Origin of the sequence: Actinoplanes rectilineatus (assembly GCF_000962825.1) — a bacterium.
Taxonomy (GTDB): Bacteria; Actinomycetota; Actinomycetes; order Mycobacteriales; family Micromonosporaceae; genus Actinoplanes; species Actinoplanes rectilineatus.
Genome location: NZ_JZKF01000071.1, coordinates 1 through 47934, shown reverse-complemented (window position 1 = coordinate 47934; position 47934 = coordinate 1). Strand labels below are relative to the sequence as shown.

Annotated in this window: 43 protein-coding genes, 1 tRNA gene and 1 pseudogene; 24 read left to right on the top strand and 21 right to left on the bottom strand. The window is 67.5% G+C overall.

The window, feature by feature from the left end; genetic code table 11:
• The first annotated feature begins 23 nt into the window (after positions 1-23).
• Positions 24-98, top strand: a tRNA-Val gene (locus tag WH85_RS35465).
• Between the two features lie 232 nt (positions 99-330).
• Here the strand turns inward: WH85_RS35465 and WH85_RS50995 are convergent.
• From WH85_RS50995 to WH85_RS49275, 3 genes are all read right to left on the bottom strand, one after another.
• Positions 331-489, bottom strand: coding sequence for a hypothetical protein (locus WH85_RS50995; protein WP_157411421.1), 159 nt, complete (start codon positions 487-489; stop codon positions 331-333).
• An 83-nt stretch (positions 490-572) separates the two neighbouring features.
• A protein-coding gene (locus WH85_RS35460; RefSeq protein WP_157411422.1) for an IS3 family transposase occupies positions 573-1777 on the bottom strand; the annotation gives its coding sequence in 2 pieces (ribosomal slippage) (positions 573-1477 and positions 1477-1777; 1206 coding nt in all).
• Between the two features lie 327 nt (positions 1778-2104).
• Positions 2105-2401 (bottom strand): helix-turn-helix domain-containing protein, encoded by a 297-nt coding sequence (locus WH85_RS49275; protein ID WP_083449495.1) that lies wholly within the window; start codon positions 2399-2401, stop codon positions 2105-2107.
• A gap of 167 nt (positions 2402-2568) precedes the next feature.
• Between WH85_RS49275 and WH85_RS35445 the strand changes: the two genes are divergently transcribed.
• Both WH85_RS35445 and WH85_RS35440 read left to right on the top strand, forming a co-directional pair.
• Positions 2569-3459, top strand: a complete 891-nt coding sequence (locus tag WH85_RS35445) for an inositol monophosphatase family protein (RefSeq protein WP_052721029.1) — start codon at positions 2569-2571, stop codon at positions 3457-3459.
• Positions 3456-4730 carry a hypothetical protein gene (locus tag WH85_RS35440; RefSeq protein ID WP_045746478.1) on the top strand — a complete coding sequence of 425 codons (1275 nt, stop codon included), beginning with the start codon at positions 3456-3458 and terminating at the stop codon, positions 4728-4730. The genes WH85_RS35445 and WH85_RS35440 overlap by 4 nt, the downstream gene beginning before the upstream one ends.
• On the opposite strand, the gene WH85_RS35435 is transcribed toward WH85_RS35440, so the two are convergent.
• On the bottom strand, positions 4699-4926 hold the full coding sequence (locus WH85_RS35435; protein WP_045746477.1) for a hypothetical protein: 228 nt from the start codon (positions 4924-4926) through the stop codon (positions 4699-4701). The two genes, WH85_RS35440 and WH85_RS35435, sit on opposite strands and share 32 nt — an antisense overlap.
• A 176-nt stretch (positions 4927-5102) precedes the next feature.
• On the opposite strand from WH85_RS35435, the gene WH85_RS49270 reads away from it, so the two are divergent.
• Together WH85_RS49270 and WH85_RS35425 are read left to right on the top strand one after the other, a co-directional pair.
• Complete coding sequence (locus WH85_RS49270) at positions 5103-5372, top strand: helix-turn-helix domain-containing protein (protein ID WP_083449494.1); 270 nt, start codon at positions 5103-5105, stop codon at positions 5370-5372.
• A 267-nt stretch (positions 5373-5639) separates the two neighbouring features.
• Positions 5640-5972 carry a hypothetical protein gene (locus WH85_RS35425; RefSeq protein ID WP_045746475.1) on the top strand — a complete coding sequence of 111 codons (333 nt, stop codon included), beginning with the start codon at positions 5640-5642 and terminating at the stop codon, positions 5970-5972.
• A 48-nt stretch (positions 5973-6020) separates the two neighbouring features.
• On the opposite strand, the gene WH85_RS35420 is transcribed toward WH85_RS35425, so the two are convergent.
• The 5 genes from WH85_RS35420 to WH85_RS35405 form a co-directional block, all read right to left on the bottom strand.
• Complete coding sequence (locus WH85_RS35420) at positions 6021-8123, bottom strand: AIPR family protein (RefSeq protein ID WP_045746474.1); 2103 nt, start codon at positions 8121-8123, stop codon at positions 6021-6023.
• 107 nt (positions 8124-8230) lie between these two features.
• On the bottom strand, positions 8231-11443 hold the full coding sequence (locus WH85_RS35415) for a type I restriction endonuclease subunit R (protein ID WP_045746473.1): 3213 nt from the start codon (positions 11441-11443) through the stop codon (positions 8231-8233).
• A 29-nt stretch (positions 11444-11472) separates the two neighbouring features.
• A complete protein-coding gene (locus WH85_RS49265) occupies positions 11473-12681 on the bottom strand; it encodes a restriction endonuclease subunit S (RefSeq protein ID WP_083449493.1) in 1209 nt (402 codons plus the stop codon).
• Complete coding sequence (locus tag WH85_RS35410) at positions 12674-14215, bottom strand: type I restriction-modification system subunit M (RefSeq protein ID WP_245674222.1); 1542 nt, start codon at positions 14213-14215, stop codon at positions 12674-12676. Before WH85_RS35410 ends, WH85_RS49265 begins: the two co-directional genes overlap by 8 nt.
• A gap of 96 nt (positions 14216-14311) precedes the next feature.
• Complete coding sequence (locus WH85_RS35405) at positions 14312-16345, bottom strand: N-6 DNA methylase family protein (protein ID WP_083449492.1); 2034 nt, start codon at positions 16343-16345, stop codon at positions 14312-14314.
• Between the two features lie 173 nt (positions 16346-16518).
• Between WH85_RS35405 and WH85_RS47690 the strand changes: the two genes are divergently transcribed.
• The 5 genes from WH85_RS47690 (at position 16519) to WH85_RS35380 (ending at position 22191) form a co-directional block, all read left to right on the top strand.
• Positions 16519-17343, top strand: a complete 825-nt coding sequence (locus tag WH85_RS47690) for a hypothetical protein (protein WP_157411418.1) — start codon at positions 16519-16521, stop codon at positions 17341-17343.
• 111 nt (positions 17344-17454) lie between these two features.
• Complete coding sequence (locus WH85_RS35395) at positions 17455-19869, top strand: AAA family ATPase (protein WP_045746471.1); 2415 nt, start codon at positions 17455-17457, stop codon at positions 19867-19869.
• Complete coding sequence (locus tag WH85_RS35390; RefSeq protein WP_045746470.1) at positions 19866-20255, top strand: hypothetical protein; 390 nt, start codon at positions 19866-19868, stop codon at positions 20253-20255. Before WH85_RS35395 ends, WH85_RS35390 begins: the two co-directional genes overlap by 4 nt.
• The gene (locus WH85_RS35385) at positions 20228-20740 is read left to right on the top strand and encodes a hypothetical protein (protein WP_045746469.1); all 513 of its coding nucleotides are present in this window, start codon (positions 20228-20230) and stop codon (positions 20738-20740) included. Before WH85_RS35390 ends, WH85_RS35385 begins: the two co-directional genes overlap by 28 nt.
• Positions 20741-20862: 122 nt before the next feature.
• Entirely contained in the window at positions 20863-22191 is a 1329-nt protein-coding gene (locus WH85_RS35380; protein WP_045746468.1) for a hypothetical protein, read from the top strand.
• Between the two features lie 538 nt (positions 22192-22729).
• On the opposite strand, the gene WH85_RS35370 is transcribed toward WH85_RS35380, so the two are convergent.
• Positions 22730-23233: a hypothetical protein gene (locus tag WH85_RS35370; RefSeq protein ID WP_157411417.1), complete on the bottom strand. Its 504-nt coding sequence runs from the start codon at positions 23231-23233 to the stop codon at positions 22730-22732.
• A gap of 11 nt (positions 23234-23244) precedes the next feature.
• Complete coding sequence (locus tag WH85_RS50990; RefSeq protein WP_157411416.1) at positions 23245-24189, bottom strand: bifunctional DNA primase/polymerase; 945 nt, start codon at positions 24187-24189, stop codon at positions 23245-23247.
• A 325-nt stretch (positions 24190-24514) separates the two neighbouring features.
• Here WH85_RS50990 and WH85_RS35360 point away from each other — a divergent pair, with 325 nt between their 5' ends.
• Positions 24515-26032: a hypothetical protein gene (locus tag WH85_RS35360; protein ID WP_157411415.1), complete on the top strand. Its 1518-nt coding sequence runs from the start codon at positions 24515-24517 to the stop codon at positions 26030-26032.
• Positions 26029-28527 (top strand): phospholipase D-like domain-containing protein, encoded by a 2499-nt coding sequence (locus WH85_RS35355; protein ID WP_157411414.1) that lies wholly within the window; start codon positions 26029-26031, stop codon positions 28525-28527. Before WH85_RS35360 ends, WH85_RS35355 begins: the two co-directional genes overlap by 4 nt.
• Positions 28528-28767: 240 nt before the next feature.
• Here WH85_RS35355 and WH85_RS53365 read toward each other — a convergent pair whose 3' ends face one another.
• Positions 28768-29403 (bottom strand): tyrosine-protein phosphatase, encoded by a 636-nt coding sequence (locus WH85_RS53365; protein ID WP_052721026.1) that lies wholly within the window; start codon positions 29401-29403, stop codon positions 28768-28770.
• Positions 29404-29420: 17 nt separating this feature from the next.
• Positions 29421-29528, bottom strand: a pseudogene (locus WH85_RS54220) (tyrosine-protein phosphatase); the annotation flags it as partial.
• 167 nt (positions 29529-29695) lie between these two features.
• On the opposite strand from WH85_RS54220, the gene WH85_RS35345 reads away from it, so the two are divergent.
• Positions 29696-30334 (top strand): hypothetical protein, encoded by a 639-nt coding sequence (locus tag WH85_RS35345; protein WP_052721025.1) that lies wholly within the window; start codon positions 29696-29698, stop codon positions 30332-30334.
• An 886-nt stretch (positions 30335-31220) separates the two neighbouring features.
• Here the strand turns inward: WH85_RS35345 and WH85_RS35340 are convergent.
• Positions 31221-33305 carry a hypothetical protein gene (locus WH85_RS35340; RefSeq protein WP_157411411.1) on the bottom strand — a complete coding sequence of 695 codons (2085 nt, stop codon included), beginning with the start codon at positions 33303-33305 and terminating at the stop codon, positions 31221-31223.
• Positions 33306-33446: 141 nt separating this feature from the next.
• On the bottom strand, positions 33447-33644 hold the full coding sequence (locus tag WH85_RS50975) for a hypothetical protein (protein WP_045746461.1): 198 nt from the start codon (positions 33642-33644) through the stop codon (positions 33447-33449).
• On the opposite strand from WH85_RS50975, the gene WH85_RS54215 reads away from it, so the two are divergent.
• Both WH85_RS54215 and WH85_RS35325 read left to right on the top strand, forming a co-directional pair.
• Positions 33624-34370 carry an ATP-binding domain-containing protein gene (locus WH85_RS54215; RefSeq protein ID WP_083449490.1) on the top strand — a complete coding sequence of 249 codons (747 nt, stop codon included), beginning with the start codon at positions 33624-33626 and terminating at the stop codon, positions 34368-34370. The two genes, WH85_RS50975 and WH85_RS54215, sit on opposite strands and share 21 nt — an antisense overlap.
• A 589-nt stretch (positions 34371-34959) precedes the next feature.
• Positions 34960-35271, top strand: coding sequence for a Txe/YoeB family addiction module toxin (locus WH85_RS35325; protein WP_045746459.1), 312 nt, complete (start codon positions 34960-34962; stop codon positions 35269-35271).
• 101 nt (positions 35272-35372) lie between these two features.
• Here WH85_RS35325 and WH85_RS35320 read toward each other — a convergent pair whose 3' ends face one another.
• The gene (locus WH85_RS35320) at positions 35373-36203 is read right to left on the bottom strand and encodes an enoyl-CoA hydratase/isomerase family protein (RefSeq protein WP_045746458.1); all 831 of its coding nucleotides are present in this window, start codon (positions 36201-36203) and stop codon (positions 35373-35375) included.
• Between the two features lie 73 nt (positions 36204-36276).
• On the opposite strand from WH85_RS35320, the gene WH85_RS35315 reads away from it, so the two are divergent.
• Both WH85_RS35315 and WH85_RS35310 read left to right on the top strand, forming a co-directional pair.
• Positions 36277-36636: a MerR family transcriptional regulator gene (locus tag WH85_RS35315; protein ID WP_045746457.1), complete on the top strand. Its 360-nt coding sequence runs from the start codon at positions 36277-36279 to the stop codon at positions 36634-36636.
• A gap of 118 nt (positions 36637-36754) precedes the next feature.
• Positions 36755-37513 carry a group II truncated hemoglobin gene (locus WH85_RS35310; RefSeq protein WP_045746456.1) on the top strand — a complete coding sequence of 253 codons (759 nt, stop codon included), beginning with the start codon at positions 36755-36757 and terminating at the stop codon, positions 37511-37513.
• Here WH85_RS35310 and WH85_RS35305 read toward each other — a convergent pair.
• Both WH85_RS35305 and WH85_RS35300 read right to left on the bottom strand, forming a co-directional pair.
• Positions 37501-38178: a response regulator transcription factor gene (locus WH85_RS35305; protein ID WP_045746455.1), complete on the bottom strand. Its 678-nt coding sequence runs from the start codon at positions 38176-38178 to the stop codon at positions 37501-37503. The two genes, WH85_RS35310 and WH85_RS35305, sit on opposite strands and share 13 nt — an antisense overlap.
• Positions 38175-39290, bottom strand: coding sequence for a sensor histidine kinase (locus tag WH85_RS35300; protein WP_045746482.1), 1116 nt, complete (start codon positions 39288-39290; stop codon positions 38175-38177). The genes WH85_RS35305 and WH85_RS35300 overlap by 4 nt, the downstream gene beginning before the upstream one ends.
• A gap of 126 nt (positions 39291-39416) precedes the next feature.
• On the opposite strand from WH85_RS35300, the gene WH85_RS35295 reads away from it, so the two are divergent.
• Positions 39417-39974, top strand: a complete 558-nt coding sequence (locus tag WH85_RS35295) for a hypothetical protein (protein WP_045746454.1) — start codon at positions 39417-39419, stop codon at positions 39972-39974.
• Here the strand turns inward: WH85_RS35295 and WH85_RS35290 are convergent.
• Positions 39941-40345, bottom strand: a complete 405-nt coding sequence (locus WH85_RS35290; RefSeq protein WP_045746453.1) for a winged helix-turn-helix transcriptional regulator — start codon at positions 40343-40345, stop codon at positions 39941-39943. The genes WH85_RS35295 and WH85_RS35290 overlap by 34 nt on opposite strands.
• Before the next feature lie 107 nt (positions 40346-40452).
• On the opposite strand from WH85_RS35290, the gene WH85_RS35285 reads away from it, so the two are divergent.
• Together WH85_RS35285 and WH85_RS35280 are read left to right on the top strand one after the other, a co-directional pair.
• On the top strand, positions 40453-41292 hold the full coding sequence (locus WH85_RS35285; RefSeq protein ID WP_045746452.1) for an NAD(P)H-binding protein: 840 nt from the start codon (positions 40453-40455) through the stop codon (positions 41290-41292).
• 69 nt (positions 41293-41361) lie between these two features.
• Entirely contained in the window at positions 41362-42372 is a 1011-nt protein-coding gene (locus WH85_RS35280; RefSeq protein ID WP_045746451.1) for an aminoglycoside phosphotransferase family protein, read from the top strand.
• Between the two features lie 1278 nt (positions 42373-43650).
• Here the strand turns inward: WH85_RS35280 and WH85_RS35275 are convergent.
• Positions 43651-44142: a MarR family winged helix-turn-helix transcriptional regulator gene (locus WH85_RS35275; protein WP_045746450.1), complete on the bottom strand. Its 492-nt coding sequence runs from the start codon at positions 44140-44142 to the stop codon at positions 43651-43653.
• A gap of 80 nt (positions 44143-44222) precedes the next feature.
• On the opposite strand from WH85_RS35275, the gene WH85_RS35270 reads away from it, so the two are divergent.
• Positions 44223-44864 carry an NAD(P)-dependent oxidoreductase gene (locus WH85_RS35270; RefSeq protein ID WP_045746449.1) on the top strand — a complete coding sequence of 214 codons (642 nt, stop codon included), beginning with the start codon at positions 44223-44225 and terminating at the stop codon, positions 44862-44864.
• Between the two features lie 146 nt (positions 44865-45010).
• Here the strand turns inward: WH85_RS35270 and WH85_RS35265 are convergent, their stop codons facing one another.
• The gene (locus tag WH85_RS35265) at positions 45011-46291 is read right to left on the bottom strand and encodes a hypothetical protein (RefSeq protein ID WP_045746448.1); all 1281 of its coding nucleotides are present in this window, start codon (positions 46289-46291) and stop codon (positions 45011-45013) included.
• Between the two features lie 205 nt (positions 46292-46496).
• On the opposite strand from WH85_RS35265, the gene WH85_RS35260 reads away from it, so the two are divergent.
• From WH85_RS35260 to WH85_RS35250, 3 genes are all read left to right on the top strand, one after another.
• A complete protein-coding gene (locus WH85_RS35260; protein WP_045746481.1) occupies positions 46497-46682 on the top strand; it encodes a hypothetical protein in 186 nt (61 codons plus the stop codon).
• Between the two features lie 135 nt (positions 46683-46817).
• Entirely contained in the window at positions 46818-47171 is a 354-nt protein-coding gene (locus WH85_RS35255) for a hypothetical protein (protein WP_157411410.1), read from the top strand.
• Between the two features lie 17 nt (positions 47172-47188).
• Positions 47189-47934: M12 family metallopeptidase (locus WH85_RS35250; protein WP_045746446.1), on the top strand; the 746-nt coding region annotated here is incomplete at its 3' end.

Here is a 47934-nt window from a genome sequence, read left to right as displayed (position 1 = left end):
CCCGTCTCCACCTCGCAGTTTGAGGGCGATTGGCGCAGCGGGAGCGCGCTTCCTTGACACGGAAGAGGTCACTGGTTCGATCCCAGTATCGCCCACCATGCATTACCCCTGGCCAGATGCCCATATGGCATCTCTTCGGGAAGATAAGTGCGCATCCGTCCCCTCAGGATTCCCTCAGTGGCGCGGTCGTATCAGTCTCGGTGGATTCGTATGCACCGTGACGGAAGTTGCCACTGGCACTCACCTGCCAGCTCCCGGATACACCAGATGGCGACCACCGGGGTGATCGCGATCTCGCTGTCGCTGCTGTTGGGTGCGCTCAGGTGAGCGTCATTTGTCGCGGGCCTCGTCGGCTTCGCCGTTGCCGGCCTTCTCGGCTTCGGCCAGCTCTGCCTCGGTCAGGATGTCGATCCTCTCCGAGGCTCGCCGGGCTAGTTCGGAGCGGTCGATCTTGAAGAAGTGTCCATAGACCTTTCTGGTCACTTCCACGGAGGCGTGCCCCATCTGCTGCTGGATCTGATAGTCGCTGGCTCCGGAGGAGGGGCCTTACCCCCGGAACTCGGACACGGGGTTTATGCGGCTTGTGTGATGGTAGCTGATCTTTCTTGGAACCGCTCATAGGTGATCGGGGACTGCTGTCCGAGCCGGGAGTGGCGGCGGACGGTGTTGTAGCGGTGCAGCCAGCGGAAACTGTTGAGCCGGGCGTCGCGTTCGTCGGTGAACGCGCGGCGGCCCTGCAGGGTTTCGCGTTTGAAGGTCGCGTTGAACGACTCGGCCAGGGCGTTGTCGGCCGAGCTCCCGATTTTGCTCATCGACTGCCGGACGCCGGCCGCCGCGCAGACGGCGGCGAAGGCCTTCGATGTGTACTGCGCTCCGTGATCGGAATGGAAGATCGCGCCGGCCAGGCTGCCCCGGGTCCGCTGCGCGGCGTTCAGGGCGTCGATGACCAGGCCGGTGCGCATGTGGTCGGCGATCGCCCAGCCCGCCAGGCGGCGCGAGTGCAGGTCGATGACGGTGGCCAGGTAGAGGAAGCCGCGCTCACCGACCGGCAGGTAGGTGATGTCACCGACGTAGCGCTGGTTGACCGCGGGTGCGGTGAAGTCCCGGCCGATCAGGTCCGGCGCCTTGACCGCGGCCGGATCGCCGATCGTCGTCCTGGTCCGGCGGCGCAGCCGCAGCCCCCGCACACCGATACCGCGCATCACCCGCTCGACGCGCTTGTGGTTGACCACGGTGCCGTTGTCGTGCAGCTCGGCGGTGATCCGCGGCACCCCGTAGGTGTTGCCGACCGCATGGATCTTGCGGATCTGCCCGGCCAGGACGGTGTCGGCGGCCTGCCGGGCCGCCCGCGCCTCAGCGGTCGACGTCCAGTAGTAGTAACTCGACCGGGCCACACCCAGGACCTGACACAACCGCTTCACGCCGTAGCGCTCATGGTGGTCGGCGACGAACTGGAAGCGGTTCACCAGCGCGTCTCCCCGGCGAAATACCGGGCCGCCTTCCGCAGAATGTCGCGTTCCTCTTCCAGCTCCCGGACCCGCCGGCGCAGCTCGGCGTTCTCCGCCTCCACCGAACCCGGCTCCGGCTTCACCGTCGCTGCCGCCGGCCGCCCGGACCCGCCGCCGCGGCGCTGGTCATCGGCACGGACCCAGCTACGCAGCGTCTCCCGGTTGACGCCGAGATCGTCGGCGACCTCCGCGATCGTGGTGCCCGGCCGGGACCGGTACAACGCCACCGCGTCGGCCTTGAACTGTGCGGGATAGTGCTTGTTCGCCATCGTGCTCCAGGACTCCTGATCTACCCGGACCTCACGATCCAAGGTTCAAGTGTCCAAGATCAAGGGGGAAGGCCCGGGCTTTGTTGAAGGCATCTTGGTTTCCACCTATATAGCCGGCTTCATGGGCATGGCGAATCCAGTCGCGACGTTCCGTCTTCACGGTCGCCCAAGGGCGCGCGAGGCTGACCGGGCTTTCGGGTGCGTGCCGTGCTGTGCGGAACGACCGGGCTACCTTATCCCAGGGAGATGCACTTTAGTGCACTTCCGACGGCGTGTCCGATTCTTTTACCCTCAGGTGGAATGGCCGTGCTGTGCCGTCGCGGCTGATTACGGAGTTGTGGGCGATGCTGGCCGAATGGCGGAGATGTCGTGTCCGCAGGCCGACTCGGCCAGAGTGCCCAGTGGTACAGAAACCGCGTGGGCGATCGCGTGCAGTGTCTTGACGGTGGAGGACTTACGGCCCTGCTCGATGTCGACGATCATCCGGCGGGAGACGCCTGACCGGGCCGCGAGCCCGTCCAGAGTCAGGCCTGCGGCCTGCCTGGCGGCAGCAACCGCTCGTCCAAGTGAGACGGCGTCGTACGGGAAGGGTTCCTTCGCCGGGTCTTCATCCAGATCACGCAAGAAACTGCTCCATACGACCGGTGCCCGGTGTTGTCTGCACCGTCATCGTACGGGGTGTCGGATCTGGAGGGTGTGCGCCCGGAGAAGCGGCGCTCGGAGAAGCCACGTCATTGAATGAAGCTCGGCTGCCTGAACCGGACAGCATGAAACAATGATCCCGTTCTGGCATGCCGATCATCCGGATCGCCTGGAGGCATATCGTGACGGACTTCGACGAACTCTGGCGGGCACTCGCCGACGAACTGAACGATGTCATCCGCCGTTACCGGGAGCGCATCGCGACGTTGCCGGTGACCACCAAACCGGACAAGACGCTGCTCACGGCTGCCGACGTCGAGATCGAAAGGTTGATCTCCGATCGCATCCGGACGTTCGACCCTCACGCCGTCATCATCGGTGAGGAGGACGGACGGGACGACGAGCGCGACGAAGTCGCCGACTCGAGCAAGTTGCTCTACGTGATCGATCCCATCGACGGCACGGCCGAGTTCGTGCGCCCGGATCATCGCGAGTTCGGCTCGGTGGTCTGCGTACTCCGGGAGTACCGTCCGGTCGCCGCTTTCATCCTCGCACCGGAGATGGGTGTCGACCGAAGGCCGTTGCTGATCACCTGTGACCAGCCGACCGGCAGTGTTCGAGTCGACGGTTCCGAAATCGGTCAACCGGACCCACTGGCTGGGCCACGCTTGGCGTCGGTGACCCGCAGCAGCGGCACCGAGCCGCGTGGCTTTGAATCCCAGCTCCAGGCGGCGGGCTTCCAGCTCAAGACGCGGACCACATCGCAGACCATGGACATGGTCAGAACCGCCATTGACCTAAGTCCATACTCTGATGCTGTCCCAACGCACTTCGAGATCTTTTACCGCACCAGGCAGAAGATCTGGGACGGCCTTGCCGGAATCTGCCTCGGCGAGACCGTTGGTCTCCGTGCCACTGACCGCGGCGGAGCTGCCCGGGTGCCCGTGGACGTAGCGACGCTGCGCCAAGCCGAGCCGACCTTTGACTCCACCATCCTCGGACCGCCGGAGGCCGTCGAATGGTTCTTGAAGCTCATGTGACCGGGCCACAGCAAGACTCGAGCGTCCTGGTCGACGTCACATCGATCATCGGGGCTGAGGACTTCATCGTCTCGCAGAACCAAGGCGCCGTGCCCGAAGATCCCTTCGCGCGCCAGTGTTTCGTCGAGCTGATCCAGTCTTTGATCTTCATGTCGACGGTCTACGTGGCCCATCCGACCCTGCCGAACCCCCGGCCCGAGGACTACGGCGAGCAGCCGCGACTGCTGCGTGCGTTGATGCGAGCCCAACTTCTGCATCCGCTACGCCTCGACGGCCAGCAGTGGGCGATGGCCGCGGACGCCGAGACCGATGCCTTACGAGATCTGAAGAGCCCTCAAGGGACACGCAGCGTGATGCAGTTCGTCGAGCAGGCGCTGATATGCGACCAGGCTCAGCCCAGCCGGCGCAACAGTCTCTCGCGTCGTATCGGAGAGTGGTCTGACTTTCAAGCCCGGAAGATCCGAGTTCCCGGACACCACACGGATCGCATCACCACCTCTGACGGCATCGAGGACGACGACTACGGACGGTGGGCGCGGGCCGCCGCGTTGACGCTCGAAGGATCCCTCGAGCAGATCGCATCCGCCGCAGAACAGAAGTACCTGATGGCCAATCTGGTGCGCGGACTGAAGTACAAGGTGCGCGCCGAAGTGGCGGGCACCTGCTACCAGGCGCACCCGATGCGCCGGGATTTCTCCCTGACATTCCAGCTCAATCAGGACCACACCGACAACGGCTCGGTGCTCGACCTGATCAAGTCCGTCCGGGGAATCCACAGATCATTGTCGGAGGCGGCCGGTGCGCCCCAGTCTCACCGGATGCGGCTCCTGGAGCTGGAGCTGCCGCTGCTCGGCGGCCGGTTGTGGGACTCCTCGGAGACTATGCAGAAGGCGGATCCCGACTGGCTTGAAATGGTCGTCGAGCGCGTCTGCGACTACCGGGAAGACGCCGCTGAGCTGCGCGCAACCGTCATGCGGTGCGTCACCGATGAAGATCTCTTGCGGGTCGCCCGAGACCTTGAGGAGGTCAAAGAGCAGCTGCTCGATCGCCTCGGGTTGCGACGAGCGGAAGCGTCTCCGGTGGAGCGCGAGCTCGTCGACGACGTCGCCTCGGTGGTGCAGGTTGCGACCGGCGTGCCCAAGGTATCCGGGCTCTGGTTCGGGACCAAGGCGATCGGCCGACAGATGGCCCAGTTCCGCATCGGTGGGCAGCCGTATCAACAGTTCCTGTACCGGGAGTTCATCCGGGCGTGGAAGGCGGCCGGTCGGTAGGCGATCCATGTTCCTCGCCGGCGTCCTCCCCGGGGGTATCGCTGCGGTCAGAGTTGCGCAGGCGGGTCAGGTTGATGTGCTGCTCCAGCCTGTACGCGATCCACGTCTCGGCGGAGACCAGCTCGGCATGGGCACGCTCCTTGGCCGTCGCGTATACCTCGTCGTCGAGCTCCAACGTGACGATCACCCTGCTCACTTGCTGCTCCTATGTACTGGTCGCGATCAAGATGTGACTTCTCGTCTCGTGGTGCATCTTAGTGCACTGTCGCAACGCTTGCCCGTGTTGGGCGATCCGGGTGTGTTGATCTTCGACTGCGGCAGGTGTGGTCAGCCTGACGACCACGTAATGCACTATAGTGCATCGTCGTGCGGATGCCGGAGGAAATGCCGAAGATGGCAGCGCACCATGCTGCTCAATACGACTTCGCGGAACTCGGAAGAGCCGCGGCGCGTGTACGCGAGGCCGCTGGCATGACGGTCGCCGACGTCGCCGAGCGTGCGGGATTGCCTGAGCCTGTGATTGATGACATCGAAAGTGGTCAGGGAGACGTCGACCTCGAAGTTCTCCACGCCATCGCGCATGCCCTCGGCGTCGGCATCGGCAAGTTGATCGTCTTCGGTGAAAGCGGCCAACAGATGTGATGAGGCTGCCCCGGCCAAGCGGCCGGGGAAGCCTCGTGGCGCCGGTTGTCAATCCACGATTGCCATCGGTACTGCTGGCCCGACGGGGACTGTCTGTACTGCACCCCGCAATGAGCCCTTGGGGACGTCCGGTTGACCAGTCTCCCGTGGATGGCCGGGAAGACGATCGTCTGCCACTGAGGGGGCGGTGGTGTTCGGCAGCCTCCAGCAGGTACTGCAGATGACGCCGTATCCGCTCGCACTCACCTCGTGATAGAGCGCGACGATGTGGCGCTGATGCTGGACGCCGGTGGCACCATCGCGCAGGGCCTCGTCCCGGACAAAGAGGAGAAGAACGCCATAACCCGGTTCAACATCGGAGGCCGAACGACCGCCGACGTCGCCGCGAACATCACGACCGCGATCAGCGCCCTCGAAAGGGACGCCTACTCCCAGGAGCAGCAAGTCGCCAACGCGCTACGAGACATCACCCGGGTCATCGAAACCCTCCGGCGACCGTCCCTGGTCTCCAACACCTCGGGACCGTTCTCCCTGGAGAGATCCGCACTCGCCGACGCCACCGCAGCGGAACTCAGGCAGAACATGCAGCCCAAGAGGTAGGCGCGCCAAGTGAATACATCAATGGAGTCGGGCGTTGGGGCGGCTAACTCAATCGGTGTCATCGGCCGAATCAAGTTCGCGAAGGGCACGCCATGCCAGTTCGGCGAGGGTGTCGCCGGAACTTACCACCCACCGTGCCGTTCCCTGATTGGCCACCGGCCGGTTCTCCCAGCCCGCCAGCTCCCACATGCGGGAGATCAGCCCTGACGGCGAGTAGCGGTTACCATCGGCTGCCCAGAGAATCGGTTTGCCGCGGTGCGGGACCCAACTGGCACGTGAGCGCTTCGGGTCCTCGGCGAGCCAGCCGCGCATCGCCTCAACCTCGCTGGGAGTCGAGATGATGAGGCTGAGGGCTTCGCCTTCGGGCAGTACGGCCCTGTCGACCAGCACTGAGACGGCGTTCGGTCGACGAGTGCGGCCAGGCGGCAGCCGACGGTATTTGTCCGTTGATGGGGGACGAGAGGTTCCATCCGAGCTGAGCACGTGTTCGGTGATTTGACGACAGCGTGTGACATCAGAGCAGACCGCCCGGATCTGGGCACGGTCCGTGAACAGCTCGTCGATGGTCGCGACTGCCGTTGGCAGGAGCGTCTCGAGTAGACCCTTTACCTGCTTCATGGCGCTGGCTGCCCATTCCAGCTTCGAGTCGGGTTCATCGATCGCGTCGGTGTCGAGACGCCGGAACACCAGATGAGCGAGAAGGTAAAGCCCATGATCAATCAGAGCAGCGCCGCGCCCCGCGTACTGTGGCCGAAGCTCGTGCAGAACACGCCGTACCTGACGCAGTACCAGAACGGAATTCCACAGAGCGTAGACACCGGGTTGCGGTCGGAACAGGACGTCGTAGATGCCCCGTGAGCCGCGCTCCCACAGCACGTCGAGCGTGGTTGCGATCCTGGCCGCGTATTGGCTGTCGGGGTGGGCGCAGGCGAGAGCACACGCGGCTTCGACGACCGAGCAGCCGGTGTCCGGTTCGGGCTCCAACTCTCCCCGGCGGACGCTGTAGTCGAGTCCAAGTTCGGCCCGCATGTCCTCCAGGATGGCTGCTTGCACCGGATCGAGCGCGATGAAGTCGCGCGCCTCGACTCGGTTCTGCCGGTTGGTCGCCTGGGTCGCACGCTTGGCGAACTCCACCGCCTTACCGGTCACGATGATACGAACCCCGATCTGCGCCGAGGCCGCGTCCTCGTCAGCGGCGACGGCCTCCGCGACGGAACGGACGGTCTGCGCGCCGTTCACGACGCTGGCGTTGTGCAGGGTCAGCTTGATGGGTCGTGTCTGTGGGGAACGAATCGACTGTGGCACAGCGTCCACCGACTCGCAGAGGATCGTCACACCGTTGTTGAAGTACCAGAAGTGGGCCGGCTCGCCGGACAGCGTCTCGATCATCTCGTTATTGATCGGGGTGCGGCCCAGAGGGTTCCGGATGTTCAGCTGGAAGAGGTTGGTGTCGTGCTCGACCCACCGCGCAACCTGGTCCGCTTCCACCACGCCCTGGTACGACAGGTACGGCGTGCTCACCGGGAACCACGGGAACATCTCGGCTTCCAACTCCACCGGCCGTGGAGACATGTCCTCACGGACCGAAGCCCAGACCTCCGGCGCGAGAATGACCCTGCTGTCGAGCACGTTGCCGTGACGGTTGAACTCCCGCTCCCCGCCCTGGATCGCATCCAGGAAACCGAACGGCACGCTCTCGGCACGCATGAGAACGACGACCTGTGTCACCGGCACCGGTCCCTGCGACATGACATTCTTGGCCTGCTCGGCCAAGATGCGTCCCCGCAGGTTGAAGGGACTGAAATCCTCATCGTCTATGAGACGCAGACCCTGGAGAAGCTCCATCACCGCGGAGCGATCGGCGCTGGCGTTGCCGGTCTTGCTCCACTTCGCCTGAATCAGGTAGACGTGCGGATCGGGCTTCTCGACGACGGCGATCGCGTCAATGCCTTGATCAGCGACGCCGTCGATGACAGTGACAGCCGAATCCTGGGCGGTCCAGCCAGTGACGATGCGGACCGCCTGGGCTGCGAGTGCGCGGGAGAGCGCGCGGGGCGCGCGCTCCTCCTCGGACCGACCTTCCAGATCCTGGAGGTTGAGCAGCCCGGTGTTGATGTAGACCGAGCGTAGGGCTGCTTCGGTCTGGCGCACCTGGAGAGCAACATCGCGGCTTCCAGATCGGTGGCTGGCCGAGCTCAAGTTGTCCTCCCGAGGCCGATGGCACAGTACGAAGTGGATTGTTGCACGCTGTAGCGGAATCAACCCCGTTCATTTGCCGTGACGGCCCAGTCGGTGGCGAAGGTTTCCAGCTGGCGCAGGACCAGGTCGATGGCCTCGCGTTCTTGGTCGGGTGGGTAGTCGTAGCGGGCGAGGAGTCGGCGGATGTGGGTGCGCAGCTTGGCACGGACCGGCTCGCGGGAGAACCAGTCGACGGTGATGGTGGACTGGACGGATTTGACCAGTTCGCGGGCGATGTCGGCGAGTTTGCCGACGCCCATGAGTTCGGTGGCGGCGCCGTTCTGGGCGACGGCGTCGTAGAAGGCGAGTTCGGCGTGGTTGAGCGGCGGGTCAAACCGCAGGCCACGCCGGGCGTCGGCGGAGACCTCCTTGGCCAGTTCGACGAGTTCGACGATCAGCTGGGCACTGGTCAACTGCTGGCGCATGTAGCGGTTCATCAGGTCTTCGAGCTGCGTGGAGAAGAGCTCCCGGCGGACCACGTTGTGTTTGGTGACCTCGCGCATCTTGCGTTCGATCAGCCGGCGTAGTGCAGCCGCGGCCAGGTGTGGGGTCTCCGACTCCTGCAGGCGCTGCAGCGCGACGCCGTTGAGTTCGGTGATGTCGAGTCGGCCTAGCCCTGCCTCGGCATAGATGTCGGTGATGTCGGCGGCGTCGACGACCTCGGCGGCGAGCTGGGCCAGGTAGCGTTCCACCTCGGCGGTGTTGGGCAGGCCCCTGGCCTCCCGGTCGGCGGCTTCCTCCTTGACGATCCGGACGCGTACGTCACGGAAGAACTGGATGTCGAGTCGCAGCCGCTGGATGTCGCCGGCGCGCTCGACGAAGTCGCGGCTGGTGGCACAGAGGGTGTAGAAGCGTTCGAGTCGGCCGGCGGATTCACGGAATCGCTGGTGCAGCGGCTTTTTTCCCGGTTCAGCGGTGTCTGCCGGGGTGCTCGGGGCACGCAGGTGGTTGGCGGCCCGCTTCACCGCGCGGGACCACGGGGTCGGATGGCTCTGGTCGGCGAGGAGGTCTCGCCATGGCACCGGTGCGAGCATGGCTTCGAGGACGGAGACCTCGTTGTACACCTCGCTGATCGCCCGGTCGATCTCTCGGCCGAGTGTCTGGTCCTCCTGGTCAGAGGTGGTGTACTCGGTGAGGGCTTTGCGCAGGTGTTCGGTCAGCGGGGCGTAGCCGACGAGTAGGCCGTCCTGCTTGCCGGCGAACCGGCGGTTGACCCGGGCCAGCGCCTGCATCAGGACGGCGCCGCGCATCGGCCGGTCCATGTAGATGGTGTGGATCGGCGGTGCGTCGAACCCGGTGAGCAGCATCGAGTGCACGATGATCAGTTCGAGCTCGTCGTCGGGGTTCTTGGCGCGGTTCTGGATGGTCTTGCGCTGCGACGGGCGCAGCATGTGCGGCTGGAACATCTTGTCGTCGCTGGGCAGGGTACTGAAGACGATCTTCATACGGCCCTTGTCGACGGCCGGGTCCGCCCAGTCCGGGCGCAGCTTCGCGAGCGCGTCGTACACCTTGACGCAGATCTCCCGGGTGGCGCAGACCAGCATCGCCTTGCCGGGGCCGCCGAGCTGCGGTTTCATCAGTTCACGCCGCTTCTCCCAGTGTTCGACCAGGTCGTTGGCCAGGGTCTCGACCCGGTCGGGGGCGCCGTAGACGGTGTTCATGGTGGCCGCGTACGCCACCGCCTTACGCCGTTCGGCGTCGTCCAGGCTGGCGGTAAGCGTCTCCACCTGCTCGTCGATGCTCTCCGGGTCGATGTCCGGCGGCAACGACACCGGGATGATCCGCGGCTCGTGGTAGACCCGCACGGTCGCCTCGTCGTCGACGGCACGCTTCAGGTCGTACACGTCGATGTAGTCGCCGAAGACGGCCCGGGTGTTGACCTCGGCGGTGGCGATCGGGGTGCCGGTGAAGGCGATGAACGTGGCGTGCGGCAGCGCGTCACGCAGGTGCCGGGCATAGCCGTCCAGGCTGTCGTAGTGACTGCGGTGCGCCTCGTCGACGATCACCAGGACGTTGCGGCGGTCGGACAGGAGCGGATGCGGCCTCCCGGCCTCCCGTTCTTCTTTGGTACGCCCGAACTTCTGCAACGTGGTGAAGATGATGCCGCCGGCGTTCCGGTTCGACAGCTTGTCCCGCAGTTCGGCGCGGGATTCGGCCTGCTCCGGCTCCTGGCCCAGCAGCGACTGGCTCTCGTGGAACGTGTCGAAGAGCTGGTCGTCGAGATCGTTGCGGTCGGTGAGGACCACGATTGTCGGGTTCTTCAGCGTCGGTTCGTGGGCGGCCATCGCCGCCGTGCACACCATCTCCTCCGACTTGCCGGAACCTTGGGTGTGCCAGACGACTCCGGCCTTCCCGTCGCTCTGCGAGGCCCGCACGATGCACCGGATCGCCTGGGTGACCGCGAAATGCTGGTGCGGCTTGGCGATCCGCTTCGTGGACGAGGTGAAGTTGACGAACCTCGCGGCCAACTCCCAGAACCGCTGCCGCAGGAACAGCCCGTGCAGGGCGACGACCAGAGCTTCCGGGCCGTCGTACCCCGGCGAGGTGGTGTCGAGCCGCTCGCCGTCGGTGTCGATGTTCCACGGCGCGAAATGTTCGTAGTGGGTGAACGGGGTGCCGTACTTCGCGGTCACCCCGTCGGAGATCACGCAGAGCACCGCGTGCCGGAAGGCCAGAGGAAACTCTGCGAGGTACGTCTGCAGCTGCGCGTGCGCGCCAGTCAGTGTTGCGTTCTCGGCGGTGGCGTTCTTCAGTTCGAAGATCGCGACCGGCAGCCCGTTGAGATAGAGCACGATGTCGAACCGGCGCTGGTGATCTCCGTCGATCACCAGCACCTGGTTGATCGCCCGGTAGATGTTCTGCTCGGGGTCACGCAGGTCGGCCAGACGCACGGTGGGGTTGTGCTCGGCGCCGAACGAGTCGGTGTACGAGATAGAGCGGATGCCATGGACAAGCCGCTCGTGGGCGGCCCGGTTCTCGGCGAACGCCTCCCGGGAGGCCACATCGGTGGCCGCCCGAACCGCCTCGGTGACCGCCGAGGGCGGCAGGTCGGGATTGAGCCGAGCAATCGCCGCCCGCAGATCCTCGACCAGCACCAGATCAGCCCAGCCCTGCCGCTGCCCGGTGCCAGGCCCGAAATCCTTGCCGGCACCGGTCTCCCAGCCGAGCTCGAACAGCTCTTCTAGAGCCAGCGTCTCCCAGCCGGCCTCGTTCAGTCTTCCACCGGTCCCCATCCCGACTCCTCCCCATGAACCGTCGCTACCTAAACCGCGTCTTCAACAACCTTCTCGACGTCCCTGATCCGCAACCGCCCCGACATCAACTCCGGCAGCAGCGTGTCACGCAGGTCGCTTAGAGTTCGGTTCTCGATCAAGCTAGCCGCCGCTCGCCTATGAATACCGTTGAGGGCTTCCGAGTATTTCCCCCATTGATACATAGGGGGGAGTGGCAGTTTCCATGACGGCAACTCTGTAAGTGGGATTCGATCTACGGTTGCGCCGTGAATCGCGCGCTCTCGGATCTCCTGATTGAATCTGGAGCTTAGATATGAATGCAATAGCAGTGCTCCCGAAACGTTGGGCTTTCGGGGGCGCAGCACTGCCATTCTCCGTCCGAGGCTCGCTCGGATTCCGGGAAGCATCAATGCGGCGTCTCCCAGGCGCGTTTCATAAGAGAACAGAACGTCACCCTCTCGGGGTTGCACTCGACGAGTCCAGCGCGGAAACTCCTCTTCCGTCATGTGAGCCGACTCGTCCAGGTCGAGCATTCCTGCCTTGAGGCTGCTGATGCTGAGAAACCAAGGACCTTCTGTCGTTTTTTGAGGTGTAGCGTGAGGGCCATCTAGGACGTCAGCAACGTCGCCGATTCGGACGTCGATCTCAAGCTGGGATGCATCGAATATCGTCTGAGCCAAAACGCTCGATGTCGCGGCAATGCGGTCGTTGACCGCAATCTTCTCGTCTAAGGCGCCCAAGACCGAAACGATCTTTGCCTGTTCCGCTCGGCCGGGGAAAGTGATGCGCAGCGACCCAATATCGGCAAGATTCAGATAGTCTGCCATGTCGGTCTGGCTCTTACGGCTTCTTGCCTGTGACCAAAACTCGCTACTCTTGAACCAGTAGGACAGGTAACGAGGTGACAGTGGAGCTTCTTTGGGTAGGCGAAAGAAGCAAAGCTGTGGGCTATAAACGAACGAATCGCCAGTGATCGGCATGATGGTTACTCGACCAACGGTGCCTTTTGTGGTTAGTACGACATCGTTCGGTTGGGAGACTTTGTTGCCCATCGTGGTGCGGTACCTGTCGCTTACGAAGTCTTTGAGTTCAGGCCGGATGCGCCCGTCGTGCACTTCCGCAACACGCAGGATTGGAAGACCGGGTTTGCCATGTTCGGCTTTCTTGGTTCGGTAGCCGTCTCCGTAGATCAAGCTGCCCTCAGCGGCAAGCTCTGACAACTTGACCGTCCTAGACATCGATCCTCCCGAGCTGCTCACGGACGACGGTCGTGAGGCGCGTTGACTCGTCGAAGTCGGCGTACAACTCCTTCGTGAGGCGGTCGATGCGGTCGGGAAGGGGCTCGACGTTTGGGTCTACTTCGGCTTCGGTGGTGCCGACGTAGCGGCCGGGAGTCAGCACGTGATCGTGAGCAGCTACCTCGTCCAGGCTTGCCGAGTAGCAGAAGCCGGGGACGTTTTCGTACGTCTGGCCCTTGGTTTTGGCAGATTTTGTGCCTCGCCAGGCGTGGTAGGTATCGGCGATTTTGGCGATGTCTTCGTCGGTGAGGATGCGTTCGGTGCGATCGACCATCGTGCCGAGAGCGCGTGCGTCGATGAAGAGGATCTCCTCACGCCGGTCCGTCAGCGCCTTTGCGCCCTGTGGGCCTTTGTCTTTGGTGAGGAACCAGAGGCAGGCGGGGATGGCAGTAGTGCGGAACAGGTTCGGCGGGAGGGCGATCATGCACGCCACCACGTCGGCTTTGACCATGGTGCGGCGGATCTCGCCTTCGCCGGACTGTTTGGAGGACATCGAGCCGTTGGCGAGGACGACGCCGGCGCTGCCGCGGTCGCCGAGCTTGGAGACAATGTGCTGGAGCCAGGCGTAGTTGGCGTTGCTCTGCGGCGGGACGCCGTACTTCCAGCGGTGGTCTGATTCGCGGCGGGCCCAGTCGCTCATGTTGAACGGCGGGTTGGCCATGATGAAGTCGGCCCGCAGGTCCGGGTGTTTGTCGTCGGCGAAGGTGTCGGCCCACCGGTCGGCGATGCCGACGGGGTCCATGTGGTGGATGGCGAGGTTCATCTTCGCCAGGCGCCAGGTCCGTTCGTTCTGTTCCTGGCCGTAGACGGCGATGTCGTGGGTGTGTTCGCGGCCGGCGCGGGCTTCGACGAACTTCTGCGATTGGACGAACATGCCGCCGGAGCCGCAGCACGGGTCGTAGACCCGGCCGGAGTAGGGCTCCAACACCTCGACGAGGACGCGGACCACGCTGGACGGTGTGTAGAACTCGCCTGCGCGTTTGCCTTCGGCGCGGGCGAACTTCTCCAGGAAGTATTCGTAGGTCTCGCCGAGTACGTCCTGGGCGGGGCGGTCGCCGTGGCCGGTGAAGCGCGCGTCGCTGATCAGGTCGACGAGCTCCTTGAGGCGGTTCTTGTCGACGTTGTCGCGGTTGAAGATCTTCGGCAGGACGCCGGTCAGAGCCGGGTTCTCCCGCATGATCGCGTCCATGGCGTTGTCGAGCAGTTCGCCGACACCTTGGGGGGCGTTTTCCAGCAGGTAGTCCCAGCGGGCGTTCTCGGGAACCCAGAAGACGTTGGCGCTGGTGTACTCGTCGCGCTCTTCGAGGAACTCGGCTCGCCGGTGCTCCGGGATGTCGGTGAGGCTCTCGGCGATCTGGTTGCGACGTTCGGCGAACGCGTCGGAGACGTACTTGAGGAAGACCAGGCCGAGGACGAACTCCTTGTACTGCGCAGCGTCCATGGAGCCGCGCAGTTTGTCGGCGGCTTTCCACAAGATGTCCTGGATCTGTTTGGTGCTGGACACGGCGAAGAGCTCGGCCTGTCCGTCGGCGCGTTTGCGTGGGGGCACTGGGTGTTCCATTTCTCTCGGTCAGGAGTTCGTACCGTACAAAGTGGTCAGGGTGCCATCGGCGAAGCCGGTTACGGCGAGTCCCCGCAGTTCGGCCAAAAGGTCCGTTTGCTGTTGTAGCAGTCGTTCGCGTTCGTCGAGGCGGCGCAGCAGTTCGTCGAGGCGGGTGGCTTCGCGGCGGCTCAGGTCGGGGATCGTCACGTCGCGCAGCCGCGGACCGCGTACCGCTCCCGGGTTTCGGGTGGTGTTGTGGGCGGTGTCCAGCAGCGCTTTCAGCACCCGTGGGGTGAGGGCGTCGCCGGGGGACAGGCGCAGGCCCTGGGCCGGGAACTCGATCACCGAGAACCCGTCCTGGTCGACGAGGGCGGCGAACCCTGGGACTGTGCTGATCACCAGGTCGCCGGGCTCGGTGAGCGCGGCGTGCTGATATTCGCCGGCCAGGACGAAGCGGTCGACGAAACGGTTCGACGTTCCGGTTGTCACCTCGGCGGCGCCCAGTACCCGGTGCTGGCCCCGAGGTCCGACGTGCTGTGGTGCGAGTCGGTGACCGGGCAGGTGGCGGGCTCGGCGGGTGGCGCTCAGCGTACCGAGGGAGACTCTTTTCGGCGGATCCGCATCGCGGTGGGCCGCAGTGGTGTTCAACGGCCTGTGCTTCTCGGTGAACTCGCGCTGAGCCTGTTCGGCGTCGGCGAGCCGACGCTCCACCTCGCCGATCAGCGCGGGTCCGTCAGCGGCGGGTCGGGTGAGGAGGGTGACCGTTGCCGGTCCGGCTGGCTGTAGCGGTGCCCCTCTGGGCAGGTCGAGGTCCCGGACGAGGACGATCTCTCCGGTGCGTGGGGCGTGGCTGTCCCGCCGGTGTCCCTCTGTCCGCCACAGCAGGATGTCCTCGGCGGCCGACTCGGTGCGGTGTTCGTCGAGTGCGGCTCCGCTGAGGTCGGCGACGAGTAGACGGCCTTTGGTCGTGGGGACCGGGTCGCGAGTGAGGACCCACATCGCGGCCGGGTGGCCGGGGCGGGCCGGGAAGACGCCGCCGGGCAGGCGCACCACGGCTTCGACGAGGCCACCGGTGAGGAGTTCGGCCCGGCGCCGGATTGCCTGGTGGTCCCGTAGAGCGTCGACGAGGCTGGCGGCCGGGCCGATGACCACTGCGGTGCGGCCGGGGCCGAGCAGGTCGGTGAGGTCGCTGATCCGGTCGAGGTCCGCGGCCGGGTTGCGGGTCTCGGCCGGTTGGTAGGGGAGCCGGGTGACGATGACGTCGGCGTCGGCGAAGTCATCGGCCAGGACCGGGCCGACGTCGAGGTGGAACTCGGGGATGCCGGCCAGGTGCAGACGGCGGCGGATCAGCCGGGCCAGTGCCGGATCCGGCTGTACGGCGCAGCAGACGGCCTGTTCTGGGTCGATGCCGGTCAGCAATGCGGCGATCAGGTCGCCGGAGCCGGCATACGGGTCGGCGACGGTGATCGGGCTGCGAGCGGCGAGCCGGCCGGGCATGTCGGCGGCGAGCCGGATCAGGTTGACCAGGTGCGGCGTCAGGGCCTCGGTGCCGAGGCCCGGCCAGCCGAGGCGAGCGGCGGCGTCGAGCAGGAACCGATGCGCCTGGTCGGTGTCGTAGGCGCCCTCGATGAGCTGTTCGACCATGCCGGAAAGGTCGGCCAGGGCAGGAGCCTCTTCGAGGTCGGGGAGCAGGAAGGCGCCGTCGAAATCCAGGCGGGCCGCCAGCCGCATCGGGTCGGCAGGCAAAGGCGCATCGGCCATGTGGCGCAGGCAGAGCGCGGCGCCCAGCGACAGCACCAGGCGGCGGCCACCGTGTTCCTGGGCGTACGCGGCCAGCGTGTGCAGGGTGAGCTCGGCGCGTAGGGCGGTTGGTTCGAGGTTGCCGAGGCCGCTACGCAGCAGCCATTCGACGACCGCAGCGGCAGGGAAGAGAGGCTGGCTGGCGAGGGTCTGCGTCGGGGCCGGGAAGTCCGGGTAGCGGCGCCGCCAAGTGGTGACCACCGGCCTTTCCACCTGGGCGAGATGGGCGATCTCCCGGTATGACATGAAGCCCTCGGTCACGCTCTCTCACCTCCTCGGTATCGATGCGTCACTCTAGCGTCCGGCGACGGCCTCACAGATTTTGAAAGTTGATAACCCGGGTTATCAAAGTACGCGGGGCAACATTGGTGAACGATGTGCTCCTCTGTGGAGGTCGAACCGCGAACGACACTCTTCGATCCAGGAGCCGCACGATGACCATTCCGCAGAACCCCTTCCCGCCGAACCCGTTTCCGCAGCCGGCATCCGCACCGAAGCGGGGCCGCCGCATTGTTGTCGTCGTGGGCGCCATGGTGACTGCCCTCGTCCTGCTGTGTTGCGGGGTTAGCGTCGCCGCTCTCAGCGGTGACGACAAGGACGCCACCCGGCTGGGCGCGGTCTCGGTGCCGTCCACGACGCCGGCCACCCATCGGGCCACGCCGGCCGAGACCGAGCCCGCAGCGGCTCAGACCCAGCCGGAGACCACGCCAGCGGAACCGGCGGCGACGACCAAGGCGGCAGCCAAACCGCGGGTGATCAAAGGGCGCGGTGACGACGTGGTGGACATCCCGCCGCTCACCGATCTGTCGGTGGTCGTCTTCGACTGCCGGTGCTCCAGCAACACCGTTCTCAAGAGCGACGGCCCTGAGTCGCTGCTGGTAAACGAGATCGGAGCCTACAAGGGCAAGCGGTGGATCAACCTCGAGGACGGGGCGCAGACCACCCAGTTCGAGATCGAGGCGGCCGGCCGCTGGACGCTGACGATCGGGTCCGTCGACCAGCTTGCCACCAAAGCCGCTTCCGGTAAGGCATCCGGCAAAGGTGATGACGTCGTCGTGCTCGGCGGCAACGCCACCAAGGCGAAGATCACTCACTCCAAGGGGTCATCGAACTTCGTGGTCCAGGCCTACTCCCTCGAAACCGGTGAAGGTGGCCTGCTCGTCAACGAGATCGGTGGCTACTCCGGCATCCGGCCGCTGCAGGCACCCGCGCTGGTCGAGGTGACCGCCGACGGCAAGTGGACCATCTCCCCGTCCTGACCAGCTCGTTCCGCCAGATCCACCGCGTTCCACAGCTCCGCCCGCACCACTGACCGCAACACCGCTCTGCCGCGAACAGAGCATCAAACCGGCAGTAAACAGGGGGTCCTCATGGACGAGGCAATCACGCTCTACCACGAACTCACCGACCGGCTGAGCGCTCACGGCGCCACCGGCCCGGAGACCGATCTGGTCCTCGCAGCCTTCCAAGGCGAGGAAACGCTTGCGGCCGTCATGCGCGGCGAGGCGCTGCCCGATGCGCCCGGCGGCTCGGCCGAGACCGATGACGCGCCGGAGGTCTTCCTGGAGTCGGTGGAAGCCACCGGTTTCCGGGGAATCGGCCCGCACACCGCACTCCGACTCACGCCCCAACCGGGTCTGACCGTCATCGCCGGCCGTAACGGCTCCGCGAAGTCCAGCCTCGCCGAATCGATCGAGTACGGCCTCACCGAGGACTCGCCGCGCTGGTCGCAGCGCCCGGCCGTCTTCCGTGAGGGATGGCGAAACGTGCACTACACCGGCGAGCGCTCGATCGCGGTGAAGCTGCGGTCCGCGTCGAGCGGGCAACCGGTCGTGATCCGCCGAGTCTGGGGCGTCGGCGAGACAGACCTGGCCGCCTCGACGACGAGCGTGACCCGCAACGGCGCCACCATGCAGCCGGAGGACCGGCCCGAGTGGCTGGGTCCGTCAGATCGGTTCCGTCCGTACCTCTCCGCCCGGGACCTGGAGCGGGTGATCGGCGCCAAACCCACCGAGCTGTACGACTCGATTGCGCCGATCCTCGGGCTGGCGCCGCTCTCCACCGCCAGCGCGCGGCTCCAGACGTTGCGTAAGGAGCGTGACGATCGGGTGGTCGCGCTGCGGGGTGCGTTCAACGATCTGCGTACCCGGCTCGATGGTATGGACGACCCGCGAGCTGCTGAAGCCGTACGGCTGCTGGGGAAACAGGCTGCGCGGGCGAACCTGGCGGCGCTCGCCGACCTGGCTGCCGGAGAAACCGGTGGCGCTGACGCCGGTGCGGCGTCAGCCGCGCGGCGGCTCGCCGAGCTGGCGCTGCCGGAAGCCGGACACACCCTGCGTGAGTTGGCCAAAGCGCAGGAGACGGTGCAGCAGCTCGCCCGGACCGAGACGGCCGTCGGGCATCGAGTGGCGGACCTGCTCTGGGGTGCCTTGGAGATGCACCGGGATCAGGGCGATCGGTCGTGCCCGGTGTGCCAGGTCGGTGTCCTCGACAGCGCGTGGCGGGAAGGCGCTGAGCAGGAGGTCAGCCGGCTGCGCTCGGCCACCGCGACGGTGCGTGCCGCGACCGAGCGATCGGGTGAGCTGCTGCGGCAGGCGCAGGGCGAGATCAATGACGTACGCCGGATGCTGGACCCGGTCGTGGCGGCTCTCGCCTCCGTACTGCCTGATCAGTGCTCCGCAACCGACCAGGCTCTGGAGGTACTGGGGGTCGACCAGGTCTCCTGGGAGGCCGTCTCGGTAGCCCACCAGCGGCTGAGTACGGCTGCGGCCGAGTGGCTGACCGGTCGGCACGACGCGTGGCAGGAACCCGGTGCCGCGATCCGCCGGTGGGTGGAGGACGCCCGGGTCGTCCGGGCCGAAGCCGACGAACTAGCGCTGCTGACCAAGGCCCGCAACGCCCTGACCGCGGTCGCCGACCGGATGCGGGACGACCGTTTCCAGGCGGCTGCCCAGCATTCCCAGCACATCTGGGACCTGCTGCGGCAGGAGAGCAACGTCGCGATGGGCGAGATCAAACTCGGTGGCACCAACACCCGGCGGCGGGTCGACATCTCGGTGGCCGTCGACGGCACGGACACCCCGGCGCTCGCCGTGATGAGCCAGGGCGAGCTGCACGCGTTCGGGCTGGCGCTGTTCCTTCCTCGGGCGTGTGCGGACGCGAGCCCGTACCGGTTCGTGGTGATCGACGACCCGGTGCAAAGCATGGATCCGAGCAAGGTCGGCGGGTTCGCCGAAGTTTTGCGAGAGGTGGCGCGTACCCGGCAGGTCGTGGTGTTCACTCACGACGACCGGCTGCCCGAAGCTATCCGCCGGCTCGGCATCGACGCCGACGTCCGCGAAGTGACCCGGCGGGAAGGCTCGATGGTCGAGGTGCGCAAGAACCTGTGGCCGGCCAAGCGCTACCTGGAGGACGCGCGGGCGGTCGCTCGCGACCCCGACATCCCGGAACAGGCGATGCGGCTGATGGTCGCCGGGTTCTGCCGGTCCGCACTCGAAACGACGGCGATGGACCGCTACCGAGCCGCGCAGTACGCGGCGGGCACGCCCCTGCGGGAGATCGACGCTGCCCTGGACGCCGCGCACACCGTTCAGGCGAAGCTGACCCTCGGACTGTTCGGCGACCCGAACCGCCGCGAGGACCTCTACGCCCAGCTGAACCGCAGCCGGGTGCCCCGGGCCGTCGACACGGTGAAAGCCGTGGCGAAGGCGGTGCACGGGCACTGCGACATGGACAGCAACGACATGGTCGTCGCCACTCAGGCGCTGGTGGCGAGACTGTCATGAGCGGCTGCCTGGAGACCGCCGACCGGCTGCTCACCACCGTCATCCGCGGCGCCCGGGGCTGCTGGCCGCGGGCCTGCGCCTGGCTGCTGCGCTACGAACTCGAAGCCGCCATGGACCGCTACTGGCAGCGGGCGCGCCCGGAGATCGGGCAGGCCCGCATCCAGCGGCACAAACTGCTCCTTCTCGGCCACTACGCCGGCGACGAGATCGGGCGGCGGGCCAGCTACCTGTGGTGGGCCCTGTCCCGAGCCGGTCACCACCACACCTACGAACTCGGCATCACCGTCACCGAACTGGCGCGGCTCCGGGCCGAGCTGGTCGACGTCATCACGCTTCTCGACACCCAGGAGGTCTCGTCATGCAGAAACGCGACTACGCCTTCGTGATGCTCGGCATCGAGGCATTTGCACTGGTGGGGGTCGTTTACTACCTGGTGACGTTCGACTTTATGAGCCTCGCCTGGTCGGCCTCGATCGCTGTGGCCATCCCCGCCTGGGTGCTGGCGGTGAAGGCGCCGACGACTTGCGGCGTGACTACGCAGAAGGGCGGGCAGTGCAGCCGCCCCGTCAACGGTCTGATCTTCGGATGCAGCCGGTCGGAACACGTGTGGGCGAAGTTCTTTTCCCGCTTCGGCTGGCGCCGTCAGCCTGACCCGAACACGCCCGGCGCCCGTACCGGCAGATTGCCGACCGGAGGCGACGGCGTCGAGGTGGTCACGGTGAAGATCGCCGAGGACTGGAAAAGTACGGCGGCGTTCTGGCTGGCGCTGACGGCGACGCTGTGCGCCATCACGAGCGCCACCGTCGATGCCACGAACTTTCTCCGTGACCGGCAGGAACCGAAACCACCGGCCGCCACGGCCACCCGATGATGGTGGGCTGCCGGATCGACTCCGGCAGCCCACACCGGTACGAACCTCTCTTGATGTTGCCCAGGACGACGGTTCTCTCGCGTTGTCGATATCAGTAGGCTCGGCCGGAGCCACGACTACGAATGGCGGAGAACGTGACAGAGCAGTTGCAGGTGCCGGTCTGGACCCTGGCCACGACTTCCGAGAAGGTCTCGCAGGCGGTTGCGCTTCCGGTTGCCCCGGACGGGATGACCTCGGAGCGACTGGCCGGGTTGCGGCAGGCGCTCGCCGCGTTCCTCGACACGCCGCTCGTCACCGTGGAGGCATATGCGCTTCCGTCGCACACGCACTTCTCCAGTGGAAAGCTTCTCGATGCGGCGTCGCCTCTCGCGCTGGAACTCCGCAACCTGCTGAAACTGCCCGCAGGAACCGCGAAGTCGTCGGAGACGCTGTATCGGATGGTGGTGCCGAGGCGACTCGCGGCGCAACTCGGCAAAGGGATGGTCCGGTTCATGCCGTCCAAGGAGGTCGCCGGCGGGATCTACGGTGGCATCCTCGGCAAGGCAGGGATCGTGAAGAACGCGACCTTCGTCCCGGTGGTGACCGAAACCTCGTCTGCCGGCGCCACCACGGTCATCAAGAACGGTGCGAAGGCGGTGACCGGCGCCGCCGTGGTCACCGTCGCATCGTCCTTCATCCTGCTCGCCGTGGCCACGGCCGCGAGCCTGCACGCTGAAGAGCAGCGACGTAAGGCCATGGAACGGGTCACCGAACTCCTCGAGGAGTTGACCGCCCAGAACCTCGACGAGGAACGCGACCGCCTCAACGGCGCGACCAGGGCCGTCGAACGAGCGGCTGCGCTGCTGCTCGACCGGGGCGAGGTCGGGCATTCGCTGGGCCTGGACTCCGCGGTGCACACCATCGACACCGCCATCGAAGCAACCATCCGGCGGGCGAAGGCGTGGCGAGCCAGGCTCGAGGGGTTCCCGTCCGAGGGCGTGGAGGTCGCCGATCTTCTCGAGGCTTTCCCCGGTATCGATCAGCCCAACGGTGCTTTCCGTACCGAACTCCGGCTTGCCATGCTGGCCATCGCCACGAAGCGGCGCGTTGCGGTCCTTCAGGCCGTGGACCATGCGCAGAGAGCGCCGGAGCTCGACTTCCGCCGTTTCACCGAGGTGCTCCAGGACGAGCAGCGAGAGGTGGACGAACTCCAGGGCGACCTGCGTACGCTCCTGGTCGACATGGCGACGCTTCAGCTCCGTGCACCAACCAGGAGTTTCACCGATCGCCTGTTGACGCAGGGCGAGGTCAACACTCTGCTCGCCTGGCCCGGCCGGCTGAAGCAACTGGCTGACGAGGAATCGGTGGCCGCCTCGGACCTTCCGGACGTCGAGATCGGCCTTGTTCAGCAGGCTGATGGGAAGGTGCTGGTGCTGCCGGCAGAGGCGTTGCCGCGCGACCACGCTGCCTGATCAGCACCCGGCTCGCGTCACCACCCAGAGAATCCCGTTCGGATTCCTGGCTGCGGGCATGATCACGGACGGTGCGTAGCGCGGCGGCGAAGTCGCTGCGTCCAGGCGCAGTCATCGGGAACCGCCCATAGCGATGGCGCCGTATCTCGTACGCTCCCGTTTCGGCCGAAGTGGTGCCGGGCGTTCGGTGTAGCCCAGGGAAGCGCGGTTTACCCCTTTCCCTCCGCCACTGCAGTTCGTCGGTCCACCAGGCGTAGGCCTCCCGTTCGAGCCGATGGCGGAGCCGACGTGCCAGGCCGACGCCGTCGAGGTTGAGGTCTGCGGCGGCGTCCGCCAGCGAACGATCCGTGGTGTAAACGCTGTTGCCGATGACCTCGGCAAGACCGGCTTTCCGGAGCCGACTCAGATGCGCCCGACGGTCCTGCTCGTGTACCCGGTCCGGCAGCTCAGATCCTCGATGCTGGCGGCTCCCTGCAGCATGACCCCATGGGTTCGGGCCGCGTGATGACCAAGGCCTGCTCCTCGTGAGGTCCAGACATCAGATCGGTTGTGCTCCAGGATCGTGCGGAGTGCGCCCGGAAGGACCCTGGGGGGTCCCTTGTGTTCCACCTGCGCACGACACATGCATTTTCATCGAAGCGAAGCCGTCGTTCGACGGGTTGGTCAGCTGCCAGATCGCCGCATCGGTTCCGGATGCCGCTGCGACGCAGGCCAGCCAGGTGCACCCGAAGTCGTCGGGCTGCGACAGACGGCTCAGCGCTCGGGAGACGGTCGCCGCTCCAAGGCCCGCCAGCTCGGCGACCCGGCGCACACTCGCGCCCACCTGAGCTCGATTGTGATCCAGTACGAGCAGGCACACGGCATCGAGCACCAGCCGGTCGGCTGGTTTCGACTGGCCGGCCCAACGGCTCGGCGCCACGGAGCCGGCAATCGCCTGCACACTGGCGACCAACTCGATGAGGACCTCGTCCGGTTCACCGGAAACGCCTCGCAACATGCCGACGACGGCGTCAACGGCCTTGGCCCATTGGCGGGTCAGCATCGCGGTCACCGTTACGGCGAGCGGGGTACCCGGAGGCCTCGGCCGGTGCCACGTGACCGGAGATGGTCCACGCCGTGGATAGCGGGATCGCGGAGGAGTTGTGCGACGTCGTCAGCGCTGTAGCGGGCGATGACCAGGCGTGTGAGGCACCGCCAGGCGATCGGGCTGGCGTCTGCACCGGCCGGGATGGGTGAATACAGCAGCTCGCGCGTCTTCGGGCTCAGTTCCTGGCGTGTTCCGGCGAGTCTCGGATGCCCGTTCTCTACGACGACGAGCCGTTGCCGACGTTCGTCGGCCACTGCCCCGTGCCGATCGTCATGAACTGCGGGATGGCCCGTGGACGTGCCTGTGGGCAGCGTGTCCATCAGCGCGCTGAGCCGTCCTGAGGGGTTGCCGCGGCGTAGGACCGCGATGGCGTCGGCAATCGACCATTCCGGCAGGAGTTCGGATATTCCTCCGCGTCGATGAGGTGCACCGATGGGCCGTACGCATCCGGTCTTGGGGTTGCTCAGGCACCCCGGGTCGAGCGTGGGAATCACTGTCGCGAGAGTGGAACCGAGGCGGCGGACCTGTTCGGCGGTCAGCCCGTCAGGCCATGCTGACCAGATGTGCCGCCCGCCGCCCGGGCCGCTCGCCGCCACGATGTAGGCCACGCCAGCGGCGTCGAGCAGGGCCCGCAGGCGGCGGCAAGCATCGCTGACGTCGCCGAGCTTGGCATCGAGGTCGAAGGCGAGCAGGCGGTAGCACCCTGCCCAGTCGGCGAGATAGATGGCGTACGGGAGTGAATCATCGCCCGGTCTGATCTCGGAGATATCAGCGGAGCTGTAGGCATGGTCGCGCCGCCGGTCGGTGCGGATCGAGCGCCGTGGCATGAGATCGCGCCACGTCGCCCACCACCAGGCGCTGGTGTCAACTGGATCGGAGACGCCGGAGCGTCGGGCCGGTGCCGCGGTCATCGCGGCCGCCGGGTGGTTCGGAGGTCGGGCACCCGGCGGACCGTCCGGCGGCCGTGGGTGCTGTCAATGAGCTCCGGTGGTTACATCGCGATCCCGGCTGCCGTCATCTGGACAGCAAGGTAGCCACAGTCTTCGAATCCGATCCGGTAGCCGGAGATGTCACCGGAGGGCGGATCAGGACCCGAGCGATGGCGGTTGCCGATCTTTGCCGAGGTGATGTGCCCGGACGCTGGGGTCATCGATCGGGCGACCAGGATGACCGGGCAGGCCGATGTCGGGATTGCGCGCTGTCATCGCCGCACTGCCGTAGGGAAGGATGGTCGCCATGTTGGTGGCTGGGGCGGCTTGGTCGGCGAAGGCTGACAGCCCGGAGGACACTGGTCGACAGCCGCTCGCGGTGGAGGCGGTGACGGCCGCGCACGCGTCCGAGCTCGTGCCAGCGGTGATCACGACTACACCGCACGCTCGCTATCTCTCCCTGCACGCGCGCATGGCCGTCGAGGCGAGCCGGCGTGGGTGGTCGAGCGACGATCTTCCCGCCTTTCGGCAACTCCTGCGACGTTGTGAGGTCATCCTGGCTGCGGTTTCCTTACGCCATGACGCCGTGGACAGGGAAGTCCATCAACGGCGTACTGGCAAGCGGAGACCGCACGGAGTGAACACGATCGCCCAGGCGTTGGACGGCTCCGAATCGATCGATCTTGACGAACTGTCCCGCGCTTACAGCGTCGTTGCCAACGGTTTCTACGGGACTTACGGCGGTATCGAAACCGCGTTGGGATTGATCACTCCGGAGGTTCTCCCGGCACCGGGCCCTGCCGCCGAGCCTGAAGCTCTGGGGGCGCTGGACCAAGCCATTGAACTCGCGCTGGGCGGTGACGTGCTGAGTATCGCGGACCTGGACGGCGCCGTCGGGGTCTGCCTGTGTCAGGTCAGCGCGAAGACGGATGGTGCCAGCTTGAGGCGGGCCTACTTCGGCACCGATGTACCCGACCCGGATCTGGCCGCTGCCCATCGAGCAAGCGCGGCTATCCTCACCAGAGCCGTTCATGGTCAGCCGGTTGACGACAACATCGACCTCATGATGGACCGGTTGTGCTGCTTCACTTCCGACCTGCCGCAGATCCTGGGCGGAGCGGACCTGGATCATGCCATGCGCTGGCGTGGGGCCTTGTTACGCAACTGGTCGGTCTGGGCCTGGCGACTGCTGTGGGCGAACCTCGTCGCGCCGTTGAGCGACACGGGGACCCGCGAGGATGCGGTCGCGGTCTTCGTGGCGGGTCTTCCCTCCGTTCGGGTGCGGCAGGCGTTGCGGGATGATCTTCCTCCGACCGTGGACGACAATGGCGGTTTGCAGCCGGTAGAACACGACCTGAACGACGAAGTCGGCCAATCCGGCGGCTGGTCTGTGCTGCAACTGTTGCGGTTGCTCGCTGTCGGCGCGTGCCGTGCCGACGAAGTTGACGGCCTGAGCCGGGAAGCGTTCCTGCGGTACGACCAGACCGGAATGGGGCCGGTGTGGTTCCGCGGCTGGATCGACGACCATGCTGATATTCCCCTGCCATATGCCGCTCGATCGCTGGCGATTGCGATGTTCAACCGGGCAGAGAAGGTCAGTCGGGACAAGATGCAGTGGACCCGTACGGGGTTGCGAATGCCGACCCGGCTGCGTGTCGTCGGTGATCGGCTGCGGCTGGAAGGACGCGAGGGAGACGCGCCGGCGTCCCTGCGGCTGGACACCTTCGCCAGCGTCCTGCTCCAGCTCGGCGTACTCGACGTCTCGGACGACGGCATGACATGGAAGCAGGGTCCGTACGGAATCGAGTGGAGCCCAGGTTCATGACTGATGACCTGACCGGGGCACCGCCGCCGCGGATCCTGCAGAAGCTGCCGATTGCGGACCCCGAGGAGATCCTGGTCCTGACGTACACCAGCGACCTTCCGTTCTTCGAGGACGTGTGTGTACGGCAGGCCCGGGCACGTGGCGCCCGCGTCACGATCGTCTACGACGCGGGGCACGTCGAGCCGGGGTTCGCCGCCGGTGGCGGACCACTCACCGACTACGTGCCCGTACCAGTCCAGTGCCGATCCGGCGGCGCGTTCCATCCCAAGTTGCTGGTCGCAGCATCCGCCGACGATGCTCTGATCTCGATCGGCTCCGGCAACGCCACCTCGGCAGGCTGGCATCACAACGCCGAGCTGTGGACGCATCTACGCATCGACGGTCCCACCATCCCGACGCTGGTGGAAGACCTCGCCGCATGGCTCCGTCGGCTCCCTGACCGGTTGTGGATGGAGCCGCTCGGTGCTCAACGGCTGCACCGCGTCGCGGATCTGCTGACCACCCGCCCGAGCCGGCCGGAACCCAACGAACCGTGGCTGATCACCAATGACCAGGTGCCGATTATGGACCAGCTGCCACTGCCGGATCATCCCGTCGACCGGTTGGTCGTCGCATCACCGTTCTTCGACCCACCTGCAGATACTTTGACAACTCTGATCACCCGGCTGCGGCCTGACAGTCTCGACATCCTTCTTACCCGTGACGCCCAACTCGATTCCGGCCGCTTCGAGCGGGCGCTGGACCGTGTCGGCACCGTTCGGATCGCCCAGCCGAGGACGTCGCGTTACCACCACGGCAAGGCGCTCGAATGGTGGTCCGGACCTGCCGGTGTCCTGGTCACCGGCAGCGCGAACTGCACCCGTGCCGCGTTGCTGCGGTCGATGGATGACGACCGCGGCAACTGTGAGCTGGCGCTCCTGCAGGAGATCGCCGAGTCGGTTGTCGACCTGGTCGACGCAGAGGAGAAAGATCTCGACGATCTGTTACTCCGGGATTCGGACCGGGAAACCGAGCCGACCCCCGCCATCCGGGTGCTGACCGCCCAGATCCTCACCGACCCCGATCGGATCGAGATCACCATCCTGGTGACCGCCGGTGCGGCACCCGATCACTTGCTCATCGACGTCGCCGGCGAGACGCACACCGCAATCCACGCCGCGAACGACGACGCCATCCACATCTACCGCCTTGACCGCAGCCCCGGCTCTCTGCCCCGGTCCGTTACGGTCCGAGACGACAGCGGCGTTGCTCTTGGTGCCGCGCTCGTCACTGACGTACACAGCGCGTTGGCCCGGGTTCGACATCCATCGCCGTTGGAGCAGCAATCGCTACCCGAACTGCTGGGTAGCGAGGAACAGATGCAAGCCCTGCTCGACGCGCTGCGCAGACTTGCCGAGATCGTCCCTCCCCGCCCCGACGAGGAGAAGACATCGCTTAGTCGTCGGCGGCGCCGAGCGCGGGTGGAAGAGGACATCCGCCGCGCGGTCGGGTCCGGGCTGCTGAACCTGGCCCTGGGACGCGATCGCAACGAGGCCTCAGCCGGAGGTCCCGACGGCGGCGAACTCAAAGGCGATGAAGGCGAGCCCGATCGCAAAGACCGGGAACAGCCGGCTTCGAAGAGCGTGACTCCTCCCCTGAGCGCGGCAGCCGCGTTTCAAGCCCAGACCGAGAACCAGCGGATGAGAGGACGGGCGTGGTTCCGACGCCTCGTCGAGGAAGCAGCCGAATGGCCGCTCGGGGCACAGTTGGCGTCGTACCGGAGCCTCTTGATTGCCGTTGGGGGTGGCCTCTGGCCATACCCCCAAGAATGGGCCTGGTTGGTACATGACGGCCTGGAAAACCTGTGGGCTGCCGCAGAGGACGAGTCCCTCGCCGTTGAGCACGGCGCCCTGGCTGTCATCGGGCTGCTCGCCATTCGGCACGGGACGCTGTCCCAGCCGGATGATCCGGACCTGGCTGCTGGCTTCAAGGGTTTCCTGGCCGCCTTCCGTGACTGGAGGGACTGGGCCCTCGACGTGAACCTCGAAACCATCGAGAAGTACGCCTACCAGCTCAGCGGCCACACGCTCGGCCCCAGGTTCACGGCGGTGAACATCCGATCCGACCTTGAGTGGCTGTTGGCTCGCCGCGAAATCGACGATGCTCTCGACCAACTCGACGACATCAGTGACTCGACAGGCCTCACCACCGACGGCACGGTGGTCGTCCAGGTAAGAAGGAATCCGAAGCGAGCCGTGCTCCTCGTGCTCGATCGGCTCCGAGAGTTTCCGGACACCCACGTCATCGCCCACTTCAACGGCGAGGTTCACGGTTGGTGGAACGGAAGACGACTGCTGCTTGCCTGGCCGACCCCCACCGGCTGGCGTGCCTCGGTATGGCACAACCTGTTCACGGGCATCGTCGGCTACGCCGGAAGTAGTCCGTTGCCCGCTGCGTCGGAGAGCGCCACGGTGACTGACCCAGCCGAGGCGTGGACCAGGTTCGGAAGCCGCTGAGATTCACGCGGCCAGGATGACAAGCACCGGAGGCGGCAGGCAGAGGACGACTAGATTTTCGGTTGGCCGCGCCTCCAGGACTCGAATCAGGTTCATCAGTTCGTCCGGCTCGGCCGACTGGTCTGTTCCGGAGGCGCGCACCCTGGCTAGATCGCCTTCCTGGCGACTTCAACCTATTCTGGCTCCCATTTTCAACTGGCGAGTTCGCCAGCTATGACGTCCGCTGAGCCTGACTCTTGCCTATGTTGCGACCGGACGAAGCAGAGATCTGAGGCTGCGGGCGTCGTCCGGCTTCACGAGATCGGCGCTGTCGAACGTCGCTATCCACTCCCGCAGGGCGGGCACCCGGTCGGCTACCTGCCGGTCCAGCTCGTGAGGATTTGTCGGCCCGTGTCGGTGCCTCTGCCAGCTCTCGCGGTTCGGGTCGTACACCCAGCCGTGCCCTGCATACGCCCCCGCCCCGCGCCACCCCGCCGTGTAATCCTCGATGATGGCCTCGTCCGTTGCGCTGGCGATGTGTAACAACATCGCGGAGATCATCCCGGTACGGTCCCGGCCTCCCGCGCAGTGCACCAACACCGCCCCGTCAGCTCGGGCGATCGCCCTCAAGGCGGCCGTGATGCGATCGGGGGCAAGCCGTACGTTGTCGGCCCAGGAGCACGGATGGTCCAGCCGCGGCCCGCAGACCCGGAGAAACTCGCCGTCGTCCGGATCCTCGGTCGGTGCCGGCACAAAGACCACCCCGTCCACGGACTCGGGCCGGATGGCCGGGTGATCGGCGGTGCGTTGCGTTTCGGCCGGGGCGTTACGCAGATCGACCACCGTTCGAACGCCCGCCGCCTTCGCCGCCGCCCACCCGCCTTCGCCGCCGCCCACCCGCCGTCGGTCAGGTACTCCGGAGCTGCGGAGCGGAACACTCTGCCGAACGATGTATGGCCCCCGCCACGTAGTGCTCGACCACCCATGTCCCGCACGTTCCGGCCACCCGGCCATCGCAACATGTCCACCGTAACCGTGGCTCCATCCGTTTCCATACGGTCACGGTGCCGCCTCACCCAGGGGCAAAGTCAACTGTCGACGTCCGAGATGCTCTGCGCGGTGCCCCGCTCGCTGTAGACCTCGAGAAGTAGGCGTGGGTCGCTGGTTCCGGTAGCCGTAATCTCCGGATGTGGAGATCGCGGGCAGGATCGCGCAGTGGCTGTCGACCGGACCCCACCGGGTCGGTGAGCCGGGGTTGTCCGAGGCTGAACTGTGCCGCGCCGAGGAAACCTTTGAGCTGGTCTTTCCCCGGCTGCTGCGTGACGCGCTTGCCCTGGTCCACCCGGTGCCCCGGCCGGTCTTCCCGCAGCCGGGGCACCATCAGGCGCCGTCACGTGTTCCGGATTGGCGCCTGCGCGACGCGGACCGTACCCGGACCCTGATCGGGATCCCGGCAGGCGGTGTGTTGTTCGATGTCGAGGAGAACGACTTCTGGTGGAACGACTGGGGTCCACGTCCGGATGCGATCGTGGAGCGGATCGCATCCGCCGCGCGGGAGCTGGCACGGGTTCCGCTACTGGTCCCGCTCGGCGGCCACCTTTACGTCGCGGCCGTCGACGACTCGCCCGTGTTCAGCATCGTCCAGACACGGGTGGGCCTCTATGCGGTGTCGTTCGCTGACCTCGGGGATGACACCGCTCGGACGGCGGCGCTTCGATCTGCGGCCTGGCCGGGAGGGACAGTGCCGTTCTGGAGCGAACTGTGCGCCTACGCCAACCACCGGGACACCGACAGCCCACTGGGGCGCCTGGGAACCGGCGGATTCTGAGAGGACCTTCCGGGGCGGCACGGATTCGCCAAGGCCCGCTGACCCTGCCCTGTTTGACTCCCCAGGGCTGAGCCGTGGCCAGGCGATTCTGGCGATGATGCCTCCTGACGAGGCGCTGGCAGTGCCGTTCTCTCTCCGAGATCCCAGCGAAATGGATGCCCTTTTGGTGCGAATCGAGTGTTTGTGAGGGAACGGTTTCCGATTGAGGGAACGACATCTGATCTTCTGTCGTCATCGTTGATGGCGTGGCACTCGGAGGCGAGGTCGCTGGAGCGCGGATTTCTCATCAGCATGGTGTCGACAGATCGATCCACGTGCCCTGAGTGCGGGATCGATCGCGCATCGAGGGAAGATACGATCACCGTCGCCTATGCGGATGCGATGTGATCCGCCGGAGCGTGAGTCATGACTGCCGACGGCACGGCCCTGCCGAGATCGCGACTGAGCAGGAGTGGCCTCGGTTGTGAGAAGTATGCTCTGGCGGATATTGCGTGATGGCGGCTAAGTCGATCACGCGTCGACTACTCGCGGCCGAGAGCATCCCGGACCGACAACGGCTGGTGGCGGTGCAGCCTGCTTTCTGCGGCCGGAGACCTGCGGAAACGCGGCCGGGGCTGGCCGCCTCCCGCTCGAACGGGGCCGACAGCGTCCACATACGGAGAAACCTCGTCGTGCTGGCAGCGGCGCCTTCGACTTCATCTGCGCGGCCAGCAGGCTGACGGTGGTCTGCGGTAGCGGGAACGCGGTCGAGCTCGACATACCCGACACAGTGCCGACCGCAGCGCCGTGAGCACTCCCCGAACCCGGTAGGAGCCCGGCGGCACCCTGACCGGGTGGCCGTCGCGGTTCACCTCCGCGACGATCACCCGGCCAGGTAAGGACGTGGTCAGTTCAGGCCGGTGAAGTTCGAGGAGATCATGTCGTCCAGGCGCAGACCGAGCGCGAACGCCTCGTTTTCGAACAAGTCTCGGGCCGGGGTCTCCTCCCCGTCGTAGAACATGGTCACGTCGATCAGCCACTTGCCGGACACGGCGATCATCTGGAACCCTTGGCCCGTGCCGGCCAGGGACGAGTCCGGGTCGGTGAACGCGTACGTGCGCGCTGCGGTCGCGTCCGGTAGAGGCGGTTTGACCGCCTGGTACGACACCGGTGCTGACCCGTCCTCCGACGCCGTCCCGGAGCATTCGGCGGGAAGTTGAGAGACGAGCTGTTTCGCCTGCTCGCCGTGGCCCGACTTTACCTGCATCAGCAGCACCCGCAGCTGCCAGGCCGCTGGTTTACGCACGGTCTGCGGACGGTATGTCGCCGTCGCCGTCGCGATCGCGTTCGGGGCCACATCGACCGGCGACAGAATCATGTTCGCCGGATCGATACCGTCGGCGCAGGTCAGCCCGTAGTCCCGGTCGACAGGGATAGTGTCGCGATTATCGGCACCCTTATCGAACGGTAGGGCGTCCACCGGCTGGCTCACGCTGACCTTCGGTCGCAGGAGCACCCCGATCCCGTCGGCACCGGCGGCTTTCGCGGTCAGCGCCAACGCCACGTCGAGGTACTGGCGCAGGGTGTCGGCGGTGTCGTTGAGGTACTGCACCAGGTCGGCGGTGTCCTTGCCGAACGCGGCGGCTTTCTTCGAGAACGCCACGACGTGCTGGGCAGCGTTCTTCACCTGTTCCCACCGGCCGCCTTCCTCGTTCTCGGCGACGTCGTCATCACCGCTGATCTGTTCTGCGATCGGTTTCCCGGCCGATGACAGCAGGTCGAACGTCACGGACAGGACGTCACCGACACACCCCAACGCGGTGTCGCTCAGGTCCGAGAACTCATCGAGGGAGTCTTTGTTCTTCAGCCAGCCCTGCAACTTCTCACCGGCGGTGACCAGGCAATCGAGGATGCCTTTGTTCTTCAACGCGGCCTGGACCTTTTTGTTCTTCGACACCTTGCCGATCTCGCCCTTGAGTAGCTTGCTGCTCTCGTGCGCGACGATGTCGATCATCCCGAATCCGATGTCAACGGCTGCGTAGTCGAACGCGACCTTGACCGGGACCTGTGTGCCTGTCGGCAGGCCACCGGCGTCGGCCTCCAGGGTCAGCTCACCTTCTGGGCCCAGGACCGCGAACCGTTCGTTGACGGCCAGGTGCAACGCCGTCATCAGATCCAGGGCAGCGTCCTCGGCGAGCATCTCGGTGTAGTCGACGCTCATCCCTTCCGGGATCGTCAGCGTGAACGGGATCGCGCTGTGGTTGACGATGTGGACCGTTGACTTCTTCGTCTTGCGGTTCACGACCGCGCAGATCTTCAGGTTTTCTGCCAGCGGCCCACGGAACGCGAAACCTGCCGGGACGCTGTCGGACTTCGGACACGACAGGTTAGGCGAATCGCCGGCGACACTGCGTGCGATAGCGAAACCCAGCGATTCCGGCTGGCCGTCTTCCTGGTCCTTGGCGTCGTCAAGGATTGCGGAGAAGTCCGTGACCGCGTACATCCAGTCAGAGAAGTGCCGGGTCGTGACACTGATCGTTTTGCCGGCCGGGTCGTACTTCCCGCCGACCCACCGCCACGGCTGCTCGTCGGACTCGCGGGTGTAGATCGACACGAACCCGTCCGCCGGGTCCATACCCGCCGGAAGTTTCGCCGAGTCGACCACGAAGCTGACGGTCGCGTCCCCGACCAGGGATCCTTTGCCGGGGTTCAGTCGCACCGGGGAGCTCAACGGCCGGGCGAACGCCGGCGCGGTCGCCGCCGGTGCCGGCTCCACGGACAGGTCCCCGTCCTTGATGGTCGAGGTGACTTTGACGCGGGTGTCGGCCACCGTCTTGTCGACGGTTTTCGGTTTCGGATCGCTGGTGCAGGCGTGCAACGGTGCAGCAAGCACGATGAGTACGACAGTGGACCAGATCGCCTTCACGGGCAGTCGCAACCCAGGGCCTCCTCGCTGGCGCGTGACCCTGATGCTATGCACGCCGGGCAGCATCCGCAGGGCGAGAATGTGCGACCCCGGTCGTCGCCCGGTGCCAGCTCATCAGCGACCGGCGACCGGGCGCGGCGGCGATCAGCTGCGCAGCGGGGTTGTCCGCAGGGCATCGCGGACGAGCGGGTAGTTAGCCGTGCGTACTCAGGGCCTGGTATGCGGCCGGGCGAGATGCCCGTACCCGGCGTACCGCTCGGCGGTACCTTTGACCGCGATCTTCGCGAGCAGCTCGAGGTCCTTAAGCGGCGGGTCGGTGTACCCGCACCTCTGGATGTGGCGTAGCAGGTCCCGGCCGGCAGCGCCCGCCTTGCCGGTGTCGGCGTGGTGGGTGGTCCAGTTCAACCAGCCGACGACCCGGCCGATAAGGTCCTAGAGCCGTCCGTCGTTGCGCGTGTCGTTGCGGCTGGCGCACAGCTGCCCTACGACTTGCCCGGCCAGGTACCCCGACAGCCGGTATCCGCCGACGTACATCGCGGCGGTGACGTCCCCGGTCACGCCGGTGTGGTCGCGGATGGCCTCCAAGCCCCACTCGTACGCCAGCCGGCCGGCCGCGTCGGAACGTTGCTCGTAGTAGTCGCCGGTCAGCGCACGCCGGATCACGGCGCCCACCGCCATGTCGTGGGACTTGACCGCGACCAGGGCCGAGATGGGGGCGACACAGACCGTGCCGAACTCGACGCCGAGACCACGGTGGTCAGCCCGGAGAACGCCAAGGGCCTGGAGTTCGACGTCACGGTAGTCGTCGACCCCACCGGCATCCTCAAGAACGACGACGGTAACCGCGGCGACAGGCTGCTGTACGTGGCACTGACCCGGGCCATGCAGCGCCTCGATGTCATTGCCATCGCTCTGCAGCCAGCCGGCGACTCTCCGGAGAACTCGCCGCGCCGAGTGGAAGGCGCTGAGCGGGCTGAGAACACAGAGACACCGCCGCCCCACCGCGGTGTCCGTGGAACCGGTCACCGCGGCCGACGCCCTGCAGCGCCAGGTAGTCGGCCTCATGGTCGACGACCTCATGGGGAGACTCGGCCTCATCGCCCCACATCTGTGGCAGCCTGTCCTCGATGAGGTCGCCGCAAGGTTGGGCAGGACAACATCGGACACCTCGTCCAGCTGAGAAGGGCGAACCTCATCACGGCCCTCGTCGGTGGGCTGTCGGAACTCTGCCGAGGCCTGGCTGACGTGGTCGGCATTGAGGGAGTGAGGGATTCCCTCAGCGCCTACGACGAGGGATTCCCTCAAGATTCCCTCAGCACGTCCCGCGCGAGGCGCAACTTAGCGCCATGAGCAGCCACTATCAAGTGGCTTATCAGTTCCCTCGCGAGCTGTCAAACTCCCTGGTCGGCAAGAGGCCGCTTCCTTGACACGGAAGAGGTCACTGGTTCGATCCCAGTATCGCCCACGAGTATTTGCATCCGAACCGCCTGTCAGATCTGACGGGCGGTTCTTCTGTTACTCGGGTCATCGAGCCCTCTGATCCTGGCCGGCCGGCTGATCTGCCCCACTCGCCTCTGGTCGGCGACTATGACGCGTGGCGCGAAACTGAGTACCTGTCCCGGGGCGCCAACGGCCGCGAGTTGCGCCGTCGGCGGGCGGAGATGGAAGCCGGTGGGCTGGTCCAGCATGAGCTGATCGAACAGGACGCGGAGGGCTCTGCTTGAAGCTCGACTGGCACCCGGATGCGTGGGACGAGTACGTGGGCCGGCAGTCGGGTGATCGCAAGACCCTTAAGCGGATCAATGCTTTCATCAAGGACATTCAGCGAGGTGAAGACGGCGGCATCGGCAAGCCGGAACTCCTCAAGGGCGACCTCTCAGGCTGGGCATCGCGGCGCATCACCGAAGAGCACCGGCTCGTGTACCGCGTACTGGACGCCCGGGACCAGTTGGGGCGACAAGCCGAGCCGACCTTCGACTCCACCATCCTCGGACCGCCGGAGGCCGTCGAATGGTTCTTGAAGCTCATGTGACCGGACCTGTGACGAGGCTGCCCCGGCCACATGGCACGACGCCCCGGAGCTCCCATCGATCGATGGGAGCTCTTTTGCTGTCCGGCTCCGCGACGGGGCGGTCAGCCGTGGAGGATCTGCTCGAGCCGCTTCTCGCCCTCACGGGTCTGGTAGCCGACCTTGAGCAGGTCCACCGTCCGCTGAGCGGCCTCGGCGGTGAACAACTCGCCGAGCTTCTGGTTCTCCACCACCAGGCCGTCCTCGTAGGATCCGGTGAGGGCGGCGTCGACCGCGGTGCGTACCGCCTGGATGACCGCGGCGGGCAGGCCGGCGATGTGGTGGGCGAGGACGTCGACGAAGTCGTCCAGTTCGTCGGCGGGCAGGGCCCGGTTGACCAGCCCGTAACGTTCGGCCAGTTCGGCGTCGACCAGCGGGGCGCCGAGCAGCAGTTCCAGGGCGCGGGCGCGGCCGGTGAGCCGGGTCAGATACTGCGTGCCCCCGCCGCCGGGCAGGATGCCGAGCAGCACCTCGGGCTGGGCCACCCGGGCGCGGCCGATCGCGGCGAAGCGCAGGTCGAGTGCCATCAACAGTTCGTGACCGCCGCCGCGGGCGAAACCGGCGATCTTGCCGATGGTGATCTGCGGCAGGGCGCGCAGCTTCTCGTGCAGGGCCTGCATCGGGTTCAACGGGCCCTCGAGACCCTCGGCGAGAGCGGCGAAGCTCTCCGGGCGGTCGACGAAGTGGGCGTCGCCGTGCGCGATGAAGAACTCCGGGTCGGCGCTCTCGAACACGATCACCTTGACGGTCCCGTCGTCGCGTACACCGTCGGCGAACGCATTCAGATCCGTGATCAGTGCGGTGTCAAGCAGGTTGAGGGGCGGGTTGTCGATGGTGACGGTGGCGACGCCGGCGTCGACGGTGACGTGCAGGGCTGTGAACTGCGGGTTTGTCATGCGGGCTACGCTAGATCTTGACATCCATGTCAGATTCAAGGGTCTGTGGCGCAGCCCACCGGAGGAGGTTCCCGTGCGGATCGGCGAGCTCAGCGAACGTACCGGGGTCAGCACGAGGTCGCTGCGCTACTACGAGCAGCAGGGACTGCTGTCCAGTGAGCGCAGCTCCGGTGGGCACCGCAACTACACCGAGCGCGAGGTCGACCGGGTCAACTACCTGCAGGGGCTCTACACGGCCGGGCTGAACAGCCAGGTCATCCTCGAGGTGCTGCCCTGCCTGGAGACCCCCAGCGACGAGACGAGCGATGCCGCCTTCGAGCGCCTGGTCGAGGTACGCGACAAGCTCCGCACCGACATCGCGGGACTGACCCGGACGCTGCAGTCGCTCGACGAGCTGATCACTTTCAACCGGGCGCGCCGGGCCGGGGAGTGAACGGCGTTGCGGTCACGGGCGTCGTGGCCGCCCCGGTTCAAGGCGCTCGTCGCGAGAGCCACCCCGTCGGGAATCAGCCTGCTCCTCATCACGAGCGGCACGCACCTAGTGTTGAGGCATGACGGTCGAGTACATCCGGTATGAGATCCCCGGCGACACGACGGCCTTCGAGGACGCCTACCGGCGAGCGGCCCGGTTCCTCGCGCAGGCGCCGCAGTGTGTCGACTTCGAGTTGAGCCGCTGCACCGAGGAACCGTCCGCCTACCTGCTGCGCATCGTGTGGACCTCGCCGGAGGACCACCTCAAGGGATTCCGGACCGGTGATCTGTTCCCCGGTTTCCTCGCCGAGATCGGGCCCCACGTCGGGGCGATCAAGGAGATGCGCCACTACGAGCCGACCGTGGTCCGCGGCTCCGGCGGGGCCGTCCCGACCCTCTACGACTGGGCCGGCGGCGCCGACGCGTTCGAGCGACTGACCAGCCGCTTCTACGAGAAGGTCGGCGCCGACGACGTGATCGGCCCACTGTTCGCGCACATGGATCCGGGCCATCCGCGCTACGTGGCGATGTGGTTGTCCGAAGTGTTCGGTGGCCCGTCGCGGTACACCGACGAGCGCGGCGGATACGCCCACATGCTCGGCCAGCACCTGGGCCGGGCCATCACCGAGCCGCAACGGCGCCGCTGGGTGAGCCTGCTGATGGACGCGGCCGACGAGGTCGGCTTGCCGGACGACCCGGAGTTCCGGGCCGCGTTCGCCGGCTACATCGAGTGGGGGACCCGGCTGGCCCGGGCCAACTCCCAGCCGGGCGCGACGCCACCCGGTCAAGCGCCGGTCCCGCACTGGGGCTGGGGTGTCGCGCCGCCCTACCAGGGCTGATCCGACGGCGGGCCGAGGCCGGCCCGGAAGGCGTACGAGACCAGCTGGGCCCGGTCCCGAGCACCGATCTTGGTCATCGCCCGCACCACGTGGGTCTTGACGGTGAACGGCGACACGACCATCCGCCCGGCGATCTCCTCGTTGCTCAGGCCCCGGGCCACCAGGACGACCATCTCCCGTTCCCGGGGCGTCAGGACGTCGAAGCGGCGCAGCAGAACCTTGTCGATCACCGGTGGAGGGTTGTCCGCCATGTGACCGATCAGTGCGGCTGTCGCGTTCGCCGACAGGGTGCCACCGCCGCCCGCCACCTCGGTGATCCCGGCGACGAGTTCGGCCGGGCTGACGGTCTTGCCCAGGAAACCGTTGGCGCCGGCACGGAGGGCGGCCAGCACGACGTCGTCCTGGTCGAAGGTGGTGAGCACGATGATCCGAACCTTCTCGGCCGGGTGTTCGGCCCGGATCCGGCGGGTCGCCTCCACACCGTCGATGCCGGGCATCCGGATGTCCATCAGGACCAGGTCGACCGGGTGTTCCCGGAGGAAGGGGGCGACCTGCAGTCCGTCGGACAGTTCACCCACCACGGTCAGGGCCGGGTCGGCCCGGAGCATCGACCGGATACCGGCCCGGATGTCGTCCTGGTCGTCGACGATCACGATCCGCGTCATCCGAGGGCCTCGCCCACCGGGCCGAACTCCGCGTCGACCCGGAAGCGTCCCTGACCGTCGTCGATGGTCAGGCGCCCGTGGGAGGATTCGACCCGTTCCCGCATCCCCACCAGTCCGAGTCCGCCGCCCGTACCGGGTGCACGGCTCGCGCGGGCGGTGCGGTTCTCGACGGTCACGCGGAGTCTCCGGTCCTGTTCGCGTACCCGCACGGTGGCCTCTCCCTCGCCGTGCCGGTACGCGTTCGTCAGCGCCTCCTGCACCACCCGGAAGACGGTCACGCCGAGGCTGGGTTCGACCGCCCCGGCCGGGACCGCGATGTCCGGCCGCACCTCCAGGCCGATGCTCGCGAACGAGGCGAACAGCCCTTCCAGGCCGTCGATCGACGGCGGGGGCCGGAGATCCGGGGTGTCGTCGCCCCGTCGCAGCAGCGCCAGGATCCGCTGCGTCTCGGCGATCACCGTACGGGCGTTGGACCGGGCCGCGACGAGGGCGTTGCGGGACGCCTCGGCGTCGTCCGGCAGCCCGATCTCGGCGATCCCGAGGTTCATGCTCAGCATCGCCACCTGGTGACCGATCACGTCGTGCAGATCGCGGGCGATGCGCAGGCGTTCCTCGACCACCCCGCGGGCGGCCCGTTCCTCCAGCATCCACCACCGGTCCCGGTGGATGCGCAGCGCGGCTCCGCTGGCCCCTCCGGCGATCGCCGAGAAGAGGGCGGCGACCCCGACGACCGGCCCGCCCCGGAAACCTCCCACCGTCATGAACGCCCCGAGGAGGAAGGCCGCCACCAGCGTCGTCGCGACCGGCGCCGGCAGTCCGCGGAAGGTGACCGAGAACAGGACGAACACCGCCGTCATCCACACCGCCAGCGGGTCGTTGCCGACCGCGGTGACGGCGAAGGACGCCGCGCTCGTGACGGCCAGACCGGTCCACGGCAGTCGCCAGGACACGGCGGTCCCGGCGCCGGCCAGCAGCACCGCCAGGACGACGCGTCCGTCCGACCCGCGCAGCACGGTGGCCGCGATCTGCCCGGCGAACGAGAGCCCGGCCGCCGTGCAGGCGAACAGGTGCACCAGTTCCGGGCGGCGGATCCACAGCGGGGTGGCGATCATGCCCTGATTCTCGGGCACCGGAACTCGGCCCGAGTACTTCGTTCGAAGTACGTGGCCGGGTCCGGCCGATCGCAGACTCCTTCCTCGTACCGTCCGCATCGCCGTTGTTCGAGAAAGGACCCCGCCGTGCTCTACCTGGTCCGTGCCGTCCTGGCCCTGCTCTGGGCCGGGTCGCTGGCCGTCGCCCTGTCGCCGGCCGGCGATCTCACCGCCGCATCCGACCTGCCGGGGCCCGCCGTGGTCCTGCTGGTCCTCTATCCGATCCTCGACGTCGCCGCCTCGCTGCTGGACGCCCGTACCCAGAGCGCCCTCGGGAATCCTGGGAACGTCCGGGCGCAGCTGGTCAACGCGGTGATCAGCACCGGCACAGCGGTCGCGGTGGCGGTGGGCGCCGGCGGCGGACCCGCCCCGGTGCTGCGGATCTTCGGCGTCTGGGCCGTCCTCACCGGGGCGATCCAGTCGGCCCTCGCGATCAACCGGCTGCGGCGGGGAATGCGCGGACAGTGGCCGATGATCATCAGCGGTGGCCTGTCCAGCGTCATCGGTCTCACCTTCGTCAAGCAGGCGGCCGCGAGCGAGCTGTCCCTCACCGGCCTGGCCGGGTACGCCGTCGGCGGTGCCATCCTCTACCTGCTCTCCGCCGCCCGGTCCTACCGCGCGCGACCGGTGTCGGTCGACGCCTGACGGGCGGGTGCCGGCCGCGCGTCGTAGCTTTCGCGGGCCCGCTCCACCTCGGGAAGGTTGGCGTCGGCCCAGGTGGCCAGCTGGGCGAAGAGCGGACCGAGGCCGGCGCCCAGCGCGGTGATCTCGTACTCGACGCGGGGCGGCACCTCGGCGTGGTAGGTGCGCGCCACCAGCCCGTCGCGTTCCAGCTGGCGGAGCCGCTGGGTGAGCACCTTGGGCGTGATGCTGGTCAGGCGGCGCTCCAACTCGACGAAACGCTGCCGGCCATGGTGGTGCAGCGACCAGAGGATCGGCGTCGTCCAGCGGCTGAAGACCATGTCGACGACCGGTGTGACCGGGCACGCGGTCTGCGGATCCGCCGTCTGCTCCATGTGTCCTCCGTCACGAACCCGTTACTATCCTCTAGGTACCTACTATCCCGACGTTACTAGCGTCTCCTCGAACCGCGCGAACGCCGCGGTCGAAACGGAGGCACGACATGATCGTCGTGACAGGCGCCACCGGAAACGTCGGACAGGCACTCCTGCCGCTCCTCGCCACGTCGGGCGCCCCGGTGACGGCGGTGTCCCGGGGGCAGCGCCCGATCTCCACACCCGATGGGGTACGCCACGAGCACGCCGACCTCGAACAGCCGGAGACCCTGCGCCCGGCGCTCGACGGCGCGGAGGCGTTGTTCCTGCTCGTGGCGGGGGCCGGGGCACACCTCGACATGCCGGAGATCCTGCGGGTCGCCGTGGACTCCGGCGTGAAGAGGATCGTGCTGCAGTCCTCCCAGGCCGTCGCGACACGACCGGAGGCGCCGTCGCACGCGCCCCTGCACACCATCGAGGAGAACGTCCGCCGGTCCGGTCTCGGCTGGACGATCCTGCGCCCGGGCGGCTTCGCCTCCAACACCTTCGCCTGGGCCGAACCGGTCAGGGCCGGCCGTTCGGTGAGCGCGCCGTTCGGTGACGTCGGGCTGCCGGTGATCGATCCGGCGGACATCGCCGAGGTGGCCGCCGTCGTCCTCCGGGACCGCGGGCACGACGGTCACACGTACGAGCTGACCGGCCCGGCCCTGAGCACGCCCCGCGACCGGGCCGCCGACCTCGCCGCGGCGCTCGGCGAACCGATCGGCTTCACCGAGCAGACACCCGGCGAAGCCCGCGAGCAGATGCTCCGCTTCATGCCGCCGCCGGTGGTCGACGGCACGCTGGCGATCCTCGGCACGCCGACCCCACGTGAACAGCGGATCAGCCCCGACGTGGCGACGGTCCTGGGCCGGCCGCCGCGGCCGTTCGCCGCCTGGGCCGCGCGTCACGTGGACGCCTTCCGCTGATCCGCGAGACACGTCTCCACGCGGATGGGCTTCTCACCCTGATTGCGGAACGTGTCTAGTGTGGCTGGTGTGTCCGGACCCGCCACTTCCGCTGGGGAGATCGACGCCGCCCTGGTCCAGGCATTGATTCAAGAGCAGTTTCCGGAGTACGCGGAAATGCCCGTCACGTGGGGCGCCAGCGGCTGGGACAACCAACTGTGGCGACTCGGGGACGAGCTCGCGGTGCGGCTGCCGTTCGCCACCGAGGCGGCGGACGCGCTGCTGCGCAAGGAACACCGGTGGGTGCCGCAGTTGGCCGGGCGGCTGCCGTTGCCGGTGCCCGTGCCACAACGTCTCGGCGAGCCGACCGCGGCGTTTCCCCGAACCTGGCTGGTCACCACCTGGGTTCCCGGCGCGCCGGCCGACCGGGAACCGGTCACCGGCGCGCGAGCCGCGGAGTCCGCCGCGTCGTTGGGCGCCTTCCTGACCGCTCTTCATCAGCCGGCGCCCGCTGCGGCGCCGGTGGCGCAGGGCCGGGGCGGGGTGCTCGCCGACGGGGCCGAGGGGTTCACCCGGATGCTCGCGTCAGCGGTCGAACTCGGTCTGGTCGACGACCCGGACGCGGTCGACGCGATCTGGCGGGACGCGGCCGCCGCGCCGGTCTGGGACGGCCCGCCCACCTGGATCCACGTCGACCTGCATCCGGCCAACGTCCTGACCTGCGAGGGTACGCTCTGCGGCGTCATCGACTTCGGTGATCTCTGCGCCGGCGATCCGGCGTGCGACCTCGCGGCGGCGTGGATCCTGTTGCCGGAGGAGGCGTTCGACCTGTTCCACGCGGCGTACCGGCCGGCCCTGCCCGCGGCGAACCGGACTGGTCGGCCCGGCTCGGACGTGGCGGGTCGGCCCGGTCCGGACGTGGCGGGTCGGCCCGGTCCGGACGCGGCGATGTTGCGGCGGGCCCGGGGCTGGGCCGTCGGCAAGGCATTGGCCGGCATGATGATCGGCGACGCGGGTATGCATGGACGGCCCGGTGGCAAGCCGACCTGGGGTCCACCCGGTCACGCCGCTCTTCGGCGCCTCATCGCCACCGCCCACTGATCGCCGCCAGCCGCCAGCCGCCAGCCGACGGCCGACGGCCGACGGCCGCCAGCCGACGGCCGACGGCGGTGGCGGTCGCATCAGGGCAGATCAGCCGTTTGTCGCAGCGTGGGGTCACATCCAAGGTCAACTTGAGCTGGGTGGCATGGTGCGACTGTCGGCCGTCGACCACGGTTGTTTTCGGCTCGCGAACGGACCGTGGCCGACGGCCGAGGCGGTCGAGCCGTCGGCGGCGGCTGTTCGGGAGGGTGGGAATCAGCCGTCGGCGACGGCTCGGGGTCACTCGGCCGTCGCCCGCGGTTGTTTTCGGCTCGCGGATGGACCGTGGGCGACGGCCCAGGTGGGCGACGGCCGGGAGTGGGCGACGGCCGGGGGTGGCCGGAACGCCAATCGGCCTCTTTCGATCTTGGCGACGGCCCCGGGGTCGTCGCGAGCGGCCGCCCCGGGAAGGCCGCGAGCGGCTGAACAGCGCCGACGCACGAGGCGCCTGGACATGTTTCGTCATCAGGGTCCGCGTGGTGAGTTCAGCCGCCCATCCCGCCCGTATTCACCACACCGCCACGGGTGTGGTGAATACGGGCGTCCAGCGCGCCCGAAGTCACCACACCGCCACGGGTGTGGTGATTTCAGGCGTCCAGCGCGCCCCTATTCACCACACCGCCACGGGTGTGGTGACTTCGGGCGTCCAGCGCGCCCGAAGTCACCACGCGGATGGGCTTCGCACCCTGACCACGAAACGTGTCTAGAGGCGGCGCTCGGAGGCGGCGCCTGGAGATGGCGCTCGGGGGCGGCGCCTGGAGGCGGCGCCCGGCGGACGTGATCGCAGCCGCAGAGTCGACGGTCACATTCATGATCAACTTAAAGTACGTGGCATTGCGAGGGCGCCGGATCGTGCGGAACAGCCGATCTCCAGCCTGGTAGTGCTCGAAAGGCGGACCGCTCCGCGAACGATCCGTACATTCCAGTCGCCCGGTCGTCGGCATGTCCGAGTGGAAGCTTGACGTGAGCCGACTCGTCGATCGGCCTGCTGGTCACCGTGCGTTGTCCATGATCGTGGGTCTGACAGGTCGCCGAAGGCCTCGGCGGATCGCTGCCGATCCTGATCGGTTACCTGCTGCGCAGCGGGGGAGTGGGACGTTCCTCGAGCTTTCGGCGCAGATAGTCGTTTCGGAAAAGGCCCAGATGAGCGGCCTCCGCATCGAGGCGATCGACGGCTTACCGGCTCAGGTCACGAATGAGGATGTTCGGCATGAGGCACCTCCGGAGCCATGCGTGATATCACTCAGGCTTCGCGGAGTGTCCGCGGTGAGTGGTGAGTCCGGGATGGACACCTGAGGTCACGCCCTGTTGAGTGGCCATCTTCAGCAGCAGGGTGCGTAGTTGATCCTGTTCCTGTTCGGTCAGGCCCGCCAGCACCGACGCCTCCTGGGCCTCGGCGGCCTCGGTGGCGGCGGGGAGCAGGTCGCGGGCGGCCGGGGTGAGGTGGATGGCGTACGCGCGGCGGTCCTCGGGGTGTCGGCGGCGTTCCACCAGGCCCTGGGATTCCAGGTCGTCGACCAGGGTGACCATCGTGTTGCGGTGCAGGCCCAGCAGTTCGGCCAGCTGTTGCTGGGTCTGGCCCTCGGCTCGGGCCACGTGTGTGAGCAGGCCGAACCGGTTGGGTGTCAGGCCCAGGGGCGCCAGCCGGGTAGTGAAGGACTGTGCGCTCTGGAAGCCGAGCTGGGACAGCAGGAAGGCCACCCGGGAGCCCAGCGCGGGCGGATCGATCATGAAGTGACCGTACCAGGCAGTGATTGCACGATTATGTGACTATCACCTAGCATGACGAAATCCGAGCTGGGGGAGAAGTCATGCGACTCACGATCTTCGGAGCTACCGGAAAGACCGGCCTTCACCTGGTCGAACAGGCGGTCGGGCGAGGGGACACGGTCACGGCCGTGGTGCGTGATCCGGGGCGGTTCGGGCTGCGGCACGCCGGACTCACCGTCGTCCGGGTGGGGGACCCGGACCGGGACGCCGACGAGGTCGGCAAGGCGATGGACGGCGCCGATGCGGTTCTGTCCGCGGTCGGGCCCCGGGGCCGCAACGTCGGGCCGGTCGCCGCACCCGTCACCCGGGCGCTGCTGCGCGGACTGGACCGGGTTCCCAGCCGGCGCATCGTGGTGATCAGCGCCGCGCCGGTGGGGCCGACGCCGGACGGGGACAGCCTGCTCAGCCGGGCCGTGCTGCGCCCGGTGATCTCCGCGGTGCTGCGGCCGGTCTACGACGATCTGCGGGCCATGGAGGAGGCGCTCGCGGCGTCGGGGGCGGCGTGGACGTCGGTACGGCCGCCGCAGCTGACCGACGGGCCGTTGCGCGGCGGCTACCGCACGACGGTCGGTGGTGTGGTGCCGCGGGGATACCGGGTGTCCCGCGCGGATCTCGCGCACGCGATGCTGGCCTGCCTCGACCGTCCGGAAACGATCGGTCAACCGGTCGGCGTGGCGGACTGAGGCCGGTTCAGCCACGGCCATCACACAGAACGCCGGCCGGAGAGGACCGGCCGCGGCATCAGGGTGCTGACAGTCCGGCCGGCCTTAGCGGTGAACGCCGGCCGGGGACGACCCGGTCGGCGTTCACCGCGATGCCGATGTAGGGATCAGGTACCGGTGCCGGGCGCGGTGACCGTGCCCGAGTCGGTGCCGGTGCCTGAGTCGGGCGCGGTGCCGGTGCCGGGTGCGGTGCCGGTGCCCGAGCCGGAGTCGGTGCCCGAGCCGGAGTCGGTGCCCGAGCCCGAGTCGGGGAGGGTGCCGCTCTGGCTGTCCTGGCCGCCGCCGAACATGCCACCGCCACCCTGCATGCCGCCGCCGGGGCCTCCGCCGCCCTGCATCCCTCCGCCGCCCTGCATGCCGCCGCCACCCTGGAAGCCGCCGGGACCGCCGCCCTGCTGCTGGGTGCTGACCGTGGGGGAGGACGAGCCACCCACCGCGGACATGACCGCGGCGGTGACCCCGGAGCTGGCGATGGCGGTGACCAGGATCGCGGCCACCAGGACCAGCTTGGGGCTCTTACGGAACCCGGCGAACCGCGCACCCTTGCCGGCGGAGCCCTTCGGCGCCGGCGCCCACGGAGCCGGACCACCGTTGGGCGGGAACGGCCCGCCCGGCCCACCGGCATGTGGAACACCGTCGGCGACACTGCCCGGACCCGCGCCGGGGCCGGCTGCCGAGGGTGCCGCGTTGATCTCGGTGAGGGCACCGGTCTTGACCCATTCCGGTGGGGTGGCCACCACCTCGGGAGTGAGCACCGGTGTTCCGGAGCCCGGGGAGGCGGCCACCGGCAGCGAGGTTGCCGGAACGGTCGGCATGGCAGCGGTCGGTGCGGGCGTGGGCGGCGTCGGGAAGGCGGCGGTGGGCGTCGGATCGGCGGTGGGTGTGACCGGAATGGCGGCGGTGGGCGTCGGATCGGCGGTGGGCGTGACCGGTTTGGCGGTGGTGGGGTCCGCGTCCGTCCGGGGAGATGTCGGGAAGGGAGCGGCCGGCGCGGGTTCGGCGCTGGTGGCCGGGTCTGAGGTGAACGGGTCGGAGGCGGGCGGCAGGGCCGGCGTGCCGACGGTGTCCGAGATCGCGAAGAGGTCCACCGAGGTCTTCTCGTCGTCGGTGCTCGTCACGGAGCTGGAGCCGGAGCTGGAGCTGGAGCCGGAGCCGGAGCCGGAGCCGGAGCTGAAGCTGGAGCCGGGCTCGGCAGATGCGGATCCCGGCTCCGTCGTGGCGGATCCGGACGTCGGATCCGTCTTCGGGGTTGCTGTCGCCGGGGTGGTGACGGCGGCGGCGGTCGTGTCGGTGGCCGGTCCGTCGTGGCCGGGTGCGGGCCGGGCGCCGATCAGCTCGGTCACCGGCTCATCGGTCGCGGCGGATGTGGACTGGTTGTTCGTGGTCATTGGTGACTCCTCGGCTGATCCCGAACGAAAGCATGCGGAGCCACGTTGTGGAGATTCTGTGTACCGAGTCTGATCTGTCTGTACGTCGTGTCCGGCAGTCGGGCCGCGGCGGCGTAACCCGATGGTCCTGACCGGACCGGTGGTCGCTGCTCGGACGGACGGCCGGTGGGCCGCATGGCCTCTGACGTGCGAGATTGTCGCCGTGATGGACGATTCTTTGCAGGCGTATACCGATGGGCGCGTCGATGGGACGGCGGGACGGTGCGACCTCGACCGGGCCGGCGACCCGGACACCGGGCCGGACTACCGGGTCGGCGTCTCCGACGGCAGTGTGGCGGCCTTCCAGGCGGAGTTGACCGCCCAGGTGCGCCGTCTGCTGGGCGAACCCTGAACCTGATCCGAGTGTGCGACGAAGCCGTGTGGTGGTGGCCACGCGGCTTTTTTTTTTACGCGTACCCCCGAGGTCTGTGTCAGATCTCGGACCGACCCTCGCGGAGCGTGCGGGGAGGGACAAGGCTGGGGTGGCATGGGTGATGGGCTCGGTGGATGTGTGGTGCGGGGGCGGATCCTGTTCCCGGCCGGGGCGAGGCCTGCCCGCGTGGCGCGGGTGACCGCCCGGGTGGAGGAGGTGTCCCGCGCCGACGCGCCGGCCGTGGTGATCGCGGAGACCGTCCGGGAGGGTCTCGCGCTTGACGACGAGGCGGAGATCGAGTTCGAGATCCGGCTGCCGCAGGGGGTCGGGGGGCGGCAGACGGTTCGTGTGCATGTCGATGTCTCCGGCAGCGGGGGAGTGACCGTCGGTGACTACGTGTCGACGGCCTCCCATCCGATCCCGTCGGCGGACCGGCTCGACGTCCCGGTCCGGCGTGTCGGGCTGTAACGGCGGGAGCAGGCGGGATGACGATCGGCCAGGGTGAGTTCCGCGGTGGGGAACGCGGCACCGCGCGGATCTCCGGAGTCACGTTCGGTGTGCGGACGGCGATCTACAGCCGTGTCGGCGGCATGGCGATCTTCGAGGGGGACATCGCCCTCGGGCTGGTCGACGAGTTCGAGCAGCAGCTCGCCGAGGCGCGTGAACAGGCGGTGGCCGGCGACGTCGCCTCGGCCGTCGGCATCAGCGGCAGTCGATTCCGCTGGCCGGGCGGGCTGGTTCCGTTCACGGTCGACCCGGCATTGCCCAACCCTGAGCGGGTACGCGACGCGATCGCCCACTGGGAGCAGAACACCCGGATCCGGTTCACCGAACGTGATCCCGCCGAGCATGTGAACTTCGTGCGGTTCATGGACGCGGGCGGCTGCTGGAGCTTCATCGGCTTGCAGGACAGCGGTGCGCAGACCCTCAGCCTCGGGCCGGGCTGCAGCGTCGGCAACGCCATCCACGAGATCGGGCACGCGGTCGGCCTCTGGCACGAGCAGAGCCGGGAGGATCGGGACATGTTCGTCCGGATCGACTTCGCGAACATCCAGACCGGCCAGGAACACAACTTCGACCAGCACATCACCGACGGCGACGACCTGGGCGGCTACGACTACGGGTCGATCATGCATTACCCGCGGACCGCGTTCAGTGCCAACGGCCGGCCCACGATCGTCCCGGTGGACCCGGCCGCGACGATCGGTCAGCGCGCGGCGCTCTCGGCGGG

Excerpts from the sequence above, each read along its gene's own strand:
- WH85_RS35445 (WP_052721029.1), top strand. The coding sequence starts at position 2,569 with ATGCCGATCATCCGGATCGCCTGGAGGCATATCGTGACGGACTTCGAC.
- WH85_RS49270 (WP_083449494.1), top strand. The coding sequence starts at position 5,103 with ATGCCGGAGGAAATGCCGAAGATGGCAGCGCACCATGCTGCTCAATAC.
- WH85_RS35415 (WP_045746473.1), bottom strand. The coding sequence starts at position 11,443 with ATGGGGACCGGTGGAAGACTGAACGAGGCCGGCTGGGAGACGCTGGCT.
- WH85_RS49265 (WP_083449493.1), bottom strand. The coding sequence starts at position 12,681 with ATGTCTAGGACGGTCAAGTTGTCAGAGCTTGCCGCTGAGGGCAGCTTG.
- WH85_RS47690 (WP_157411418.1), top strand. The coding sequence starts at position 16,519 with ATGACCATTCCGCAGAACCCCTTCCCGCCGAACCCGTTTCCGCAGCCG.
- WH85_RS35395 (WP_045746471.1), top strand. The coding sequence starts at position 17,455 with ATGGACGAGGCAATCACGCTCTACCACGAACTCACCGACCGGCTGAGC.
- WH85_RS35390 (WP_045746470.1), top strand. The coding sequence starts at position 19,866 with ATGAGCGGCTGCCTGGAGACCGCCGACCGGCTGCTCACCACCGTCATC.
- WH85_RS35385 (WP_045746469.1), top strand. The coding sequence starts at position 20,228 with ATGCAGAAACGCGACTACGCCTTCGTGATGCTCGGCATCGAGGCATTT.
- WH85_RS35380 (WP_045746468.1), top strand. The coding sequence starts at position 20,863 with ATGGCGGAGAACGTGACAGAGCAGTTGCAGGTGCCGGTCTGGACCCTG.
- WH85_RS35370 (WP_157411417.1), bottom strand. The coding sequence starts at position 23,233 with ATGCTGACCCGCCAATGGGCCAAGGCCGTTGACGCCGTCGTCGGCATG.
- WH85_RS50990 (WP_157411416.1), bottom strand. The coding sequence starts at position 24,189 with ATGACCGCGGCACCGGCCCGACGCTCCGGCGTCTCCGATCCAGTTGAC.
- WH85_RS35360 (WP_157411415.1), top strand. The coding sequence starts at position 24,515 with ATGTTGGTGGCTGGGGCGGCTTGGTCGGCGAAGGCTGACAGCCCGGAG.
- WH85_RS35355 (WP_157411414.1), top strand. The coding sequence starts at position 26,029 with ATGACTGATGACCTGACCGGGGCACCGCCGCCGCGGATCCTGCAGAAG.
- WH85_RS35340 (WP_157411411.1), bottom strand. The coding sequence starts at position 33,305 with ATGCTGCCCGGCGTGCATAGCATCAGGGTCACGCGCCAGCGAGGAGGC.
- WH85_RS35320 (WP_045746458.1), bottom strand. The coding sequence starts at position 36,203 with ATGACAAACCCGCAGTTCACAGCCCTGCACGTCACCGTCGACGCCGGC.
- WH85_RS35310 (WP_045746456.1), top strand. The coding sequence starts at position 36,755 with ATGACGGTCGAGTACATCCGGTATGAGATCCCCGGCGACACGACGGCC.
- WH85_RS35305 (WP_045746455.1), bottom strand. The coding sequence starts at position 38,178 with ATGACGCGGATCGTGATCGTCGACGACCAGGACGACATCCGGGCCGGT.
- WH85_RS35300 (WP_045746482.1), bottom strand. The coding sequence starts at position 39,290 with ATGATCGCCACCCCGCTGTGGATCCGCCGCCCGGAACTGGTGCACCTG.
- WH85_RS35290 (WP_045746453.1), bottom strand. The coding sequence starts at position 40,345 with ATGGAGCAGACGGCGGATCCGCAGACCGCGTGCCCGGTCACACCGGTC.
- WH85_RS35285 (WP_045746452.1), top strand. The coding sequence starts at position 40,453 with ATGATCGTCGTGACAGGCGCCACCGGAAACGTCGGACAGGCACTCCTG.
- WH85_RS35275 (WP_045746450.1), bottom strand. The coding sequence starts at position 44,142 with ATGATCGATCCGCCCGCGCTGGGCTCCCGGGTGGCCTTCCTGCTGTCC.
- WH85_RS35270 (WP_045746449.1), top strand. The coding sequence starts at position 44,223 with ATGCGACTCACGATCTTCGGAGCTACCGGAAAGACCGGCCTTCACCTG.
- WH85_RS35265 (WP_045746448.1), bottom strand. The coding sequence starts at position 46,291 with ATGACCACGAACAACCAGTCCACATCCGCCGCGACCGATGAGCCGGTG.
- WH85_RS35260 (WP_045746481.1), top strand. The coding sequence starts at position 46,497 with ATGGACGATTCTTTGCAGGCGTATACCGATGGGCGCGTCGATGGGACG.
- WH85_RS35255 (WP_157411410.1), top strand. The coding sequence starts at position 46,818 with ATGGGTGATGGGCTCGGTGGATGTGTGGTGCGGGGGCGGATCCTGTTC.